The following is a 41,010-nucleotide window of genomic DNA, read 5'->3' on the forward strand; positions in this document are numbered from 1 at the left end:
CGGCGGCGGGGTCGGCGGCGGCGCGCCCGCACCGTGCCGGCCTCGCCACCTGGTGCGAGGTTGACCGCTCCGTGCCCGCCTACAAGCTCGCACCAAGCGGGCAACGCACCCCCGACCGACGAAAGGCGCACGGTGCGAAGTCAGCCGGACCCACGGATGACCTCGCACCGAGCTGACTTCCTACCGCCGACCGCGCGACTTCGCACCGTGCGCCGCCTGCAGGGCCGGAACAGAGTCGCACGGTGCGCGGTCGAGCGGTCTCAGCGCGACATCCGCACGCCAGCCTGACGGAGCTTCGCCCGCAGGGTCCACTCGTTCCGCAGGTCGGACCAGGTCAGCCGGAGCACGATTCGGACCTCGGGGAACGCGCGGAGACGGTCCTCTCGGATCTTCTCGTCGAGTAGTGCTTCCTCAGGGGTACGCCCGCGCAGGTACTCACGGCGCTGGTACTTCACGGCACCGTCGAACTCCACCACCACCCCGGACTCCGGGAACCAGAAGTCCACGACGATGTCCGGCTCGCCCGCCGTCCGGAACCGGTGTTGGAGGACGGGGGTCGGCGTACCGAACTGGTCGAACCGGGCGCGTGCGTAGGACTCCCCGGGTGAGTCCGACGCGGCGTCGGCGAAGTCGACGGCCCGCAGTGCTCGCCGCCGGCCCTTCTGTCCCCGCCGCTCGACGGCCGACCGGACCAGGTCTCGCTCCACCGCACGGCGGAGGAGCGAGTCAAGGGCGACGATCGCATCGGTGAAGGGCAGCGTGAGCGCCAGATCCGTCGCCAGCCGCTCCAGCCCGCACAGCACCAGCCCATCCGGTGTCGTCACTGCTCGTCGGTTCCGCTCGGGGTCGAGGTCCGCGTGCACGATGAAGGTCGCGTTGGTGGTCCGCCGGTCGCCGCCGCTCGAGGTCACGTGGATCCGCGTCGGTGGCGGGGTCAGGAGCGGCACGCCGAAGACCACCGCCGCGGACACGTGGGACACCAGGTCTCCTGGCCGGATGCGGTCGGCGAACGAGCGCACGCGGACGTGGTGCTGCTCGGTGGTCCGGAGTGCTGCCCATCCAGCGGCCTCCGCGTACAGACCGCGTGCGACCCGGATGAGCTCTCCTGCCGCCGCCCGTCGTCTGATGACGTCGGACTCGTCAGGCCGCTGCGCTGATGTTCGGTAGGTGAGGACTTCGGGGACTGGTGCGAGCTTGAGGTTCATCGACATGCCCCGATGGTCGGGAACCCGGTGGGAGAACGCAGCGCCGGACACGAGCCCTGTGGACGGATCACCGCCCGCAGGCCGTGTGGAGGAATGAGTCCCACCACCGGAGGCTGCGAGACTGTCCGGGTGAACACACGCACCTGGGGTTGGCTCGCAGCCGTCATCGACGTCGTCCTCATCGTCGTCTTCGCGCTCATCGGCCGCTCCTCCCACGGCGAGGGCAACACCGCACTGGGGATCTGGACCACCGTCTACCCGTTCCTGGCGGGCTGGGCGATCGGGTACGTGACGAGCGGAGCCTGGGCCCGCCCGCTGCGCTTCTGGCCGACCGGCGTCGTCGTCTGGATCCTCACGGTGTTCGTCGGCATGGCGATCCGCGTCGCCACGGGTCAGGGCGACGTCGACGGCAACCCGCTGCCGATCTCCTTCGTCATCGTCGCCACGATCGTGCTCGGGGTGTTCCTGCTCGGTTGGCGCGCGATCGCCCGCGGGGTGCTGCGCTTCACCGCGTCGCGGTCCCGGCAGGACGCCGCCGCGACCGAGGCGTGAACGGCAGCCGCGTGAACGGCAGCCGCGGGTCCCAGCCGACCATCCTCGACGTCGCCGCACGAGCAGGCGTCTCGAAGTCGGCCGTGAGTCGGGTCCTCTCCGGCACCGGACGGTTCTCCGACGAGACTCGCGAGCGGGTCGAGCGCGCCGCAGCCGAGCTCGGGTACGTCGCCAACGCCATGGCACGCGGGCTCGTCAGCGGTCGGACGCACACCATCGGCATGCTCGTCCGCGATGCGTCGTCGATGGTCTACACCGCACTGCACGCCGTGATGGAGCGACGCGCGTCCGAGCTCGGCTACCGCGTCGTCACCACCACGGGTGTCGGCCGTGTCGAGGACGAGAAGTCCGCACTCGCCGCACTCGTGTCGATGCGGGTGGACGGCCTCGTGGTCTGCAGCGGCTTGATGCCGTCGGCCGACATCGCCGAGTTCGCCCCGCGGATCGCCACCGTGGTCGCCGGTCGGCCCGAACTCCACCCGGCACTGTCCAGCGTGTACTGCGACGAGGTGGACGGTGGCGCGACCATCGCCGACGCCGTCGCCGACGCCGGCCACAGCACGGTCGCCGTACTCACCGTCCCGCTCGACAACGCGATCACGCAGCACGCCCGCTCGACGGCGATGGTCGAACGGCTCCGCGCGCGTGGTGTCCGGGTCATCGACATCGACGCCAGCTTCGTGCGGCCGCCCGACGACCTCGCCGCTGATCTGGTCGACGCGATGCACGAGTCGGACGTGACCGCGGTGATGTGCCCGACGGACCGGCTCATGCTCGACGTGTGCGAGGCGCTCGCCCGCGGCGGTGTCCGGGTCCCGCACGATCTGTCGGTCACCGGGTTCGACGGCGTGTACCCCCTCGCGAGCGACTGGATCGGGTTCACGACGCTCGAGCAGCCGATCGAACGCATCGGCCGCGAGGCGATCGACCTCGTCATCGGCCGGATCGACGACCCGACGCGTGCTGTCGAGCACCGCTCGCTCCGGGGCACGGTCGTGCCCGGCCGCACCCTGCTCCCCCGCTGAGTGACGGACCACGCTCGGTGCGAGCTTCGCCGGCCCATGCGGGGTCAGCTAGTCAACCACGGTGCGCTCCGGGGTAGACGGTGCCAGCTTCGTGGGCACGTGCGAGGTTCCCGAGTGCTGCACGGTGCGAGCTTCGCCGGCCTGTGCAGCAGTGATGGCTCGGTGCGGCGCCACAAGGGCGCACGGAGCGGGCAACCTCGCACGGATCGCGGGACTCCGCACGGTGCGGGCTTCGCCGCCACCGCCACCGCGCCGCGCCGCGCGCGTCGCCGTCAGAACAGCCCGCTGCGCGGCCCCTCGTCCGGACCGTCGAACCCGCGGAACATGTCGGACACGAGTGCCTCGATCTGCGGTTCGACCAGGCGCTCGACCGCTTCGGCGATGCGGGGCCGGTGGTCGATGAGCGCCAGGCACACCGCCGTCCCGGTCGAGCGAGCGCACTCGTCGGACAGCTCGATCTCGTGCCGGAGCGCCGCCTTGGCCTCGTCGGACAGCGGCTCCCTCGGTGCCTGCTCACCCGCGCCCGTCCCCGCCAGCTCCCCGAGCGTGAAGAGGAACGGCGAACCCGGCGAAGGCTCCGGATCGACGTCGAGGCCCTGGAACTCGGGCGACAACCCCTCCGCCGGCTGGTACCCAGCGTGCCGCTTCCGCGCCGCGGCCCGCTCGAGCTCGCGCTGCAGCAGCGGCAGGTTCTTGGCGGTGTAATCGTCGACGGCGTCCTCGACGATGGTCGAGATCCGTCCGATGAGCGCGTGCTGGACGGCGTGCGGGACGTCCTGCCCGAAGCCGGCGGCACTCGCGATCGGGGATCCGGTGCACTTCCGGCAGATGCGGGTGCGCGGGCGGGCCGTCCCGATCTGCCAGCGCGGCAGCCAGCGCAGCCAGACGTCGACAGCGCTGCGCACGCGTCCGTCGATGCCGTCCATCCCTCAACAGTAGGCCGGGAGGCGCGGATCACCTCCGGATCCACGCGACTGTTGACGGATCGGCCGGGTTCTCAGGCCTTGGGTTCCGTCACGAAGTCGATGAGCTCCTCGACGCGGCCGAGCAGCTGCGGCTCGAGGTCGGCGAAGGTGCGCACCTGCCCGAGGATCCGCTGCCAGGCCCGGGCGATGTCGGCCTGCTCGGCGTTCGGCCACCCGAGCGCCTGGCAGATCCCCTTCTTCCACTCGATCGACCGCGGGATCGTCGGCCAGGACTGCAGTCCGACGCGGGCGGGCTTCACGGACTGCCAGACGTCGACGAACGGGTGCCCGACGACGAGCACGTGCGCGCCCCACTTGCCGCGCATCACGGCGTCGGCGAACCGGGACTCCTTCGACCCGGGCACCAGGTGGTCGACGAGCACGCCGACGCGACGGTCTCGCGAGGGCTGGAACTCATCGAGCACCGAAGCCAGGTTGTCGACGCCGGAGAGCTCCTCGACGACGACGCCCTCGACGCGCAGGTCGGTTCCCCAGACCTTCTCGACCAGTTCGGCGTCGTGCTTTCCCTCGACCATGATGCGCGAGGGCAGAGCCACCCGGGCACGCTGCGACTCCACCGCGAAGGATCCGGACGCGGTGCGGAGGCGACCACCGTCGGACGCCTGCCGCACGGCGGGCGCGGCCCCGGGCCTCCAGTCCGAGTGAACGGAACCCAGCGAACCCGGCGAGCCGGCAGCGGCTGCGGCAGACCGGCCGACCGGCGCCTGCGGGCGGCCCAGCGTGACGAGCTCGCCCTCGAGCAGGAACTGCCCGGTGAAGGGGAAGGAACGGGTGCGGCCCTTCCAGTCCTCGAGTGCGATGTTGCCCGCCTCGAGTCCGACGACGGCACCAGCCCACCCGGAGTCCGGGTCCTCGAGCACCATGTCGCGTTCGAGCGGCACCTGCCGCACCTTCTTCACTCCGCGGGAGCGCCAGTCTCCCGAGAGCACGTCCCCGCCGTACCGGTCGTCGTCCACCCGCACGAGGGTACTGTCGACGTCGGCCCGGACGACGTCGACCGCGCCGACACCCACCATCTCGACGGAAGGCCTCCCGTGCGCGCAGCGATCATCCACGCCCCCAACGACATCCGCGTCGAGGAGCGCGACCGCCCCTCGGTCCTCACCCCGAAGGACGTCGTCGTCAAGGTCGTCGCCGCGTGCGTGTGCGGCTCGGACCTGTGGCCGTACCGCGGCGTCACGAAGACGAAGGAGCCCCGGCCGATCGGGCACGAACTCGTCGGCGAGGTCGTCGCCGTCGGCGACGCGGTCACCGACCTGCACGAGGGCGACTTCGTGATCTCCCCCTTCACCATGAACGACGGCACCTGCCAGGCCTGCCGCCACGGGATGACCAGCGGCTGCGACCACCTGTCCGGATTCGGCGGGAAGGACGCGTACGGCGACCCGGTCGGCGGCGCGCAGGCCGAGTACGTCCGCATCCCGGATGCGTCCGCGACGCTGGTCGCGGTGCCCGGCCCCGTCGACCCGGCGCTCGTGCCGTCGCTGCAGACCCTGTCCGACGTGTTCTCCACCGGGCACCACGCCGCGGTGTCGGCGGCGGTCGGTCCGGGCAAGACGGTCGTGGTGGTCGGCGACGGTGCGGTCGGCCTGTCCGCCGTGCTCGCGTCGAAGCGACTCGGCGCCGAGCGCATCATCGCCATGAGCCGGCACGCCGATCGCCAGGCGCTGGCACGCGAGTTCGGCGCGACGGACATCGTGTCCGAGCGCGGCGAGGAGGGCGTCGCGGCGATCCGCGCGCTGCTCGGCGGCGACCTGGCCGACTGCGCGGTCGAGGCCGTCGGCACCGAGGAGAGCATGGACCAGGCGCTGCACTCGGTGCGTGCGGGCGGCAACCTCGGCTTCGTCGGGGTCCCGCACGGCGTGCCGACCATCGGCACGCGCTACCTCTTCGACACGAACATCGCCGTCGCGGGCGGGATGGCGCCGGCACGGAAGTACATCCCCGAGCTGCTGCCCGACGTGCTGTCCGGAGCGATCGACCCGGGGCGCGTGTTCGACCTCGAACTGCCGCTCGACGAGGCCGCCGAGGCGTACCGGGCGATGGACGAACGTCGGGCGATCAAGGTGCTGCTGCGGCCGTAGGCGCCGGTCGCTCGCGCGTGCCCGGCCGGCGTCCGGCGCACCTCCGTCGGGGCGGCACGTTTCGCGCAGCAGAACGCGTGTTTCGAATCGGTAAACAAACCTTTCAGTAAAGAAGGTTGTCCGTTACAGTCCTCGACATGACCACACGAGGACGCACCCCCGGCCAGCCCGGTCTGCTGCGCGTCCTGAACGACCGTGCGGCCCTCGAGCTGCTGCTCGACGACGGCCCGCTCACCCGCAACGAGATCGCGCAGCGCACCGGGCTCAGCAAGCCCACCGCCGCCGAGATCATCCGCCGGCTCGAATCGGCTGCGCTCATCCGCCAGGCCGGCACGGACACCCAGGCCGGGCGTCGCGGGCCGAGCGCCGTCGTGTACGAAGCGATCACCGACCGCGACCTCGGTGTCGCGGTGGACGTCCAGCTCGTCGACGTCCGGTCGACCGTGGTGGACGCCGCCGGTCGCACGTTCCCGGTCGCCACGCACCGGATGTCCGAGGCCGAGGTGCGCTCCCCCGGCGCCGACATCGTCGCCGCAGCGATCTCCCGCGCAGCCGCCGCGGCCGGTGTCGACCCCGAGCTCGTCACCGCCGTCGCGGTGGGTGTGCAGGCGAGTGTCGACCACGCCACCGACACCCTCATCTTCACCGACGGACTGCCCGGCTGGCCTCGTGAGCAGGTCAGCGCGACCCTCTCCGCCGAGCTCGGGGTCCACGTCGTCGTCGAGAACGACGCCAACCTCGCCGCCATCGCCGAACGCAACATGGGCGCCGGTCGGGCTCCCGGGTCGTTCGCGCTCTTCTGGATGGCCGAGGGCCTCGGCATGGCCCTCGACCTGCACGGTCACCTGCACACCGGCGCCTCCGGTGCCGCGGGGGAGATCGGCTACCTCAGCGTGCCCGCCGACGCACGCTCCATCGACCCGACGGCCACGATCGTCGCGGACCTCATCTCCGAGTCCGCGATCATCGCCCTGGCCGCCGAGCACGGGATCACGGCACCGGACGGCACCGCAGCCGACTGGCGCCAGGTGCTCCCGCAACTGCCCGGCCTGCCCGAGCAGCACCCCTTCACCGTCGCCCTCGGCGAGCGCGTCGGGCACAACGTGCTCCCCGCCCTCGCCGTGGCCGATCCCGAGACGGTCGTCCTGCACGGCCCGACCGGGATCGCCGGTGGCCCCGCCCTGGCCGCCGCCGTGACCGCCTGGCTCCGGACCCGCTCGCGCTGGTCCACCGCCGTGGTCGCGCCCGGCGTCCCCGACACCCCTGTCCTGCACGGTGCGCGGCACGTCCTCATCGACGTCGTCCGCACCGCGCTCGCGGACCGGCTCGAGCGCATCAGTGACGATGCCCCGACGCCGGACCCCGTCGAGCGCCCCTGAACGTTCCACCCGCACCACTCGAGGCACCATCACCCAGCCCTGTCACAGGGCTCTTCGTCGCGCCCGGAAACGGGCGGCGCCCGGAAACGGACGGCGACGGAGCGAGACCAGAGAGCGAGTACCGCCTTGTCCCTCCCCGAACCGAACGTCCCGCGCCGCCGGGTGTTCCGCCGCATCGCCACCGCCACGGCCGTCGCCGCGGCCGGCGCACTCGTCGTCGCCGGCTGCAGCTCCGGCAGCAGCGCCGACTCGATCGAGAAGAGCGCCCCGAAGGAACTCAAGGGCACCGTGTCCCTGTGGCACTTCTTCACCGGCCGTGAAGCCGGCGTCGTGAAGACCGCCGTCGAGGGCTTCGAGAAGGCCAACCCCGACGTCACCGTCGACATCCACGCCGGTCAGGACGACGAGAAGCTGCAGAAGGCGATCTCGTCCGGCCAGAACATCGACGTGGGTCTGTCGTACTCGACCGCGATCGTCGGCAGCTTCTGCTCCTCGGGTGCCTTCCGCGACCTGTCGCCGTACATCAAGCGCGACAAGGTCGACCTGTCCGACATCCCGAAGGCGGTGCAGTCGTACACGCAGTACAAGGGCACGCGCTGCACCCTGCCGGCCCTCGCCGACGTCAGCGCGCTCATGTACAACAAGCCGCTCCTCGAGAAGGCGGGCATCACGACTCCACCGAAGACGCTCGACGAGCTGAAGACCGACGCGCTGAAGCTGACGACGTACAACGCCGACGGCTCCATCAAGCAGCTCGGCTTCAACCCGCTCATCGACTTCTACGAGAACTCGCCCGAGCACTGGGCGCCGATGGTCGACGGCTCGTGGCTCGACAGGGACGGCAACAGCGTGATCGGTACGTCCGACGCGTGGAAGAAGCTCATCACCTGGCAGAAGGGCTTCGTCGACGAGATCGGCTACGACAAGCTCAAGGCCTTCACCTCCGGCCTCGGGCAGGAGTTCGCGGCCGACAACGCGTTCCAGACCGGTCAGGTCGCGATGCAGATCGACGGCGAGTACCGCACGGCGTTCCTCAAGGACCAGAAGCCGGACCTCGACTACGGCACGTCCCCGACCCCGGTGATGGACGGCCTCGGCAACTACGGCTCGACGTACATCGCGGGCAACGTCGCGGGCATCGCGAAGGGGTCCAAGAACCCCGAGCTGTCGTGGGCGCTCCTGAAGTACCTGTCCACCAACACCGACGCGCAGGTCACGATGGGCAACGGTCTGAAGAACATCCCGACGCTCACCTCGGCGCTGGAGTCCCCCGACCTCGAGGTCGACGAGAACTACAAGACCTTCGTTGACGTCGCGGGCAACAAGGACACGATGACCTCGCCGGGCACCGCGGACGGTGCCGCCTACATCGGCACCTTCACGAAGTTCTGGCAGGCCTACCAGCAGAACGGCGGCGACCTCGACGCGAAGCTGAAGAAGCTGGACTCCGACATCGACAACGCGAACCAGCTGGCTGGTCCGTGATGAGCCTCACCACCAAGACGACCGGCCGGGAGGCGCGGCTCGCCCGCGCCGCCCGGCCCACGGGCCCGACGGGGTCCGGTCCGGTGCCCCCGACGGCTCCGCGACGTCGGCCCCGCTCCGCAGAGTCCCGGCGCCGCCTCGTCGCCCTGACGATGCTCGCGCCGGCCCTGGCGGGCCTGGTGATCTTCTTCGCCTACCCGCTCGTCGCGTCGATCTTCTACTCGTTCACGCGCTACAACCAGCTGCAGGAGCCCGAGTTCGTCGGGCTGCTGAACTACAAGTTCCTGTTCACCCAGGACCCGCAGATCGGGCCCGCGGTCGTGAACACGCTGTGGTTCGTCGTCATCCTGGTACCGGTCCGGATCGTGTGCGGACTCCTGGTCGCCGGGCTGCTCAGCCGGGCCAAGACGGCCACCGGGTTCTGGCGGACGCTGTTCTACCTGCCCGCCCTCGTCCCGCCGGTCGCGAGCGTCGTGGCGTTCGTCTTCCTCTTCAACCCGGGCACCGGGCCGGTGAACCAGATCCTCCGGGTCTTCGGCATCGACGGCCCGCTGTGGTTCAACGACCCGGCGTGGTCGAAGCCGTCGCTCGTGATCCTGGGGGTCTGGGTGATGGGCGACATCATGATCATCTTCCTGGCGTCGCTGCTCGACGTGCCGCGCGACCTGTACGAGGCCGCGTCGCTCGACGGTGCGAACGGCGTCCAGCAGGTCCGGCACATCACCCTGCCGACGATCGCCCCGGTGATCGGGTTCGCCGCCGTGACGGGGGTGATCGCCGCGCTGCAGTACTTCACCGAGGCGGCCGTCGCCTCGGGCGTCGCGAGCGGCAAGGCGACGATCGGTGGCGGGACCGCCGCCCAGCTCGGCTACCCGGGCACCTCGCTGCTCACGTACACCGAGCTGCTCTACCAGCACGGGTTCGCGAACTTCCAGTTCGGCTACGCGTCCGCCATGGCCGTGGTCCTGTTCGTGATCACCGCCGTGGTGCTCGTCTTCACGATGCGTCGGATCAGTGTGTTCCGGCCGGAGGAGTCCTGATGACCGCTGTGTCCCAGTCCCCGCTCGCCCGGGCGCCCCGGGGTTCCGCTCCCCGCGCCGGCAGGCCGCGCGGTCGCACGCTCGTGTGGATCGCCGAGCACGCCGCCTTGGTGGCCCTCGGCGTCCTGACCATCGCCCCGATCGTGTTCGTGGTCCTGACCTCGCTGATGTCGAGCAACCAGGCCCTCACGGCGTCGATCGTGCCCCGGCCGTTCGACTTCTCGAACTACGCGCGGGTGTTCACCGAGCTGCCGCTCACGCAGTGGTTCGGCAACTCGTCGATGTACGCCGTCCTCGCCACCGCGTTCATGCTCATCAGCTCGGTGCCGGCGGCCTACGCGCTCGCCCAAATCAAGTTCAGGGGCGCGAACCTGATCTTCACGGTGATCATCGTCGCGATGCTCCTGCCGCCGCAGGTCACCGCGGTGCCGGTCTACGTGATGTGGTCGCACCTGCACCTGACCGGCACCCTGTGGCCGCTCATCCTGCCGAACCTGCTCGGCGACGCGTTCAGCATCTTCCTGCTCCGCCAGTTCTTCATGACCATCCCCAAGGAGTACGGCGACGCCGCCCGCATGGACGGCTGCAGCGAGTGGGGCGTGCTCTGGCGCGTGGTCGTCCCGATGGCCCGCCCGGGCATCGCGTCGGCGGCGATCTTCATGTTCTTCCACTCGTGGAACGACTACTACGGCCCGCTCCTGTACGCGTCCGAGAACCAGGCCGCCTGGCCGGTGGCGTACGGGCTCGCCACGTTCCGCGGGCAGCACGGCACCGACTGGTCGATGACGATGGCGATGACCGTCGTCGTCATGGTCCCCGTCGTCATCATCTTCTTCTTCGCACAGAAGGCATTCGTCGAGGGCATCGCGCTCACCGGCGTGAAGGGATAGCAGCTCCAGTGAAACTCACAGTCGTCGGTGGCGGATCCACCTACACCCCCGAACTCGTGGACGGCTTCGCCCGGCTCCGCGACCAGCTCCCCATCGACGAGCTCTGGCTCGTCGACCCCGACCCGGTGCGCCGCGAACTCGTCGGCGGTGTCGCCAAGCGGATGTTCGCGCACGCCGGCCACCCCGGCACGATCCACGTCACCGACGACGTCGTCGCCGGGGTCACCGACGCCGATGCCGTCATGTTCCAGCTCCGCATCGGCGGGCAGGCCGCACGCCAGCAGGACGAGACGTGGCCGCACGAAGCGTGCTGCATCGGCCAGGAGACCACCGGTCCGGGCGGGTTCGCGAAGGCGCTCCGCACCGTGCCCGTGGTCCTGGAGTACGCCGAACTCGTCCGGAAGCACGCTAAGCCGGACGCCTGGATCGTCGACTTCACCAACCCCGTCGGCATCGTCACCCGCGCCCTGCTCGAAGCCGGACACCGCGCCGTCGGCCTGTGCAACGTCGCGATCGGGTTCCAGCGACGCTTCGCGAAGGAGTTCGGCGTCGCCCCCGACCACGTCCGGCTCGACCACGTCGGCCTGAACCACCTGACGTGGGAGCGCGGCGTGCACGTCACGGGCGCGGACGGCGTCGAGCGCGACGTCATGGCGGACCTGCTCGCCGAGTCGGACGGTGCCCTCGGCCGGACGGCGGAGAGCGTGCACATGCACCCGGACCTCCTCCGCCTGCAGCACGCGATCCCCTCGTACTACCTGCGGTACTTCTACTCGCACGACACCGTGCTGCAGGAGCAGCTGCACGAGCCCACCCGTGCCGAGGCCGTCATGGAGACCGAGCGGGCCCTGCTCGCGAAGTACGCCGACGAGTCCGTCGTGACGAAGCCCGCCGAACTCGAGCAGCGCGGCGGCGCCTACTACTCCGAGGCGGCGATCGACGTGCTGTCCTCGATCCTCGGCGACCGCGGCGACGTGCAGGTCCTCAACGTGCGGAACGACGGCACGTTCCCGTTCCTGCCGGACGACCACGTCATCGAGGTGCCGTCGCGCGTCACCCGCCAGGCGATCACGCCGTTGCCGGTCTCCCCGCTCGACCAGGACATGGTCGGTCTCGTATCGCACGTCGCCGGGTACGAGCGGCTCGCGCTCGACGCCGCGGTGCACGGTGGCCGCGACCGGGTGCTCCGTGCGATGTGGGCGCACCCGCTCGTCGGGCAGGTGGACAAGGCGGAGCAGCTCACCGACCTGCTCCTGGCCGCGAACGCGGAACACATCCCGTGGGCGCGATCGGAGCAGGTGACGTGGGCGGGCTGAGCCGGACCGGCGCGGCGGGCCCGGCCCGAGCCTCCCGTCCGCCCGCGCCGGTCCCACCGGACGCGACCGACGTCGTGCTCGCGGTCGACGGCGGCGGGAGCAAGACCGACGTCGTCGCGATCGCACTCGACGGGACCATCGTCGGGCACGCGCGCGGTCCGGGGTCGAACCCGCAGACGCGGGGCTGGGACCTCGCCGGCCCGATCCTCGACGACGTCCGCGCGCGCGTCGTCAGCGAGCTGGGCGACCGGCGCATCCGGACGACGCACGTGTACCTGGCCGGGCTCGACCTGCACGACGAGCTCGTCGCGGCGACCGCGGCCCTCGCGCACTGGGCCGAGGACGGCGGCGAACCGCACGTCCTGGACAACGACCTGTTCGCGCTGCTGCGGGCCGGCACCCTGTCCTCCGACGCCGCGGCCGTGGTGTGCGGCACCGGGATCAACGCCCTCGCGGTGCGGGCCGACGGCACGACCGCACGGTTCCCGGCCATCGGGGACGTCTCCGGCGACTGGGGTGGCGGCGCGTGGCTCGGCAACCGGGCGCTCTGGCACGCGGCGCGGGCCGACGACGGTCGCGGCCCGGCGACGGCGTTGGTCGACGCGGTGCCGGCGGCGGTGGGCCTGCGCAGCGTCCGCGAGGTCACCGAGGCCATCCACTTCGGCCGCTTGGACCAGCGGGTGTTCAACCGGCTCTGCCCGGTGCTGTTCGAGGTCGCCGGAGCAGGAGACGCCGTCGCGACGAGCGTCGTCGAACGGCAGGCCGAGGAGATCGTCCTGCTCGCCGCGGTCGCACTCGAGCGCTTGGGCCTCGGTGGTTCGGCGGCCGAGCCGGTGCCCGTCGTGCTCGGCGGCGGGGTGCTCGCTGCTCGGCACCCGTTGCTCGTCGACGGTGTCGTCGACGGGCTCGCTGCCCGGGTCCCCGGAGCGGTGCCGACCTGGGTGACCGATCCCCCGGTGCTCGGCGCGGGGCTGGCGGCGCTGGAGTCGGTCGGTGCCGACGACGCGGCGCTCGAACGGTACCGCGAGGCCGTGCGCTCCCGTGCCTTCGCGAGCACGACCGCGCTGATCCGCTGACGCGCGCGCGGGCGCGCGGGCGCGCGGGTCCGGCGGCGGCCCCGCGCGCCTACGCCCGCGCCAGCATCCCGAGCGTGTCGACCACGCGGTTCGAGAAGCCCCACTCGTTGTCGTACCAGGCGACGACCTTCACGTGCCGGCCCTCGTCGACGCGGGTGAGCAGCGAGTCGAAGATGCTCGACTCCGGCCGCCCGGTGATGTCCGTCGACACGAGCGGGTCCGCCGTGAACGCCAGGACCCCGGCGAGCGGTCCGGCAGCCGCGGCGCGGTAGGCCTCGTTCACCTCGTCCACGGTCACGTCTCGCGAGACGACGGTGTTCAGCTCGACGATCGACCCGACGGGCACCGGCACGCGGATGGCGTCACCGGACAGCTTGCCCTCCAGGCGGGGCAGCACCAGCCCGATGGCCTTGGCCGCTCCGGTCGTCGTCGGCACGATGTTCACGCCGGCTGCGCGGGCCCGACGCAGGTCGCGGTGCGGCCCGTCCTGCAGGTTCTGCTCCTGCGTGTACGCGTGCACGGTGGTCATGAACCCGTGCTCGATGCCCGCCAGGTCGTCCAGCACCGATGCCAGGGGTGCGAGCGCGTTGGTCGTGCACGACGCGTTCGAGATCACCGTGTGCACGGCCGGGTCGAACGTGTCCGAGTTCACGCCGTACGCGATGGTGGCGTCCGCTCCGGTGGCCGGCGCACTGATCAGGACCCGTCTGGCGCCGGCGGACAGGTGGCCGGCTGCCGCGTCGCGTGCGGTGAAGCGTCCGGTGGACTCGAGGACGACCTCGACGCCGAGTTCGGCCCAGGGGAGGTCCGCCGGCGAGGTCGATGCGAGCACGCGGACGCGGCGGCCGTCGATGACGAGCGTGTCGCCGTCGACCTCGACGGTGCCGTCGAACGGCCCGAGGGCGGAGTCGTAGCGGAACAGGTGCGCGAGCGTGTCGGGGGCGGTCAGGTCGTTCACGGCGACGACCTCGAGGTCGTCACCGCCCCGTGCGAGCAGGGCGCGGAGCGTGTTGCGGCCGATGCGGCCGAAGCCGTTGATGGCGATGCGGGTCATGTGGAGTTCCTTTCGTTCCGTGGTCCATGCTCACGGGCCGGGAGGCACGGCTCCAGTGGCAGGGAAGCCAGTGTCCGAAAGGATGTCGCCACCACCGCCGCGACAGCGCGGTCAGTCTTGGAACGTCCGTCGGTACTCGGTGGGCGAGGTCCCGAGGATCCGCCGGAAGTGCGTCCGCAGGTTCGCGTCGGAGCCGAGGCCCGCTCGCTCGGCCACCTGGTCGACGCCGAGGTCCGACTGCTCCAGGAGCTCCCGCGCGAGGTCGACGCGCGCCCGCAGCACCCACTGCATCGGCGTGTACCCGGTGTCCTCCACGAACCGGCGTGAGAACGTCCGGGTCGACACCGTGGCGTTCCGCGCGAGCGCTTCGAGCGTGAGCGGCTCGGCGAGGTGCCGGAGCGCCCACTCCCGGGTGTCGGCGAACACGTCGCCGAGCGGTTCGGGAACGCTCCGCGGCACGTACTGCGCCTGGCCGCCGCTGCGGTACGGGGCGCTGACGAGCCGTCGGGCGACGTGGTTCGACAGCGCCACACCGTGGTCCTGTCGGACGATGTGCAGGCACAGGTCGATCCCGCTCGCGGCGCCGGCACTCGTCAGCACCGAGCCCGCGTCGACGAACAGCACGTCCTCGTCGACGTCCACCTCGGGGTACCGCTCACGGAGCACCCGCGTGTAGTGCCAGTGCGTCGTCGCCCGGCGGCCGTCGAGCAGCCCGGCTGCCGCGAGCGCGAACGCCCCCGTGGAGATCGCCGCGATGCGGACGCCGCGCTCGTGGGCCCTCGCGAGTGCCCCGACGACGTCGGTCGGCGGCGCCGAGTCCGACGGGCGGCGGTAGCCGGGCACGAAGACGGTCTCGGCCCAGTCCAGTGCCTCCAGCCCGTGGTCGACCGCGTAGGCCAACCCGTCGCCGCCGGTGATCCGACCGACCCGGGGGCCGCACACCCGCACCTCGTAGGGCATGCTCGGCCGGTTCGAGAACACCTGCGCGGGGATCCCGACGTCGAGCGGTTTCGCGCCGTCGAGCACCAGGACCGCGACGCGGTGCAGTGGGAACGCAACCATGCCGGCGACGCTAGCGGACGCGACCGCCCGGCTCGCGGAGTGCCCTGACCGTCAGGCGTCGCGGACGGCCAGCACCCGGTGCGGCGATGACCGTTCCGCTCGCCACCCGGTCGGCAGTGTGTCCCGCAGCTCCGCCAGGGTGAAGGACCGGCGGATCGACCGCAGGCCGTCGACCCGCACGAAGGTCCCCGCGGACACCAGCGGCGACGCCAGCGCGTACGCGCGGTAGGCCTCGCGTGACCGTCGGATGTCCGAGTGCACGCTGCGACCCGACGCGAGCGCCTCCGAGTCCGCCAGGAACCCGTTCCGCTCGTCGTCGCCCAGGTGGTGCAGGACGTGGTTCGACACCACGACGTCGAACCGCTCGCCCGCCGCCACCAGGTCGCCGCTCGACTGCTGCCGGAAGGTGACACCCCGCGGTGCCCGTCGGTTCGCCGCGTCGATCGCCCGCGGGTCCGGGTCGACCCCGACGACCTCGACGTCGAACCCGTCGCTTGCCGCCCACCGCACGACGGCCCGGGCCAGGTCGCCGCCGCCGCACCCGAGGTCGAGGACCCGGGCGCGGCCGTTCACCGGCAGGGCCGGTACGACGTGGGTCCGCCACGCCGAACGCCAGCCGCTCACCAGGGCGTTGACGAGGGCGAAGCGCCGGAAGGTCCGCGCGAGCGCGCGCGGGTCGCAGTCCGGGTCGTCCATGAGTTCGGTCAGGTCGACCGCGCGCGTGCGCAGGTCGAGGACCGGGAGGCCCGTGGAGCCGCCGTCAGGACGGCTCACGTGCGCACCATGGTCAGTCGCGCACTCTCGACCGTGAGGCCGGGGCCGAAGGCGAGCGCCACGACGGCAGCACCGTCCGGGATCCCGGCGTCGAGGGCCTCGCGGAGCACGAACAGCACGGTCGCGCTCGACATGTTGCCGTGGTCGCGCAGCACCGTCCGGCTCGCCGCGATCGCCGTGTCCGGCAGGTCGAGCGCCTGCTGCGTGCGGTCGAGGATCGCACGCCCACCGGGGTGCACGGCCCACACCGGCACGTCGACGGCCGGTCCGTCGAGCAGCGACGCGACGGCCTCGGCGACGCTGCTGCCGACGAGCTTGGGGACCGCGGTGCTCAGGACCATCTCGAAGCCCTCGTCGCCGATGTTCCAGGCCATCTCGCCGGCGCTCTCGGGCACGACGGCGGTGGCGAACGCGTCGAGGCGCAGGCCGGGGCCGTCGGCGGTGACCACGACGGCGGCGGCACCGTCCCCGAAGACGCTGTTCGCGACGATCTGGTCGGGGTCGTCGCTCGCGCGGACGTGCAGGGTGCAGAGCTCGGCGCAGGCGACCAACACGACGGCGTCCGGGTCGGCCTCGGCGAACGCGGCCGCGATCCGGAGCGCCGGGAACGCCGCGCAGCACCCCATGAACCCGATGTGGTGGCGGAAGACGTCACGGCGCAGGCGGAGCTCGGTCACGATGTCCAGGTCCGGGCCGGGCTGCGTGAAGCCGGTGCACGACACGGTGACGACGTGGGTGACGGACGCCGCGTCGACGTCTGCGCGGTCGAGCGCGTCACGAGCAGCCTCGACGAAGAGCGTCGGTGCGAGCTCGCGGTAGCGGTCGTTGCGGGTGCCCGTCGAGGGCGAGTGCAGCGCGCCGTCCGCGTCGCGGAACGCGCCCGCTGGACGGCTCCGGTCGAGTTCGGCCAGCACGGTGTGCCGGTGCTCGACCGCCGAGGCGTCGAAGGCTGCGGGGACGAGCCGCCGGCCGAGACGACCGAGCTCGGGCTGTGCAGCGAAGAGGTCTCGCACGGCAGCCTGCTCGAGCGTCGTCTCCGGGACGGCGGTTCCGATGGCGCGGATCGTTGCGGACACGGTTCATCCTGTCACCGGGTCGCTGACGCGTCCCCAGATTCGACGATCTCGAACGCGACCACGGACGGACGGGAGGCGCGGTGCCAGCTGGCACCGCGCCTCCCGTCCGTCGGAACTCGTCTACGCCTGCTGCGCGCGCTCCAGCACCAGCTCGCGGACGCGGGCGGCGTCCGCCTGGCCCTTCATGGCCTTCATGACGGCACCGATGATGGCGCCGGCGGCCTGGACCTTGCCGTCCTTGATCTTCGCGAGCACGTCCGGCTGGCCGGCGAGTGCCTCGTCGACCGCGGCGGTCAGCGCCGAGTCGTCGGAGACGACCTTGAGCCCACGGGCCTCGACGACCTGGGCCGGCGAGCCCTCGCCGGCGATGACGCCCTCGAGCACCTGTCGGGCCAGGCGGTCGGTCAGGTCGCCGGACTCGACGAGGGCGATGACCTCGGCGACGTGCTGCGGCGACACGAGGTCGCCGGGCTCGGCGTCCTGCGCGTTCGCGACCCGGCTGATCTCGCCGGTCCACCACTTGCGGGCGGCCTGCGGCGCGGCTCCGGCGGCGACGGTGCCCTCGACCTGGTCGAGCAGCCCACCGTTCACGACGTCCTGGAACTCCAGGTCGGCGAAGCCCCAGTCACCCTTGAGGCGACGGCGGCGAGCCACCGGGGCCTCGGGCAGGGACGCACGGAGCTCCTCGACGACCGCGGGGTCGGGCACGACCGGCAGCAGGTCGGGCTCGGGGAAGTAGCGGTAGTCGTCGGCGTCCGACTTCGGACGGCCGGCCGAGGTGCGGCCGGTGTCCTCGTGCCAGTGACGGGTCTCCTGCGTGATCGATCCGCCGTCGGCCAGGATCGCGGCCTGGCGCTGGATCTCGTAGCGGATCGCACGCTCGACGGCACGGAACGAGTTGACGTTCTTCGTCTCGGTACGGGTGCCGAGCTTCTCCTGGCCGCGGGGGCGCAGCGAGATGTTGGCGTCGCAGCGCAGGTTGCCGCGCTCCATGCGGGCCTCGGAGACACCGAGTGCGCGCACGAGGTCGCGGATGACCTGCACGTACGCGGCACCGAGCTCGGGGGCACGGTGCTCGGCACCGAAGATCGGCTTCGTGACGATCTCGACGAGCGGCACACCGGCGCGGTTGTAGTCGACGAGCGAGTACTCGGCACCCTGGATGCGGCCGGTGGCACCACCGACGTGCGTCAGCTTGCCGGCGTCCTCTTCCATGTGGGCGCGCTCGATCGGGACGTTGAAGATCGTGCCGTCGGCCAGTTCGACCTCGACCTCGCCCTCGAACGCGATGGGCTCGTCGAACTGCGAGACCTGGTAGTTCTTGGGGTTGTCCGGGTAGAAGTAGTTCTTCCGGGCGAACCGCGACGACTCGGCGATCGAGCAGCCGAGCGCGAGCCCGAGCTGGATCGAGTACCGGACGGCCTGCGCGTTGACGACGGGCAGCGACCCGGGCAGCCCGAGGTCGACCGGCGTCACGTTCGTGTTCGGCTCGCCACCGAAGAAGTTCGGCGCGTCCGAGAACATCTTGGTCTTCGTCGCGAGTTCGACGTGCACCTCGAAGCCGAGCACCGGCTCGTAGCGCTCCAGTGCCTCGTCGAAGTCCATGAGCGCGTCCTTCTGCGCCATCAGATCACACCTTCCTGCGCAGCCGACTGCTGACTCTGGTCGAGGTCCGGGATCCGGTCGATGAGCGGGGCTCCCCACTGCTGTTCGAGCAGACGCTCGAGCGCCGCACCGTAGCGGTACAGGCGGGCGTCCTCGCGCTGCGGGGCCATCAGCTGGACGCCGACGGGCAGGCCGTCCTCGGGTGCGAGGCCGTTCGGGATGCTCATGCCGGGCACGCCCGCCAGGTTCGCCGGGATCGTGGTGAGGTCGTTGAGGTACATCGCGAGCGGGTCGTCGATGCGCTCACCGATCGGGAACGCGGTCGTCGGGGCCGACGGGCTGATGAGCAGGTCGACCTGGTCGAACGCGGCCTGGAAGTCGCGCTGCACGAGCGTGCGGACCTTCTGCGCCGAGCCGTAGTAGGCGTCGTAGTACCCGGCGCTCAGGGCGTAGGTGCCGAGGATGATGCGACGCTTCACCTCGGGACCGAACCCGGCTTCGCGCGTGGCGGCCATGACGTCCTCGACCGTCGCACCGTTCTCCGGCGTGACGCGCAGGCCGAAGCGCACCGAGTCGAACTTCGCCAGGTTCGACGAGGCCTCGGCCGGCAGGATCAGGTAGTAGGCGCTGATCGCGTAGGCGAAGGACGGGGCGTCGATCTCGACGACGACCGCACCGGCCGACTCGAGCAGCGCGACGGTCTCCTGGAAGCGCTGCGTGACGCCGGCCTGGAAGCCGTCGCCCCCGGCGAGCTCCTTCACCACGCCGACGCGCAGGCCGCGCAGCGTGTCCGCCTGCAGTCCTTCGCGGGCGGCGGCGGCCATCGAGGGCCAGGCGTCGGGGATCGAGGTGGAGTCGCGCGGGTCGTGCCCGCCGATGACGTCGTGCAGGAGCGCGGCGTCGAGGACGGTGCGGGCGACCGGGCCGATCTGGTCGAGGCTGGACGCCAGGGCGATCGCGCCGTAGCGGCTGACCCCGCCGTAGGTCGGCTTCACACCGACGGTGCCGGTGACGGCGCCGGGCTGGCGGATCGAGCCACCGGTGTCGGAGCCGAGGGCGATGGGTGCCTCGTGCGCGGCGACGGCAGCGGCCGAGCCACCGCCGGACCCGCCGGGGATGCGGTCGAGGTCCCACGGGTTGTGGGTCGGTCCGTACGCCGAGAACTCGGTGGTCGAGCCCATCGCGAACTCGTCCATGTTGGTCTTGCCGAGCGGCACGAGGCCGGCGGCGCGGAGCTTCGCGACCGGGGTGGCGTCGTACGGCGGCATCCACCCTTCGAGGATCTTCGAGCCCGAGGTGGTCGGCATGTCCTGCGTGCACAGGACGTCCTTGATCGCGATCGGGACACCGGCGAGGGGCCCGAGGTCGTCGCCGGCCGAGCGACGCGAGTCGATCGACTTCGCGACGGCGATGGCGTTCTGGTTGACGTGCAGGAAGGCGTGCACGTCGCCGTCGACGGCCGCGATGCGGTCGAGGTGGGCCTGCGTGGCCTCGACGCTCGAGACGTCGCGCGCCACGAGGGCGTCGGCGAGCGCCGCGGCGCTCATCCGCGTGATGTCGGTCACTGTTCTTCTCCCAGGATGGCGGTCACTCGGAACCGTTCGCCGTCGGAGTCCGGCGCTCCGGAGAGCGCCTGCTCCTGCGTCAGCGTCTGGCCGACGACGTCGGGTCGGGTGACGTTGCCGAGCGGCACGGGGTGGCTCGTCAGCGGGACGTCGTCGGTCGCGACCTCGGCGACCTTGGCGACGCTCTCGACGATGTGCGACAGCTCCCCGGTCAGCTTCTCGATCTCGTCGGGCGTGAGTGCGATACGTGCGAGGTTCGCCAGGTGCGCGACCTGCTCGCTCGTGATGTCAGGCATGGTGCTCCGTCGATCGGTTCGTGGACGTCCGACAGTCTATTGGCTGCGGTCGATCACGCAGGCGCGGCTGTGGACGGCTGCCTGGAGGCCCGTCACCGGTCCGCCGGACCGGTGACGGGCCTCCAGGCGGCGTGGACCCGAGCCGTCACTTCCCGTTCTGGTCGCCCGCTGCCGGAGCTGCCGTGGCGGCGGGTGCCGCCGGTTCCGCCGGAGCAGCCGGTGCAGCGGGTGCAGCGGTCTGCGTCGGCGTGGTCGGCGTCGACTGGTCGGCCTGCGACGCGCCGGATCCCGACGACGCCGAGGACTGCGACTGCGACGACTGCGACGGGTGGCTCGCCTGCCCGATCATCGCCTGGCTCGGCGTGGGCAGGGCGTCCCCGCCGACCGTCTGGTCCAGGTACGCCATCATCGACTTCCCGACCCCGAACTTCGCGCTGTACCCGGTGGTGCCCTGCAGGAACGGCCAGTTCGCCAGGCTCACGCTCCCCTGCACGTTCCCGATCCAGGTGGCGTTCGTGTACTTCGTCGACGACGCGACGAGCCAGTTCTGCACGTCGCCGTCGGTGGTGCCGGTTTTCGCGAACTTCGGCACGCTGTCGCCGGGGTTCGCACTGGCGGCGGTGCCGGAGCCGGACAGCACGCCCTGCAGCGCGTAGTCGACGGTGCCGGCGACGTCCGCCGAGACCCCCTGCGTGCAGGACGACGGCGTCGGGGTGATCTTCGTGCCGTCCGACTCGGTGACCGAGTCGATCGCGGTCGGCGTGCAGACGACGCCGCCGTTCGCGAAGCCCGCGTACGCTTCGGCCAGGTCGATCGGCGACAGCTCGTTGACGCCGAGGATCGACGAGGGTGTCTGCCCGAGGGCACCGCCGTCGGCGCGGTGGATCCCCATCGACTGCGCGAGCTGCGCGATCTTGCAGAGGTCGAGCTGCTTGCCCATCGCGCCGAAGGCGGTGTTGATCGACTCGACGGTGGCGGCCTGCACGGTCATCGACGCCGGCACGGACTCGGCGTTCGCGACCGGCCACGTCCCGCCGCTGACGTTCTGGCAGGAGTTCGTGAACTCCGAGTTCTGGAACGTGTGCTCGGTGGTCGACACCGACTCGGACAGGGTGTGGCCGGTCGCGAGCCACTCGGCCAGGGTGAACACCTTGTAGGTGGAGCCGGTCTGGAACCCGCCGGAGTTGCCGTAGCCGGAGTCCGCGCTGTAGTCCACCGCGGTCGACCCCGCTGCGGCGTTGTCGCCCTGCGTGTACGACGTGTTCTGCACCATCGACATGATGCGTCCGGTGCCGGGCTCGACGGTGACGTTGGAGCCGCCGACGTCGACGCCCGCCATCGTGGCGGGCACGTAGGTCGACAGTGCGGTCTGCGCCTGGCCCTGCAGGTCGAGGTCGAGCGAGGTGTGGATCTGCAGGCCCTTGGTGTCGAGCGTCGCGATGCGCGCCGCGGCGGTCTTGCCGAACGCCGGGTCCTGCAGCACCTGGTCGCGGACGTAGTCGCAGAAGTAGCCGGCGTCGTAGTTCGTCGCCGCGGTCGAGCAGCCGTTCGCGGTCTCGGTGATCTTCGGCGTGACCGGGGTCGCGATGGCCTTCGTCATCTCGGCCTTCGTGATCGACCCGTGCGCCTGCATGCGGCGGAGCACGTAGTCGCGTCGCTCCTTGGTGAGCGCGTAGCCGTTCGCCTGCCCGTTCGCCTTGTCACCGGGCACGTCGATGCGCAGGTTCGAGGGGTTGTTGAGGATCGCCACGAGCGTGGCCGACTGCACCAGCGACAGGTCCTTCGCGTGCACGCCGAAGTAGTACTCGGCACCGGCCTCGGCGCCGTACACCCGACCGCCGAGCCCGACGATGTTCAGGTACCCGGTCAGGATGTCGTCCTTCGAGTACTTCTTGTTCACCGCGATCGCGTACCGCATCTCCTGCAGCTTCCGCTGCGGGGTGACGCCGGCTGCGTCCTCGTAGCAGGCCTCCACCTTCTTCGCCGTGGCGGCCTGGTTCTTGCCGGTGAGTTCCTCGCACTGCTGCACGAGGACGTTCTTGACGTACTGCTGCGTGATGCTCGATCCGCCCTGGACGTCGCCGCCGACGACGGTCGCGGCGACTCCGCGCAGCGTGCCGAGGACGTCGATGCCGCCCTCGTCGTAGTAGCGGGGGTCCTCGGTGTCGATGGCGGCCTGCTTGAGCGTGTCCGCCATCTGGTCGGCCGTGACGTTCGTCCGGTTCTCGGCGTAGAACGACGCGATCTTGACCTGCTTGCCGCCCTTCGTCGCGTACACCGACGACACCTGCTGCGGCGTCTGCACGTCGAGGTAGCTCGGGAGGTCCTCGAAGAACGCGACCGCACCCGAGGTGCCCTCACCCGCGACGGCGACCGCGGGCGTCACCGCGACGGCGACGAGCATGCCGGCGAGCACGGACATCACCACGAACATCAGGAGAGCACCAGGCCATCGCACCACACGCATGCCCCGAACCGTAGGGAGGCGGGCTGTACTGGTTCTGCCGTGGGACCGACTGAGGCTGCGCCGTCGCTCAGGTTGCCGCACAGGCACCACCTGTCGCGGGTCGCGATCCGCGCGGGGTCGCGGATCCGGCCGGGAGGCCCGGTGCGGCCCCGGTACGTCGGCCGCCGGTCACGATCCGGTCACGCCCAGGGCCCCACCCCGTCAGTCGCGGGGCTGCAGGTCCTGCGGACGGACCAGGTACATGTCGACCGACGCACCGACGACGCCGTCGTCACCGGTGCTGCCGCGTCGGACCTGCTCGCGGACGAGGTCACCGCGGCCGATCCCGATCAGGGCGACGTCGTGCAGCGATGCGGTCCCCGGCTTGAGGTAGTCGTTGTGCCCGACCGGACGACGGAACAGGTCCCCGGCGGCCAGCGCGTCGGCACCGCCGGCCAGGTTCATCACGGTGGCGCCGAACGACGAACCACCCGGGTCCGTGCCGTAGTACCCGGACCCCGCGATCGGGTCGCTGTGCGCGACACCGACGAACACCTCGTCCGAGGCGACGTCCAGGTCCGCCGCCGACCGGACGTCACTGCCCGGTGACCCGAGCACGGTGAGGGTGTCGGCGCTCATCCGTCCGGAGGCGAGCGCCATGAGCGCCGTCGTCGACCCGTACGAGTGCGCCACGATGTTCAGCCGGGGCTGGTCGCCGTCGCGGATCTGCCGCAGGCCGTCGACGGTGCGCTCGAGTCGCTGCGCCCCGGAGTCGGCGAGGCTGAGCGACATGATGTTCGACAGGTCGGGCGTGCGGTAGCCCATCCACGCCACGACGGCGACGCCCGTCCCGTCGCCGGAGCCACCGGCGGCCAGCGGCGCGAGGGTCGCCTGTTCGCTCGCCAGGTCGTTGGCGGTGTTCGTGAAGTCGGCCATCTGCCCGGTCACGGTGAAGAACATCCCGGGGACGATGACGGTGACGTCCGCCGCGGTGTCGAGGTCTCCGATGCTGATCGCCGCTCGGCCCGCCGCCCGGGTGTCGAGCGTGATGAGGAACCGCTGCGGGTCACCGGGCTCGCGCCGCAACGAGTCCCGCACCTGTCCGAGCATCGCGGCGTGCGCGGCACCGGTGTCGGGGTCGGCGAGTCCGGTGGTCAGGGTCGACCGGTTCGCGCGGTCGCGGACGGCGTACGGCACGCCCTCGAGGTTGCCGATGATCGACGGCGCGTGGACCAGGAGCGTGCCCTGTTCGTCGGCGCCGAGTCCCGCCCACCACTGCGCGACGACGGCCGCCGCGGGCGGGTCGTCCTGCGCGGTCGCCACGACACGGCGGTCGTCGGCGGCACGGCGCAGGTCACCGGCGCCGAGGACCCCGAGGTCGTCGAGGAACGCCCGACCGTGCGCGTCGGCGACGGTGTCGACGTCGATCTGTCCCCCGGTCATGACCGGCTGGGGCACCGTGTGGCGCTCCGAGACGAGCGCGACCGTCACGGTGGCCGTGGCGGCATGGGTCGGAGGCGCGACGGGGGCCTCGATCACTCCGAGCGAGTGCATCGAGGCGGTGAGCAGAGCCGCGGCGATGAGCAGCAATCGGGTCTCCCCCTGGAAGGCCGTCCCGCCGTCTCCCTGCAGACGACGGGTGATGCTCCGTCGAGTGTAAGGAGAATGCCCGAGGATCGGTCATGCGCGATGCAACTTGTCCCCCGAACTGGGTGCGTCGCACGGCGCGCCGCAGTGTGCGGCCACATCGCGGTCGTGCTCGTCGCCCCGGCTCACCCCTCGGGCGCGGGGACCTCCGGCTCGGGGAGCGCGCTCGGCCCCTCGGTCACGAGCAGGTGGAACTGCTCGGCGTCGATGATCCGGAGCCCCAGCTGCTCGGCCTTCGTGAGCTTCGACCCGGCCCCGGGACCCGCGGCCACGAAGTCGGTCTTCTTGCTGACGCTCGACGCCGCCTTGCCGCCGGCGGTGATGATCGCCTCGAGCGCGCCCTCTCGCGTGTACCCCTCGAGGGACCCGGTCGCCACGACCGTGACGCCGCTCAGGACACCGCCCTCGATCGCCGCACCCCCGGGGCCGGGGTGGTCCGGCGTGGTGAACTGCACGCCCGCCGTCGTCCAGCGGTCGATGATGTCGCGGTGCCAGTCGACCTCGAACCACGCGAGCAGGGCGTCGGCGATGATCCCGCCGACCCCGTCGACCGCCGCGAGTTCCTCGCGCGAGGCGCTGCGGATCCGGTCGAGCGACCCGAAGTGGTTCGCGAGCGCCCGCGCCGCGACCGGTCCGACGTGGCGGATGCTCAGCCCCACCATGATGCGCCAGAGCGGTTTCGTCTTCGCTGCGTCGATGTTCGCGAGCATCTCGAACGCGTTCTTCGACGGGAAGCGGCTCGGCTCGCCGGTGTAGTCGGCCCCGCGTGCTTCGGGGTCGAACGGCGGGTCGGTCTTCTTGCGCGCGCGGCTGAACGGGGTCACGCGCTTCGGGGCACCGGCGTCGTCGACCTTCTCCATGCCGGTCTCGGCGTCGCGGACGATCACCTCGATCGGGACGATGTCCTGCATCGTCAGGTCGAACAGCCCGGCCTCGGTCACGAGCGGCGGGGTGTCCGGGTGCAGCGGCTGCGTGAGCGCTGCGGCTGCGACCTCGCCGAGACCCTCGATGTCGAGGGAACCGCGCGATGCGATGTGCTCGACACGACCGCGGACCTGCGCGGGGCAGCTCTTCGCGTTCGGGCAGCGGAGGTCGATGTCGCCTTCCTTCGCGGGGGCGAGCTCGGTGCCGCACTCCGGGCAGTGCGTCGGCATCACGAACTCGCGCTCCGTGCCGTCGCGCAGGTCGACGACCGGCCCCAGGACCTCGGGGATGACGTCGCCGGCCTTCCGCAGCACGACGGTGTCGCCGATCAGGACGCCCTTCGCCTTGACCACCTGCTGGTTGTGCAGGGTGGCCTGGCGGACGACCGACCCGGCGACCTCGGCCGGGGCCATCACCGCGAACGGGGTCGCACGCCCGGTCCGCCCGACGCTGACGACGATGTCGACGAGCTTGGTGTGGACTTCTTCCGGCGGGTACTTGTACGCGATCGCCCACCGGGGTGCACGAGACGTCGAGCCGAGTTCTTCGTGCAGGGCGAGGTCGTCGACCTTGATGACGACGCCGTCGATCTGGTGCTCGACCGAGGCACGGCGGTCGCCCGTGGAGCGGACGAAGGCGTTCACCTCGTCGATGGTGTCGAAGACCCGGTAGTGGCTGCTCGTCGGCAGGCCCCAGGTCTCGAGCAGCTCGTAGACCTCGGACTGCGAGCGGACGTCGGTCTCCTGCTCGAGTTCGCGCACGGGCCATGCGCCGATGCCGTGCACGAGCATCCGCAACCGCCGGAGCCGGTCGACCATGAGCGCGCGCTTCGCCTCGGACTTGCCCTCTTCCTTCTGGCGGAGGGACCCGGCGGCGGCGTTGCGCGGGTTGGCGAAGACCCGCTCCCCCGCCTCGCGCTGGTTCGCGTTGAGCTCGTCGAACTCGGCGACCGGGAAGAAGATCTCGCCGCGGACCTCGACCAGGGGCGGGTGGCCCGTCCCCGCCAGCCGGTCCGGGATCGTGCCCATCGTCCGGACGTTGCCGGTGACGTCCTCGCCCACGACACCGTCACCTCGGGTCGCCGCTGACAACAGGCGGCCGTGCTCGTAGCGCAGGTTGATCGCGAGGCCGTCGATCTTCAGCTCGGTCAGGAACCGGACCCGCTCGGCGCCGGCGTCGCGCTGCACCTTGACGGCCCACTCGGTGAGCTCGTCCGGGCTGAACACGTTGTCGAGCGAGAGCATCCGCTCGGCGTGCTCGACCGGCGCGAACTGCGTCGTCTGCGCCTGGCCGCCGACGGTCTGGGTCGGGCTGTCCTCGGTCAGGAGCTCCGGGAACCGCTGCTCGATCGCGTCGAGCCGGCGGACCAGCACGTCGTAGTCGGCATCGGCTTCCGGTGAGCCGTTGTCGCCCTGGTAGTACGCCTGTCGCAGCTCGTTGATGCGGGCCCGCAGCCGGTCGACCTCGCGCCCGGCCTGGGCGGCGTCGAGCCCGTCGGGGTCGATGGTCTCGAACGTGGCGTCGGTCTCGCTCATGTCATCAGTTCTACCGTGTGCCACCGACGGCGCGTGCAGCGGACCCACCGCCCGGGAGCGGCGGTCTCAGGCGTCGACGGGGACGGCGCTGACGGTGCTGTCGATCGTGCACTGTCCGAGCACCCGGGTGCCGACGTAGACCACGGCCGTCTGCCCGGGGGCGACCCCGTGCAGCGGCTCGTCGACGTCGATCACGAGCACGTCGTCCTGCACCCGCGCGGTCGCCGGCACCGGGTCGGCGTGCGCCCGGATCTGCACGTCGCACGCGAACGGCGTCTGCGGGTCGGCGGGTGCGGTGCCGGCCCACGTGAAGCGGGAGCCCGACATCGACGACACGGCCAGGGCCTCCTTCGGACCGACCACGACGGTGTTGTCCTTCGGGCGGATCTCGAGCACGAACCGGGGCTTGCCGTCGGCGGCGGGGCGCCCGAGCGACAGTCCGCGGCGCTGCCCGACCGTGTAGCCGTGCGCGCCGTCGTGGGAACCGACCACGGTGCCGTCGCGCTCGACGACGTCGCCGGTCTCGCTGCCGACACGGTCGGCGAGCCAGCCGCGGGTGTCGCCGTCCGGGATGAAGCAGATGTCGTAGGAGTCGGGCTTCTGGGCGACCGTCAGCCCACGCTCGGCGGCCTCGGCCCGGACCTCGTCCTTCGACGGGGTCGCCCCGAGCGGGAACATCGCGTGCTGCAGCTGCTCGGCGGTCAGGACCCCGAGCACGTAGGACTGGTCCTTCGCCCACGCGGCCGATCGGTGGAGTTCGCGGGAGCCGTCCGGGCCGGTGACGATCGAGGCGTAGTGCCCGGTCGCGACGGCGTCGAATCCCAGGGCCAGCGCCTTCTCGAGCAGCGCCGCGAACTTGATCCGCTCGTTGCACCGCATGCAGGGGTTCGGGGTGCGGCCGGCCTGGTACTCGGCGACGAAGTCGTCGACGACGTCCTCCTTGAACCGGGCCGAGAAGTCCCACACGTAGTAGGGGATGCCGAGGGCGGACGCGGCGCGCTGGGCGTCCATCGAGTCCTCGATCGTGCAGCACCCGCGACTGCCGGTGCGGAGCGTGCCCGGCATCCGGCTCAACGCCAGGTGCACACCGACCACGTCGTGCCCGGCGTCGACCGCCCGGGCAGCAGCCACCGCCGAGTCGACCCCACCGCTCATCGCCGCCAGAACACGCATGCCTCCAGGGTAACCCGCCGACGAACCCGTACCGCTGGCGTACCGTTGGTCGAGCGATGGCCACGACGGGGAACGACTCATTCGACTTCCGGTCCGTCCTGTTGTCCGGGTTCCTGCCCGCGGCACTGTTCGCCATCGGCGAGGGCGCGATCATCCCGATCATCCCGATCGCCGCGGACTCCCTCGGCGCGACCCTGGCGTTCGCGGGCTTCGTCGCGTCGCTCATCCTGGTCGGCGAACTCATCGGCGACGTGCCGTCCGGCATCGTCGTCGCGCGGATCGGCGAGCGGAACGCGATGATCGGCGCCGCCCTGGTGTCGGTCGGCGGCCTCGTCGTCTGCACGACCGCGGCGAACGCGTGGGTGCTCGCCCTCGGGGTGTTCCTGGTCGGTGTCTCGACCGCGGTGTTCGCCCTGGCGCGGCACGCGTACATGACGACCGCGATCCCCGTCCGCATCCGAGCCCGGGCGCTGTCGAGCCTCGGCGGGGTGTTCCGCTTCGGGTACTTCGTCGGGCCGTTCCTCGCCGCCGGTGTGATCCACCTGACCGGCACCACCGCGAGCGCCTTCTGGATCCACGTCGTGTGCTGCCTGGCGGCGGCGACCGTGCTCCTGGTGCTGCGCGACCCGGCGACGGGCGCACGCGGTCTGCGGTTGCCGCCACGGGCCTCCCGGTCGGGGTCGGACGCGACCGGCGTGACCGAGCCGTCCACCGACACCGGAGCGGTCTTCGTCGGCAAGGAGGCGCACGGCCTGTTCCGGACCCTGCGCACGAACCGGGCCGTGCTGCTGCGGCTCGGCAGTGGGGCCGCGCTCATCGGCGCGATGCGTGCCGGACGCCAGGTGATCCTGCCGCTGTGGGCGGTCAGTGTCGGGCTGAACGACTCGACGGCCGCTCTGATCATCGGCATCGCCGGTGCCGTCGACTTCGCGCTGTTCTACACGAGCGGCCAGATCATGGACCGCTGGGGGCGGTTGGCGAGCGCACTCCCCTGCATGCTCGGGCTGAGCATCAGCTACTTCCTGCTCGCCTGGAGCGGGCACCTCGACGCGCGGGTCGGCTGGTTCGTGGGGATCGCGATGGGGATGTCGCTCGCCAACGGCGTCGGCTCCGGCATCCTCATGACGCTCGGCGCCGACCTCGCCCCGCGCGACGACCCGGCGCCGTTCCTCGGGGCCTGGCGCTTCACCGGCGACTTCGGGTCGGCAGCGGCACCGCTCGTGATCTCCGGGGTGACGGCCGTCGCGACGATCGCGGTGGCGAGCGGCGTGATGGGCGTGCTCGGCCTCATCGGTGCCGGTGTGCTGCTGCGGTACGTGCCGCGGTACCTGCCGCGGCAGCTCCGCTGACGCGCGCGCCGCGCGCTGCGCGCTGCGTGCTGCGCGGCCGGCGCACGGGGTGCTGCGTGCTGCGCGGCCGGCGCACGGTGCGCGTCCCGCCGCTCCGTGCGAGGTTCCCCGCTCCGTGCGCACCTGCTGCGGCGCACGGAGCTGCCAAACCCGCACCAGGTGACGTCCGGCGCACCGTGCGCACGGGCGCACCACCACTGCCCGGGAGGCCCGGCGCACCCCCGCCACGAACACCGCACCGTGTCGACACGGTCACCCACAACGCCGCTGGCCGCTCCGCGCGCACCTGCTGCGGCGCACGGAGCGGCCAAACCCGCACCACGTGACGTCCGGCGCACCGTGCGCACGTGCGCACCACCACTGCCGGGAGGCCCCGCGCACCCCCGCCACGAACACCGCACGGTGCCGACACGGTCACCCACAACGCCGCTGGCCGCTCCGTGCGCACCTGCTGCGGCGCACGGAGCTGCCAAGCCCACACCAGGTGACGTCCGGCGCACCGTGCGCACGGGCGCACCACCACCGCCCGGGAGGCCCGGCGCACCCCCGCCACGAACACCGCACCGTGTCGACACGGTCACCCACAACGCCGCTGGCCGCTCCGTGCGCACCTGCTGCGGCGCACGAAGCGGCCAAACCCGCACCACGTGACGTCCGGCGCACCGTGCGGGGATGCGCGCCACCGCCCGGGAGGCCCCGCGCACCCCCGCCACGAACACCGCACGGTGCCGACACGGTCACCCCCACGGCGTTTGGTCGCTCCGTGCGCGCTTGCTGCGCCGCACCGAGCGGGCAGCCCCGCACCAGGTGACGGCCGGCGCACCGTGCGCACGCACCGACGTCCGCCGACGCCGTCCGCCGTCCGCCGTCCGCCGACCAGGGACCGCTCGGTAGACTGCCGCTGCTCGCGGGAGTGGTGGAATCGGTAGACACGCAGGATTTAGGTTCCTGTGCCCCAGGCGTGAGGGTTCGAGTCCCTCCTTCCGCACCGACCGTTGCGCGCTCGCGCATCTCATACCACCGAGGGACGTTCCGGTCACGCGCGGACGGTACCCTCGTCGTGCGGGTGACCCTCCCGTCACCGCATCTGCACGACCGGAAGAGACATGCACTCCGTCGCACTCGCCCTGATCCCATGGCTGGATCCGCAGTACATCCTCGACCACTTCGGGGCGGTCGCAGTGCTCGTCGTCTGTGCGATCGTCTTCGCCGAGACCGGTCTGCTGATCGGCTTCATCTTCCCGGGCGACAGCCTGCTCGTCATCACCGGCCTGTTCGCGTTCGACCGCGGCGGCGAGATCGGCGGCATCCCGATCTGGGTCGCTGCCCTGATGATCGGCGCTGCGGCGTTCCTCGGTGGGGAGCTCGGCTACTACATCGGCAAGAAGGCCGGCCCGCCGATCTTCGAGCGCAAGGAGAGCGGTCTGTTCTCCAAGGCGAACGTCGAGCGGACCAACGCGTTCTTCCACCGGTTCGGCCCGCTCGCGGTGATCCTGGCGCGCTTCGTGCCGGTCGTCCGCACCTTCGCGCCGATCGCCGCCGGCGTCGGCCGCATGGACTACAAGAAGTACTCGCTCTACAACGCGATCGGCGCCGTCGTCTGGGGTGTCGGTGTGACGTTCCTCGGGTACTTCATCGGGCACATCCCGTTCGTCGCCCACATCGTGCGCGAGTACATCGACATCATCCTGCTCGCCGCAGTCCTGGTCACCGTCGTGCCGATGGCGCTGACGTACATCCGGAACGCCCGCAAGGCGAAGAAGCGCGAGCACCAGGCCGAGTCGACGGCCGTCGACCCGCAGCTGTAGCGGTACGCCGGACCGGATGCGACAGGCCCACACCGTTCGGTGTGGGCCTGTCGTCGTCGCAGGTGGGCAGTTCAGAGGCCGAAGTGCTCCCGCACGACCGGCGCGATGCCCCGGAACGCCTTGCTGCGGTGCGACAGCGCGTTCTTCTCGTCGCGGGTGAGCTCGGCCGACGAGCGGTCGGCGTCGTCCGGCCGGAACACCGGGTCGTAGCCGTGTCCGCCGTCGCCGACCGGCGCGGTCAGCACCTCGCCGTTCCACACCGCTTCGACCACGTGCTCGAACCCGTCGGGCGTGACGAACGCGGCCGCGCACACGAAGGCGGCGGTCCGCTCCACGACGCCGTCGAGGTTCTGCAGCAGCAGCGCGATGTTGTCGGCGTCCGACCGGGTGCCCGCGTACCGCGCCGAGTGGATGCCCGGGGCACCGTCGAGCGCGTCGACCGCGATGCCGGAGTCGTCGGCGAGCGCCGGCAGTCCGGTGTGGGCGACCGCGGCACGGGCCTTGATCAGGGCGTTCGCGGCGTAGGTGTCGCCGTCCTCGACCGGCTCGGGGCCGTCGTACCCGACCAGCTCGACACCCTCGCCCAGCGCCGACCCGAGGATCTCGCGGAGCTCGACGACCTTGCCCTGGTTGTGGGTGGCCAGGACGACGGTGCCGGTCACGCCAGCCCCAGCACGGTCTTCTGGATCGCCGCGAGCGACTGGTTGCCGGCCAGCCCCAGGTCGAGCAGGACGTTCAGCTCGTCGCGGTCGAAGGGCGCGTGCTCGGCGGTCCCCTGCACCTCGATGAACTTGCCCGACCCGGTCGTGACGATGTTCATGTCGGTGTCGGCGGCGGAGTCCTCGGTGTACGCCAGGTCGAGCATCGGTTCCCCCTTGACGATGCCGACCGAGATCGCCTGCACGCTGTCGGTGAGCGGGGTGGCCTTCTTGCCGATGAAGCCCTTGCCCCGGCCCCACTCGATCGCGTCGACCATGGCCACGTAGGCGCCGGTGATCGACGCCGTGCGGGTGCCGCCGTCGGCCTGCAGCACGTCGCAGTCGATGACCAGGGTGTTCTCGCCGAGGGCCTTCGTGTCGACCACGGCGCGGAGCGAACGCCCGATCAACCGGGAGATCTCGTGGGTGCGGCCGCCGACCTTGCCCTTGATCGACTCGCGCTGCATGCGCTCGTTCGTCGACCGCGGCAGCATCGAGTACTCGGCGGTGACCCAGCCGGTGCCCTTGCCGGCGAGCCAACGGGGCACGCCGTTCGTGAACGAGGCGGTGCAGAGCACCTTGGTGCTGCCGAACGAGATGAGCGCGCTGCCCTCGGCCTGCGTGCTCCACCCCCGCTCGATGGTGACGGGACGGTGTTCCTCGGCCTGGCGGCCGTCGATGCGGGTGGTCATGGTGTCCTTTCGGTCCGGCCTGGAGGCGCGGTGCGGGTCATCGGGGCGGGCGGCGGCTGGCGGCTGGTCGCCGCTCAGGCCCGCCCACGGGGCAGCGTGATGGCGCCGGTCTCGAGGTGGCCGACGCGGACGATCTCGGGGCCGAGGAACCGGCGGGCGAGCCGCAGGAACCCGTCCTCGTCGTCGCCGGTCGACTCGAACGAGTACGTCGGGGCGGTGGTGGAGGTGCGTTCGAGGCCGTGCTCGACGAGCCGGCGGTACACGTCGTTGGCGGTCTCCTCGGCACTCGACACCAGGGTGACGTCCGGGCCCATCACGTACTGGATGGCGGCGGACATCAGCGGGTAGTGGGTGCAGCCGAGCACGAGGGTGTCGACGTCGGCGGCGCGGATCGGGTCGAGGTAGCCGGCGGCGACCTCGCGCAGCTCCGGTGACGAGGTGTCCCCCGCCTCGACGAACTCGACGAACCGTGGGCACGCCGCCAGGGTCAGGCTGACGTCCGAGGCCACGGCGAAGGCGTCCTCGTAGGCGCGCGAGGTGATGGTGCCGACCGTGCCGATGACGCCGATGCGCCCGGTCCGGGTCTGCTTCACGGCGGCGCGGGCGGCGGGCTGGATGACCTCGACCACCGGGATGCCGTACGCCTGCTCGTACCGTTCACGGGCGTCGCGGAGCACGGCCGACGACGCGGTGTTGCAGGCGATGACGAGGGCCTTGACGCCGAGTTCGACCAGGTCGTCCATGACCTCGAGCGCGTAGCGGCGGACGTCGGCGATGGGCTTCGGGCCGTACGGCGAGTGCACGGTGTCGCCGACGTACCGGATGCTCTCGCGCGGCAGCTGGTCGATGATCGCGCGGGCCACCGTGAGCCCGCCGACCCCGCTGTCGAAGACTCCGATCGGTGCATCCGTCACGGTGACCAGCGTACCGACGCTCGCAGTAGTGTCGGGGAGGTGACCAGCGCGCTCCTGACGGACCAGTACGAACTCACCATGGTCGACGCGGCCCTGAAGGACGGGACCGCCCACCGGCGGTGCGTCTTCGAGGTGTTCGCCCGGCGGCTGCCCGACGGTCGTCGCTACGGCGTCGCGGCCGGCCTCGGCCGGTTCCTGACCGCCCTCGGCGACTTCCGCTTCGGCGACGACGAGATCGGGTTCCTGCGCGACCGCGGGGTCATCGACGAGGGCACCGCAGCCTTCCTCGCCGACTACCGGTTCACCGGGGACGTCCGGGCGTACCGCGAGGGCGAGGTGTACTTCCCCAACTCCCCGATCCTGCAGGTCGAGGGCACGTTCGCCGAGGCCGTCGTGCTCGAGACGCTCGCCCTGTCGGTCTTCAACGCCGACTCCGCCATCGCCTCGGCCGCCGCGCGCATGGTCTCCGCCGCCGACGGGCGTCCGCTCGCCGAGATGGGCTCCCGCCGCACCGGCGAGTGGAACGCCGTCGCCGCAGCACGGGCCGCGTACATCGCCGGGTTCGGCGCGACGAGCAACCTCGAGGCCGGCCGCACCTGGGGCATCCCGACGATGGGCACCGCGGCGCACGCGTTCACCCTGCTGCACGACTCCGAGGAAGAGGCGTTCCGGTCGCAGCTCGACGCCCTCGGCAACGGCACGACGCTGCTCGTCGACACCTACGACATCGAGCAGGCCGTCGAGACCGCCGTCCGGCTGACCGACGGCAAGCTCGGCGGTGTCCGCATCGACAGCGGCGACCTGCCCTCGGTCGTCGCGGCCGTCCGGGCGCAGCTCGACCGGCTCGGCGCGACCGACACGAAGATCACGGTCACGAACGACCTGGACGAGTACACGATCGCGGCCCTCCGTGCGGCCCCGGTCGACTCGTACGGCGTCGGCACCTCGGTGGTCTCCGGCTCGGGGCACCCGGCCGCCGGCATGGTCTTCAAGCTCGTGGCGCACCAGTCCGCCGACGGCGACGACTGGGTCGCCGTGGCGAAGAAGTCAGTGGACAAGGCCTCGATCGGCGGGCGCAAGGAAGCCGGCCGACGCCTGCGCAACGGTGTCGCCACGGCCGAGGTCGTGCTCACCGCCGGACAGGTCGGCCCCGACGAGCGCGCCCTGCTCGTGCCCGTGGTCACCGGCGGCGTGGTCGATCCGGCGTTCCTCGGAGCACAGGGCGTCGAGGCCGCGCGGGCGCACCACAAGCGGGCGAAGGCCGAGCTGCCGGCGGACGCCGCGCGCATCGGTCGCGGTGACCCCGCGATCCCCACCCTGGTGATCTAGCGCACCGCTGCGCGCCGCTTGGTGAGCAGAAATGGTCGGGTCCCCGAAGGTGACCCGACCATTTCTGCTCACGATGCGCAGGCTGTGCCTACTCGGACTTCATCTTCTCGTAGATGGCCTTGCAGTCCGGGCACACCGGGAACTTCTCCGGGTCGCGGCCCGGGATCCACTTCTTGCCGCACAGCGCCTTGACCGGCTTGCCGGACAGGGCGGACTGCAGGATCTTGTCCTTCTTGACGTAGTGCGAGAACCGCTCGTGGTCGCCGGGTTCGATCGCTTCGTCTTCGAGGAGCTTCTCGAGCTCCCGGTCCATCACGTCGAGGCCGCCGCCTGGTTCCGTCATGCTCATGGGTCCAGGGTACGACGGTCTGCGCACGTTGGTCTGCGCACGTCGCGCTCGTTCCGGAACGCTAGTTGCGCTGCGCCGCGGCCAGCAGGTCCGGGCCGCGCCGGTCGAACAGCCGCCCGCCCGCGAAGATCCCGATGACGAGCACGACCACGCCGACCCCGATGCCCACCGCGAGCGTCAGCATCGACCACGGCTCGGCGCCGCGGACGAAGGCCAGCACCGCGAGCCACGCCGCCGGGACGGTGCAGAGCACGATGCCGATCACCATCATCGACTGCGCGACCGTCGCCGTCACACCCGCGGCCTGTGGCTGCTGGAACGGGTGGTCGCCCGGCCGCACGGTCGGGTAGGGCAGCAGGACGGACACGACACTCGACAGCCCGAGTCCGGACAGCAGGGCGCTGGCGCTCACGCCGATCAGCAGCGGGAACACCGTCCAGTCGTCGAACAACCAGGCGGACACCGCCGAGCCGGCCACGATCGCCGGCGCACCGACGACGAGGACTGGGACGACACGTCCGAGACGGTCGCTCCACCCGGGAGCCCCGGAGGCGACGTGCAGCCACACCGCGGTGTTGTCGTACGAGACGTCGTTGTGCGGCAGGAACCCGGCGATCAGCGCCATGAGCGGCAACGGCACGAGCGCGGTCCAGTGCCACGGCACCCCGGCGACCCCGAGCGGGATGACGACGAGCGGGACGAACAGGATGATGAGGTACGAGGTGCGGTACCGCGGGTCGCGCACCCAGTAGGTCAGGGCGCGGGCGGCGACGGCGGCGACCGGTGTCGAGCCGAGCCGGTCGAACCAGCCGAGCCCCTGGTAGCGCCGGGTCCGGGTGCGACCGTCGACGGTGTCGAGCGCCCGACCGACGAGCGCCCACCACGCCCAGGTGAGCAGGGCGACGACGGCGATCGCGACGAGCAGCTTGAGGAACCCGGTGCCGACGTGGCCACTGGCGACCTCGGCGGGCACTGCCCAGGCAGCGCCCCACGGCGTCCACCCCGCGACGTCCGCGACCCGTTGCATCTCGGTGCCCTCGGGGTCGAGCCAGTCGACGCGGAGCAGCAGTGAGACGGCCGGGATCGCGAGCACGATGATCACGAGCGCGACGAGCCACCCGGCGTCGCGGGACCGGTGCGGACCGATCAGCCGCGAGCCGACGGTGCAGCACACGCGGACCAGGAGCGCGCAGGTGGCGATCGCGAGCAAGCCGCCGATGACCGCGAGCACACCGGTGCCGGCGTCACGCGCCCAGGCGATCGACTGGGCGACGGCCACGACGACGACCCCGATCACCGGGACGCCGATCAGCCCGGCGACGACGAGGCCGATCGCGAGCCCGCGACGGCCGATGCCGAAGACCGCGAAGCGCCGCGGGTCGAGCTGGTCGCTCCGTCCGACGACGAGCGGGACGACGGTGAACGCGAACGCGATGAGCGTGCCGACCGGCACGGTGACCGCGCGGGCCGTGTCGGGGTCGGCGGACCGCAGCGCGACCGTCTGCGTCGCGACGAACACGGCGGCGAGGAGCCCGACGAGGCTGCCGAGCACGACGAGCACGGACCGGCGGGCGCTGCCGCGGACCTCGCCCGCGAGCAGGTCGGCCCTCAGCCGGAGAAGCTGTGCAACCATTCCATGCTCTCTGCCACGACGCGGCCGCCCGCGAGTTCGACGAACTTGTCCTCGAGGCTCTTGCGACCGCGCACCTGGGCCATGGTCCCCGAGGCGAGGACCTTGCCGCCGACGATGATGGCGACGGAGTCGCAGGTGCGCTGCACGAGCTCCATGGAGTGGCTGGAGAGCACGACGGTGCCACCACCGCGCGTGTAGCGGCGCAGGATGTCGGTGATGGTCGCGGCGCTCACGGGGTCGACGGACTCGAACGGTTCGTCGAGCACGAGGACCCGCGGCGAGTGGATGAGCGTGGCGGCCAGGGCGATCTTCTTCGCCATGCCCACCGAGTAGTCGGCGACCTGGCGACCGAGCGCCTCGCCGAGCCCGAACGCCTCGGCCAGGTCGGTGCTGCGCTCGCGGGCCGTGGCACCGTCGAGACCGCGCAGGGTGGCCGAGTAGTAGAGCAGCTGCGCACCGGTGAGGCGGTCGAACAGCCGCAGGCGGTCCGGCAGCACGCCGAGGCTGCGCTTGGCGGCCGTGGGGTCGGCCCAGACGTCGTGGTCGAGGACCGTCACGGACCCGGCGTCGGGACGCAGCAGACCGGTGATCATCGACAGGGTGGTCGTCTTGCCGGCGCCGTTCGGGCCGACCACGCCGAAGATCGAGCCCTGGCGGATCTCGAGGTCGACCTCGTCGACGGCGAGGGTCTGCCCGTACCGCTTGACGAGGCCGTCGGCGGCGAGCACGACGGGCTGCAGCTTCTGCGGGGCCTTGGGCGCGGTGGCCCGGGGAGCACGCTTCTTCGCGGCGGGGCTCGTCGCGGCGTCCGCCTCCGGTGCGTCGGTCTCCGGTGCGCCCTGCGCTGCGTGCGCGGTCGCGTCCGTCGTGGACGTCGCGTCGCTCGACGCGGGGCCGGGAGGCACGGTGCCGGTCGTGCCGGCGGCCTTCGCCGGTCGCTTGGTGCGTTGCTTCGTGGTGCGCGCCTTGGCGGGTCGGGCACCGGTGGTCGTCGTCGGGGCCGCTGCCGCGGCACGGGCCGCGGGACCGGGCACTGCGGTACCGGGCACTGCGTCCGACTGCGGCTCGGTGACCGGATCGGTGTCGGCGGCCGTGGTGTCGGCAGCCGTGGTGTCGTCGGTCATCTCGTCATCAACGGAGGCGTCGCGCGCATCCGGTTCCCCCATGTCGTCGTCGTCGGCGTCGTCCCCCGCCGCGGCGTCCACCCGGTCGGCGGCACGCTCGTCGGCGTCCTGCTCGTCGGTGTCACTCGCTTCGGTCATCCAGGCAGCGTCGGTCGTGGCGTACACGTCCTCGTTCTCTGCTCTGGCGGCCATCGCCCAACCGTACCAACGCTCTCCGGACAGCGGGGAACCGCCCGCTCCAGTGTCACGAAATGAGTACGAAGCGCGGCGGACCTACCCCTTGAGCGGGTGTTTCCGTATCATTCACCAGGGCACGAAGAAGTGTTCACCACTTGGAAACCTGCTCCGGCGGGCTCTCCGACACCGTGCAGCGGCCGCCCTCGTGGCCCGCGGCGTCCGGTTCTCGGCGAACTCGGACGTTCCGCGAGCAGACTCGACGAGGCCCGCCCGTGCCCCAGGGCGCGCGGGCGGACACCAGAAGGGACCAGCATGACCACGCAGATCGTGATCCTCGCAGCGGGGATGGGCAGCCGGCTCGGCCGCAGCCTGCCGAAGCCGCTCACGGAGCTCAGTGACGGCCGCACCATCATGCAGCAGCAGTTCGACAACATCCGCGCCGCGTTCGGTTCGAGCGCCCGCGTGACGATCGTCGTCGGCTACAAGTCGGAGCACATCGTCGAGGCCTTCCCCGACGCGTCCTTCGTCTACAACGAGTCCTACGACTCCACCAACACCTCGAAGAGCCTGCTGCGCGCCCTCAAGGCGACCGGCAAGAGCGGTGTCCTCTGGATGAACGGCGACGTGGTCTTCGACCCGATGGCGCTCGTCCGTGCGGCCGACATGATCGACGAGGACCACTCGTTCGTCAGCGTCAACACCGACAAGGTCTCCGACGAAGAAGTCAAGTACACCGTCGACGCCGAGGGGTTCATCCACAAGCTCTCCAAGCAGGTCGTCGGTGGGCTCGGCGAAGCCGTCGGCATCAACTACGTGTCGGCGAACGACAAGCAGGCCCTCATCCGCCAGCTCGGTCGCGTCGACGACCAGGAGTACTTCGAGGGCGGCATCGAGGCTGCCATCGCCGAGGACGGGCTACGCTGGTCCCCGATCGACATCTCCGACCTGTACGCGGTCGAGATCGACTTCGCCGAGGACCTCGAGCGCGCGAACAACCTGTTCGCCTGAACCTCCGTCAGGACCCCTTCGGCGGTTCCGCCCGAAGGGAAACCGTGACCACAGCGAGCGCGCCGACCGTGCCCGCGGCTGCCGCACCAGCGGCGACCCGGAGCGCCGGTCGGCGCTATCGTCATGCCCTCTGGCTGCTGACCGTCCGCGACCTCCGGGTCCGGTACTCGACGTCGGCGCTCGGGTACGTCTGGTCGATCCTCGACCCGCTCGTGATGTCGGCGATCTACTGGTTCGTCTTCACCCAGGTGTTCCACCGCGGTTCGGTCGGTGAAGACCCGTACATCGTCTTCCTGCTCTCCGCGCTGCTGCCGTGGATGTGGTTCACCGGGGGCGTCTCGGACTCCACGCGGGCGTTCATCAAGGAGTCGAAGCTCATCCGCTCGACGACGATCCCCCGCACCATCTGGGTCGCGCGGATCGACGCGTCGAAGGGCATCGAGTTCCTGCTGAGCCTGCCGGTGCTGGCGGCGTTCGCGATCGCGACGGGCGCGCACCTGCACTGGCAGGTCGTCTTCTTCCCGCTGGCGATCGTGCTGCAGTGCGCGCTGGTGTACGGCCTCGGCCTGATCGTCGCGCCGCTCGTCGTCTTCTTCCGCGACCTCGAGCGGGCGACCAAGCTCGTCCTGCGCTTCCTGTTCTACGCATCGCCGATCATCTACGGCACGCACGCGCTGCCCGACGCCCTGCGCCCCATCGCCGCGGTCAACCCGCTCACCGGCATCTTCGGGATGTACCGCGCCGCGTTCTTCCCGAGCCAGCTCGACTGGCTCGAGGTCGGGGCGTCGGTGGTCATCACGGGCATCGTCCTGGTCATCGGCTTCGCGGTGTTCCGACGCAGCGAGCACCGCGTGCTGAAGGAGCTGTGATGACCGCCACCGACCAGACCCGACGCACCGAGACCGTCGCGCCGGTGATCTCCGTGCGCGACGCCGGCATCTGCTTCAAGCGCAACCGACGGGCGAGCCGCAACTTCAAGGACCTCTTCGCCGGACGCGGCCGCCGCAAGCGTGCCGACGAGTTCTGGGCGCTCCGCAACGTGTCGTTCGACGTCCGTCCGGGCGAGGCGATCGGCGTCGTCGGTCGCAACGGTCAGGGCAAGTCCACGCTCCTGAAGCTCGTGGCGCAGGTGATGCTGCCGGACGAGGGTCGGATCGACGTCGGGGCCGGCGTCGCGCCGCTCATCGAGATCACCGGTGGGTTCGTCGGCGACCTGTCCGTCCGCGACAACGTCTACCTGACCGCCGGCCTGCACGGCATGTCGCGCGCCGAGATCCGTGGCGCCTTCGACGAGATCATCGACTTCGCCGAGATCGCGGACTTCGTCGACACCCCGTACAAGCACCTGTCGAGCGGCATGAAGGTGCGCATCGCGTTCGCGGTGATCTCGCGGCTCGACGAGCCCGTCATCCTGGTGGACGAGGTCCTCGCCGTCGGCGACAAGGCCTTCCGCGAGAAGTGCTACAAGCGGATCGAGGAGCTCCTCGCCGGCGGTCGGACGCTCTTCTTCGTGTCCCACAGCGACAAGGACCTGCGCCGGTTCTGCGACCGCGGTCTGTACCTCGACAAGGGCCGACTGCAGCTCGACGGCACCATCGAGGAAGCGCTGGCGCAGTACTCCGCCGACTACGGCGTCTGACCGGTCGGGTACTCCCCCTCCACAACCAGGGCACCACGGTGCCCCCTCCACAGCGACGGGTTCCCGGGTGCTGCGCCGGGGCCCCACCGTCGGAC

35 protein-coding genes and 1 tRNA gene are annotated in these 41,010 nt (G+C 71.4%); 16 read left to right on the forward strand and 20 right to left on the reverse strand.

The genetic code is table 11. The annotated features are described in order from the left end of the window. Window positions 1-260 precede the first annotated feature (260 nt). Window positions 261-1,211 carry a hypothetical protein gene (locus tag GVL05_RS13450; RefSeq protein WP_159573434.1) on the reverse strand — a complete coding sequence of 317 codons (951 nt, stop codon included), beginning with the start codon at window positions 1,209-1,211 and terminating at the stop codon, window positions 261-263. A gap of 123 nt (window positions 1,212-1,334) precedes the next feature. Between GVL05_RS13450 and GVL05_RS13455 the strand changes: the two genes are divergently transcribed. Further along, the gene (locus tag GVL05_RS13455; RefSeq protein WP_235035981.1) at window positions 1,335-1,757 is read left to right on the forward strand and encodes a DUF3054 domain-containing protein; all 423 of its coding nucleotides are present in this window, start codon (window positions 1,335-1,337) and stop codon (window positions 1,755-1,757) included. Window positions 1,758-1,768: 11 nt separating this feature from the next. Then, window positions 1,769-2,782 (forward strand): LacI family DNA-binding transcriptional regulator, encoded by a 1,014-nt coding sequence (locus tag GVL05_RS13460; protein WP_131921617.1) that lies wholly within the window; start codon window positions 1,769-1,771, stop codon window positions 2,780-2,782. 272 nt (window positions 2,783-3,054) lie between these two features. Here GVL05_RS13460 and GVL05_RS13465 read toward each other — a convergent pair whose 3' ends face one another. Further along, entirely contained in the window at window positions 3,055-3,708 is a 654-nt protein-coding gene (locus tag GVL05_RS13465; protein WP_131845375.1) for a spermidine/putrescine ABC transporter substrate-binding protein, read from the reverse strand. A gap of 71 nt (window positions 3,709-3,779) precedes the next feature. Further along, window positions 3,780-4,724, reverse strand: a complete 945-nt coding sequence (locus GVL05_RS13470) for a DUF3097 domain-containing protein (RefSeq protein ID WP_159573436.1) — start codon at window positions 4,722-4,724, stop codon at window positions 3,780-3,782. A gap of 78 nt (window positions 4,725-4,802) precedes the next feature. Here GVL05_RS13470 and GVL05_RS13475 point away from each other — a divergent pair, with 78 nt between their 5' ends. The 7 genes from GVL05_RS13475 (at window position 4,803) to GVL05_RS13505 (ending at window position 13,038) form a co-directional block, all read left to right on the forward strand. After that, window positions 4,803-5,852 (forward strand): alcohol dehydrogenase catalytic domain-containing protein, encoded by a 1,050-nt coding sequence (locus GVL05_RS13475; RefSeq protein ID WP_159573437.1) that lies wholly within the window; start codon window positions 4,803-4,805, stop codon window positions 5,850-5,852. Between the two features lie 137 nt (window positions 5,853-5,989). Further along, window positions 5,990-7,231: an ROK family transcriptional regulator gene (locus tag GVL05_RS13480; protein ID WP_123294056.1), complete on the forward strand. Its 1,242-nt coding sequence runs from the start codon at window positions 5,990-5,992 to the stop codon at window positions 7,229-7,231. A 126-nt stretch (window positions 7,232-7,357) separates the two neighbouring features. Further along, window positions 7,358-8,716, forward strand: a complete 1,359-nt coding sequence (locus GVL05_RS13485; RefSeq protein ID WP_235035982.1) for an extracellular solute-binding protein — start codon at window positions 7,358-7,360, stop codon at window positions 8,714-8,716. After that, on the forward strand, window positions 8,716-9,756 hold the full coding sequence (locus tag GVL05_RS13490; RefSeq protein ID WP_200849231.1) for a carbohydrate ABC transporter permease: 1,041 nt from the start codon (window positions 8,716-8,718) through the stop codon (window positions 9,754-9,756). The genes GVL05_RS13485 and GVL05_RS13490 overlap by 1 nt, the downstream gene beginning before the upstream one ends. After that, complete coding sequence (locus tag GVL05_RS13495; RefSeq protein WP_131845374.1) at window positions 9,756-10,646, forward strand: carbohydrate ABC transporter permease; 891 nt, start codon at window positions 9,756-9,758, stop codon at window positions 10,644-10,646. The genes GVL05_RS13490 and GVL05_RS13495 overlap by 1 nt, the downstream gene beginning before the upstream one ends. A gap of 8 nt (window positions 10,647-10,654) precedes the next feature. Further along, complete coding sequence (locus GVL05_RS13500) at window positions 10,655-11,962, forward strand: 6-phospho-beta-glucosidase (RefSeq protein WP_159573438.1); 1,308 nt, start codon at window positions 10,655-10,657, stop codon at window positions 11,960-11,962. Then, on the forward strand, window positions 11,950-13,038 hold the full coding sequence (locus GVL05_RS13505; protein WP_235035983.1) for an N-acetylglucosamine kinase: 1,089 nt from the start codon (window positions 11,950-11,952) through the stop codon (window positions 13,036-13,038). Before GVL05_RS13500 ends, GVL05_RS13505 begins: the two co-directional genes overlap by 13 nt. A gap of 49 nt (window positions 13,039-13,087) precedes the next feature. Here GVL05_RS13505 and gap read toward each other — a convergent pair whose 3' ends face one another. From gap to mnmA, 11 genes are all read right to left on the reverse strand, one after another. Continuing rightward, window positions 13,088-14,092: a type I glyceraldehyde-3-phosphate dehydrogenase gene (gene gap, locus GVL05_RS13510; protein ID WP_159573439.1), complete on the reverse strand. Its 1,005-nt coding sequence runs from the start codon at window positions 14,090-14,092 to the stop codon at window positions 13,088-13,090. Between the two features lie 111 nt (window positions 14,093-14,203). Then, the gene (locus tag GVL05_RS13515; protein ID WP_159573440.1) at window positions 14,204-15,154 is read right to left on the reverse strand and encodes a GlxA family transcriptional regulator; all 951 of its coding nucleotides are present in this window, start codon (window positions 15,152-15,154) and stop codon (window positions 14,204-14,206) included. 51 nt (window positions 15,155-15,205) lie between these two features. Then, a complete protein-coding gene (locus tag GVL05_RS13520; RefSeq protein WP_159573441.1) occupies window positions 15,206-15,928 on the reverse strand; it encodes a methyltransferase domain-containing protein in 723 nt (240 codons plus the stop codon). Continuing rightward, window positions 15,925-17,004: a type III polyketide synthase gene (locus GVL05_RS13525; protein ID WP_159573442.1), complete on the reverse strand. Its 1,080-nt coding sequence runs from the start codon at window positions 17,002-17,004 to the stop codon at window positions 15,925-15,927. Before GVL05_RS13525 ends, GVL05_RS13520 begins: the two co-directional genes overlap by 4 nt. Before the next feature lie 120 nt (window positions 17,005-17,124). Next, on the reverse strand, window positions 17,125-18,630 hold the full coding sequence (gatB, locus tag GVL05_RS13530) for an Asp-tRNA(Asn)/Glu-tRNA(Gln) amidotransferase subunit GatB (protein ID WP_159573443.1): 1,506 nt from the start codon (window positions 18,628-18,630) through the stop codon (window positions 17,125-17,127). Continuing rightward, entirely contained in the window at window positions 18,630-20,174 is a 1,545-nt protein-coding gene (gene gatA, locus GVL05_RS13535; protein ID WP_111085022.1) for an Asp-tRNA(Asn)/Glu-tRNA(Gln) amidotransferase subunit GatA, read from the reverse strand. The genes gatB and gatA overlap by 1 nt, the downstream gene beginning before the upstream one ends. Then, on the reverse strand, window positions 20,171-20,470 hold the full coding sequence (gene gatC / locus GVL05_RS13540) for an Asp-tRNA(Asn)/Glu-tRNA(Gln) amidotransferase subunit GatC (protein WP_111085021.1): 300 nt from the start codon (window positions 20,468-20,470) through the stop codon (window positions 20,171-20,173). Before gatC ends, gatA begins: the two co-directional genes overlap by 4 nt. A gap of 145 nt (window positions 20,471-20,615) precedes the next feature. Beyond that, a complete protein-coding gene (locus tag GVL05_RS13545) occupies window positions 20,616-22,937 on the reverse strand; it encodes a transglycosylase domain-containing protein (RefSeq protein WP_159573444.1) in 2,322 nt (773 codons plus the stop codon). Window positions 22,938-23,138: 201 nt separating this feature from the next. Then, a complete protein-coding gene (locus tag GVL05_RS13550) occupies window positions 23,139-24,506 on the reverse strand; it encodes an alpha/beta hydrolase (protein ID WP_159573445.1) in 1,368 nt (455 codons plus the stop codon). Between the two features lie 182 nt (window positions 24,507-24,688). Next, window positions 24,689-27,022, reverse strand: coding sequence for an NAD-dependent DNA ligase LigA (gene ligA / locus GVL05_RS13555; RefSeq protein WP_159573446.1), 2,334 nt, complete (start codon window positions 27,020-27,022; stop codon window positions 24,689-24,691). A 66-nt stretch (window positions 27,023-27,088) separates the two neighbouring features. Continuing rightward, the gene (mnmA, locus tag GVL05_RS13560; protein WP_123340734.1) at window positions 27,089-28,195 is read right to left on the reverse strand and encodes a tRNA 2-thiouridine(34) synthase MnmA; all 1,107 of its coding nucleotides are present in this window, start codon (window positions 28,193-28,195) and stop codon (window positions 27,089-27,091) included. A gap of 56 nt (window positions 28,196-28,251) precedes the next feature. On the opposite strand from mnmA, the gene GVL05_RS13565 reads away from it, so the two are divergent. The 3 genes from GVL05_RS13565 (at window position 28,252) to GVL05_RS13575 (ending at window position 31,352) form a co-directional block, all read left to right on the forward strand. Further along, window positions 28,252-29,544, forward strand: coding sequence for an MFS transporter (locus GVL05_RS13565; RefSeq protein ID WP_123294070.1), 1,293 nt, complete (start codon window positions 28,252-28,254; stop codon window positions 29,542-29,544). 907 nt (window positions 29,545-30,451) lie between these two features. Next, a tRNA-Leu gene (locus GVL05_RS13570) sits at window positions 30,452-30,532 on the forward strand. A gap of 118 nt (window positions 30,533-30,650) precedes the next feature. Then, window positions 30,651-31,352 (forward strand): DedA family protein, encoded by a 702-nt coding sequence (locus GVL05_RS13575; protein WP_123294071.1) that lies wholly within the window; start codon window positions 30,651-30,653, stop codon window positions 31,350-31,352. Window positions 31,353-31,423: 71 nt separating this feature from the next. Here the strand turns inward: GVL05_RS13575 and rdgB are convergent, their stop codons facing one another. The 3 genes from rdgB to murI form a co-directional block, all read right to left on the reverse strand. Then, window positions 31,424-32,014 carry an RdgB/HAM1 family non-canonical purine NTP pyrophosphatase gene (rdgB, locus tag GVL05_RS13580; protein ID WP_123340733.1) on the reverse strand — a complete coding sequence of 197 codons (591 nt, stop codon included), beginning with the start codon at window positions 32,012-32,014 and terminating at the stop codon, window positions 31,424-31,426. Further along, complete coding sequence (gene rph / locus GVL05_RS13585; protein WP_159573447.1) at window positions 32,011-32,742, reverse strand: ribonuclease PH; 732 nt, start codon at window positions 32,740-32,742, stop codon at window positions 32,011-32,013. The genes rdgB and rph overlap by 4 nt, the downstream gene beginning before the upstream one ends. A gap of 74 nt (window positions 32,743-32,816) precedes the next feature. Continuing rightward, a complete protein-coding gene (gene murI / locus GVL05_RS13590) occupies window positions 32,817-33,656 on the reverse strand; it encodes a glutamate racemase (protein WP_123938935.1) in 840 nt (279 codons plus the stop codon). On the opposite strand from murI, the gene GVL05_RS13595 reads away from it, so the two are divergent. After that, window positions 33,648-34,985: a nicotinate phosphoribosyltransferase gene (locus tag GVL05_RS13595; protein WP_159573451.1), complete on the forward strand. Its 1,338-nt coding sequence runs from the start codon at window positions 33,648-33,650 to the stop codon at window positions 34,983-34,985. The genes murI and GVL05_RS13595 overlap by 9 nt on opposite strands. Before the next feature lie 88 nt (window positions 34,986-35,073). Here GVL05_RS13595 and GVL05_RS13600 read toward each other — a convergent pair whose 3' ends face one another. The 3 genes from GVL05_RS13600 to GVL05_RS13610 all read right to left on the reverse strand — a co-directional run bounded on the left by GVL05_RS13600 (window position 35,074) and on the right by GVL05_RS13610 (window position 38,283). Next, a complete protein-coding gene (locus tag GVL05_RS13600; protein WP_111033217.1) occupies window positions 35,074-35,334 on the reverse strand; it encodes a DUF3039 domain-containing protein in 261 nt (86 codons plus the stop codon). Window positions 35,335-35,395: 61 nt separating this feature from the next. Continuing rightward, window positions 35,396-36,967 carry an ABC transporter permease gene (locus tag GVL05_RS13605; protein ID WP_159573448.1) on the reverse strand — a complete coding sequence of 524 codons (1,572 nt, stop codon included), beginning with the start codon at window positions 36,965-36,967 and terminating at the stop codon, window positions 35,396-35,398. Further along, window positions 36,943-38,283, reverse strand: coding sequence for an ABC transporter ATP-binding protein (locus tag GVL05_RS13610; RefSeq protein WP_235035984.1), 1,341 nt, complete (start codon window positions 38,281-38,283; stop codon window positions 36,943-36,945). The genes GVL05_RS13605 and GVL05_RS13610 overlap by 25 nt, the downstream gene beginning before the upstream one ends. A 297-nt stretch (window positions 38,284-38,580) precedes the next feature. Between GVL05_RS13610 and GVL05_RS13615 the strand changes: the two genes are divergently transcribed. The 3 genes from GVL05_RS13615 (at window position 38,581) to GVL05_RS13625 (ending at window position 40,915) form a co-directional block, all read left to right on the forward strand. After that, on the forward strand, window positions 38,581-39,276 hold the full coding sequence (locus GVL05_RS13615) for an NTP transferase domain-containing protein (protein ID WP_111085011.1): 696 nt from the start codon (window positions 38,581-38,583) through the stop codon (window positions 39,274-39,276). Window positions 39,277-39,344: 68 nt separating this feature from the next. Beyond that, entirely contained in the window at window positions 39,345-40,145 is an 801-nt protein-coding gene (locus GVL05_RS13620; protein ID WP_123939022.1) for an ABC transporter permease, read from the forward strand. After that, window positions 40,145-40,915, forward strand: coding sequence for an ABC transporter ATP-binding protein (locus tag GVL05_RS13625; protein WP_123673150.1), 771 nt, complete (start codon window positions 40,145-40,147; stop codon window positions 40,913-40,915). The genes GVL05_RS13620 and GVL05_RS13625 overlap by 1 nt, the downstream gene beginning before the upstream one ends. The last annotated feature ends 95 nt before the right edge of the window (window positions 40,916-41,010 follow it).

The sequence above is a fragment of the Curtobacterium sp. 18060 genome, from assembly GCF_902706105.1.
Classification (GTDB): domain Bacteria; phylum Actinomycetota; class Actinomycetes; order Actinomycetales; family Microbacteriaceae; genus Curtobacterium.

What these genes read in the sequence shown, in the direction of transcription:
- GVL05_RS13450 (WP_159573434.1), bottom strand. Translation starts at nt 1,211, where the DNA reads ATGTCGATGAACCTCAAGCTCGCACCAGTCCCCGAAGTCCTCACCTAC.
- GVL05_RS13465 (WP_131845375.1), bottom strand. Translation starts at nt 3,708, where the DNA reads ATGGACGGCATCGACGGACGCGTGCGCAGCGCTGTCGACGTCTGGCTG.
- GVL05_RS13480 (WP_123294056.1), top strand. Translation starts at nt 5,990, where the DNA reads ATGACCACACGAGGACGCACCCCCGGCCAGCCCGGTCTGCTGCGCGTC.
- GVL05_RS13490 (WP_200849231.1), top strand. Translation starts at nt 8,716, where the DNA reads ATGAGCCTCACCACCAAGACGACCGGCCGGGAGGCGCGGCTCGCCCGC.
- GVL05_RS13495 (WP_131845374.1), top strand. Translation starts at nt 9,756, where the DNA reads ATGACCGCTGTGTCCCAGTCCCCGCTCGCCCGGGCGCCCCGGGGTTCC.
- gap (WP_159573439.1), bottom strand. Translation starts at nt 14,092, where the DNA reads ATGACCCGCATCGCCATCAACGGCTTCGGCCGCATCGGCCGCAACACG.
- GVL05_RS13515 (WP_159573440.1), bottom strand. Translation starts at nt 15,154, where the DNA reads ATGGTTGCGTTCCCACTGCACCGCGTCGCGGTCCTGGTGCTCGACGGC.
- gatB (WP_159573443.1), bottom strand. Translation starts at nt 18,630, where the DNA reads ATGGCGCAGAAGGACGCGCTCATGGACTTCGACGAGGCACTGGAGCGC.
- gatC (WP_111085021.1), bottom strand. Translation starts at nt 20,470, where the DNA reads ATGCCTGACATCACGAGCGAGCAGGTCGCGCACCTGGCGAACCTCGCA.
- GVL05_RS13545 (WP_159573444.1), bottom strand. Translation starts at nt 22,937, where the DNA reads ATGCGTGTGGTGCGATGGCCTGGTGCTCTCCTGATGTTCGTGGTGATG.
- ligA (WP_159573446.1), bottom strand. Translation starts at nt 27,022, where the DNA reads ATGAGCGAGACCGACGCCACGTTCGAGACCATCGACCCCGACGGGCTC.
- mnmA (WP_123340734.1), bottom strand. Translation starts at nt 28,195, where the DNA reads ATGCGTGTTCTGGCGGCGATGAGCGGTGGGGTCGACTCGGCGGTGGCT.
- GVL05_RS13565 (WP_123294070.1), top strand. Translation starts at nt 28,252, where the DNA reads ATGGCCACGACGGGGAACGACTCATTCGACTTCCGGTCCGTCCTGTTG.
- GVL05_RS13575 (WP_123294071.1), top strand. Translation starts at nt 30,651, where the DNA reads ATGCACTCCGTCGCACTCGCCCTGATCCCATGGCTGGATCCGCAGTAC.
- rph (WP_159573447.1), bottom strand. Translation starts at nt 32,742, where the DNA reads ATGACCACCCGCATCGACGGCCGCCAGGCCGAGGAACACCGTCCCGTC.
- GVL05_RS13600 (WP_111033217.1), bottom strand. Translation starts at nt 35,334, where the DNA reads ATGAGCATGACGGAACCAGGCGGCGGCCTCGACGTGATGGACCGGGAG.
- GVL05_RS13605 (WP_159573448.1), bottom strand. Translation starts at nt 36,967, where the DNA reads ATGGTTGCACAGCTTCTCCGGCTGAGGGCCGACCTGCTCGCGGGCGAG.
- GVL05_RS13610 (WP_235035984.1), bottom strand. Translation starts at nt 38,283, where the DNA reads ATGGCCGCCAGAGCAGAGAACGAGGACGTGTACGCCACGACCGACGCT.
- GVL05_RS13615 (WP_111085011.1), top strand. Translation starts at nt 38,581, where the DNA reads ATGACCACGCAGATCGTGATCCTCGCAGCGGGGATGGGCAGCCGGCTC.
- GVL05_RS13625 (WP_123673150.1), top strand. Translation starts at nt 40,145, where the DNA reads ATGACCGCCACCGACCAGACCCGACGCACCGAGACCGTCGCGCCGGTG.